The sequence below is a fragment of the uncultured Oceanisphaera sp. genome, assembly GCF_947495715.1.
GTDB lineage: Bacteria > Pseudomonadota > Gammaproteobacteria > Enterobacterales > Aeromonadaceae > Oceanimonas > Oceanimonas sediminis.
Genome location: NZ_CANLZU010000003.1, coordinates 1 through 55,188, shown reverse-complemented (window position 1 = coordinate 55,188; position 55,188 = coordinate 1). Strand labels below are relative to the sequence as shown.

Annotated in this window: 60 protein-coding genes; 44 read left to right on the top strand and 16 right to left on the bottom strand. The window is 57.6% G+C overall.

Features of this window, described 5'->3' with window-relative positions; all coding sequences use genetic code 11:
- Positions 1-81 precede the first annotated feature (81 nt).
- The gene (locus Q0753_RS02665; protein ID WP_298716843.1) at positions 82-2,592 is read left to right on the top strand and encodes an EAL domain-containing protein; all 2,511 of its coding nucleotides are present in this window, start codon (positions 82-84) and stop codon (positions 2,590-2,592) included.
- A 497-nt stretch (positions 2,593-3,089) separates the two neighbouring features.
- On the opposite strand, the gene pckA is transcribed toward Q0753_RS02665, so the two are convergent.
- The 3 genes from pckA to hslR form a co-directional block, all read right to left on the bottom strand.
- The gene (pckA, locus tag Q0753_RS02660; RefSeq protein WP_298716839.1) at positions 3,090-4,703 is read right to left on the bottom strand and encodes a phosphoenolpyruvate carboxykinase (ATP); all 1,614 of its coding nucleotides are present in this window, start codon (positions 4,701-4,703) and stop codon (positions 3,090-3,092) included.
- A gap of 169 nt (positions 4,704-4,872) precedes the next feature.
- A complete protein-coding gene (hslO, locus tag Q0753_RS02655) occupies positions 4,873-5,733 on the bottom strand; it encodes an Hsp33 family molecular chaperone HslO (RefSeq protein WP_298716836.1) in 861 nt (286 codons plus the stop codon).
- A 126-nt stretch (positions 5,734-5,859) separates the two neighbouring features.
- Positions 5,860-6,252: a ribosome-associated heat shock protein Hsp15 gene (gene hslR, locus Q0753_RS02650; RefSeq protein ID WP_298716833.1), complete on the bottom strand. Its 393-nt coding sequence runs from the start codon at positions 6,250-6,252 to the stop codon at positions 5,860-5,862.
- Positions 6,253-6,414: 162 nt separating this feature from the next.
- On the opposite strand from hslR, the gene nudE reads away from it, so the two are divergent.
- Positions 6,415-6,972, top strand: coding sequence for an ADP compounds hydrolase NudE (gene nudE / locus Q0753_RS02645; protein ID WP_298716830.1), 558 nt, complete (start codon positions 6,415-6,417; stop codon positions 6,970-6,972).
- Between the two features lie 2 nt (positions 6,973-6,974).
- Positions 6,975-7,793: a 3'(2'),5'-bisphosphate nucleotidase CysQ gene (gene cysQ, locus Q0753_RS02640; protein ID WP_298716827.1), complete on the top strand. Its 819-nt coding sequence runs from the start codon at positions 6,975-6,977 to the stop codon at positions 7,791-7,793.
- Between the two features lie 185 nt (positions 7,794-7,978).
- Here cysQ and metJ read toward each other — a convergent pair whose 3' ends face one another.
- Positions 7,979-8,311 (bottom strand): met regulon transcriptional regulator MetJ, encoded by a 333-nt coding sequence (gene metJ / locus Q0753_RS02635; RefSeq protein WP_298716824.1) that lies wholly within the window; start codon positions 8,309-8,311, stop codon positions 7,979-7,981.
- A gap of 197 nt (positions 8,312-8,508) precedes the next feature.
- Here metJ and metB point away from each other — a divergent pair, with 197 nt between their 5' ends.
- Both metB and metL read left to right on the top strand, forming a co-directional pair.
- Positions 8,509-9,669: a cystathionine gamma-synthase gene (gene metB, locus Q0753_RS02630; RefSeq protein WP_298716821.1), complete on the top strand. Its 1,161-nt coding sequence runs from the start codon at positions 8,509-8,511 to the stop codon at positions 9,667-9,669.
- Positions 9,669-12,104, top strand: a complete 2,436-nt coding sequence (metL, locus tag Q0753_RS02625) for a bifunctional aspartate kinase/homoserine dehydrogenase II (RefSeq protein WP_298716818.1) — start codon at positions 9,669-9,671, stop codon at positions 12,102-12,104. The genes metB and metL overlap by 1 nt, the downstream gene beginning before the upstream one ends.
- A gap of 79 nt (positions 12,105-12,183) precedes the next feature.
- On the opposite strand, the gene proX is transcribed toward metL, so the two are convergent.
- From proX to argE, 12 genes are all read right to left on the bottom strand, one after another.
- Positions 12,184-13,179, bottom strand: a complete 996-nt coding sequence (gene proX, locus Q0753_RS02620; protein WP_298716815.1) for a glycine betaine/L-proline ABC transporter substrate-binding protein ProX — start codon at positions 13,177-13,179, stop codon at positions 12,184-12,186.
- Positions 13,180-13,196: 17 nt separating this feature from the next.
- Complete coding sequence (gene proW / locus Q0753_RS02615; protein WP_298716813.1) at positions 13,197-14,399, bottom strand: glycine betaine/L-proline ABC transporter permease ProW; 1,203 nt, start codon at positions 14,397-14,399, stop codon at positions 13,197-13,199.
- Entirely contained in the window at positions 14,396-15,595 is a 1,200-nt protein-coding gene (gene proV, locus Q0753_RS02610; protein ID WP_298716810.1) for a glycine betaine/L-proline ABC transporter ATP-binding protein ProV, read from the bottom strand. The genes proW and proV overlap by 4 nt, the downstream gene beginning before the upstream one ends.
- Positions 15,596-15,846: 251 nt before the next feature.
- Positions 15,847-16,290: an NUDIX hydrolase gene (locus tag Q0753_RS02605; protein ID WP_298716807.1), complete on the bottom strand. Its 444-nt coding sequence runs from the start codon at positions 16,288-16,290 to the stop codon at positions 15,847-15,849.
- Positions 16,291-16,500: 210 nt separating this feature from the next.
- Complete coding sequence (locus tag Q0753_RS02600) at positions 16,501-16,749, bottom strand: GlsB/YeaQ/YmgE family stress response membrane protein (protein ID WP_298716804.1); 249 nt, start codon at positions 16,747-16,749, stop codon at positions 16,501-16,503.
- A 75-nt stretch (positions 16,750-16,824) separates the two neighbouring features.
- The gene (locus Q0753_RS02595; protein ID WP_298716801.1) at positions 16,825-17,901 is read right to left on the bottom strand and encodes a DUF1513 domain-containing protein; all 1,077 of its coding nucleotides are present in this window, start codon (positions 17,899-17,901) and stop codon (positions 16,825-16,827) included.
- On the bottom strand, positions 17,901-18,947 hold the full coding sequence (locus Q0753_RS02590; protein ID WP_298716798.1) for an imelysin family protein: 1,047 nt from the start codon (positions 18,945-18,947) through the stop codon (positions 17,901-17,903). Before Q0753_RS02590 ends, Q0753_RS02595 begins: the two co-directional genes overlap by 1 nt.
- Positions 18,944-20,329: a di-heme oxidoredictase family protein gene (locus Q0753_RS02585; RefSeq protein WP_298716794.1), complete on the bottom strand. Its 1,386-nt coding sequence runs from the start codon at positions 20,327-20,329 to the stop codon at positions 18,944-18,946. The genes Q0753_RS02590 and Q0753_RS02585 overlap by 4 nt, the downstream gene beginning before the upstream one ends.
- A gap of 330 nt (positions 20,330-20,659) precedes the next feature.
- Complete coding sequence (locus Q0753_RS02580) at positions 20,660-21,922, bottom strand: imelysin family protein (protein WP_298716789.1); 1,263 nt, start codon at positions 21,920-21,922, stop codon at positions 20,660-20,662.
- Positions 21,923-22,101: 179 nt separating this feature from the next.
- On the bottom strand, positions 22,102-22,563 hold the full coding sequence (ybaK, locus tag Q0753_RS02575; RefSeq protein WP_298716787.1) for a Cys-tRNA(Pro) deacylase: 462 nt from the start codon (positions 22,561-22,563) through the stop codon (positions 22,102-22,104).
- A gap of 277 nt (positions 22,564-22,840) precedes the next feature.
- Positions 22,841-25,477 (bottom strand): phosphoenolpyruvate carboxylase, encoded by a 2,637-nt coding sequence (gene ppc / locus Q0753_RS02570; protein WP_298716782.1) that lies wholly within the window; start codon positions 25,475-25,477, stop codon positions 22,841-22,843.
- 358 nt (positions 25,478-25,835) lie between these two features.
- Entirely contained in the window at positions 25,836-26,987 is a 1,152-nt protein-coding gene (argE, locus tag Q0753_RS02565) for an acetylornithine deacetylase (protein ID WP_298716779.1), read from the bottom strand.
- Between the two features lie 250 nt (positions 26,988-27,237).
- Between argE and argC the strand changes: the two genes are divergently transcribed.
- The 39 genes from argC to Q0753_RS02370 all read left to right on the top strand — a co-directional run bounded on the left by argC (position 27,238) and on the right by Q0753_RS02370 (position 55,097).
- Positions 27,238-28,251 carry an N-acetyl-gamma-glutamyl-phosphate reductase gene (gene argC / locus Q0753_RS02560; protein WP_298716776.1) on the top strand — a complete coding sequence of 338 codons (1,014 nt, stop codon included), beginning with the start codon at positions 27,238-27,240 and terminating at the stop codon, positions 28,249-28,251.
- 6 nt (positions 28,252-28,257) lie between these two features.
- Positions 28,258-29,055, top strand: a complete 798-nt coding sequence (argB, locus tag Q0753_RS02555) for an acetylglutamate kinase (protein ID WP_298716773.1) — start codon at positions 28,258-28,260, stop codon at positions 29,053-29,055.
- 9 nt (positions 29,056-29,064) lie between these two features.
- On the top strand, positions 29,065-29,982 hold the full coding sequence (locus tag Q0753_RS02550) for an ornithine carbamoyltransferase (protein WP_298716770.1): 918 nt from the start codon (positions 29,065-29,067) through the stop codon (positions 29,980-29,982).
- The gene (locus Q0753_RS02545) at positions 29,982-31,193 is read left to right on the top strand and encodes an argininosuccinate synthase (protein WP_298716767.1); all 1,212 of its coding nucleotides are present in this window, start codon (positions 29,982-29,984) and stop codon (positions 31,191-31,193) included. Before Q0753_RS02550 ends, Q0753_RS02545 begins: the two co-directional genes overlap by 1 nt.
- A 360-nt stretch (positions 31,194-31,553) precedes the next feature.
- Complete coding sequence (argH, locus tag Q0753_RS02540) at positions 31,554-33,434, top strand: argininosuccinate lyase (protein ID WP_298716764.1); 1,881 nt, start codon at positions 31,554-31,556, stop codon at positions 33,432-33,434.
- 268 nt (positions 33,435-33,702) lie between these two features.
- Positions 33,703-34,014, top strand: coding sequence for a 30S ribosomal protein S10 (gene rpsJ / locus Q0753_RS02535; RefSeq protein ID WP_104487277.1), 312 nt, complete (start codon positions 33,703-33,705; stop codon positions 34,012-34,014).
- 19 nt (positions 34,015-34,033) lie between these two features.
- Positions 34,034-34,672 (top strand): 50S ribosomal protein L3, encoded by a 639-nt coding sequence (rplC, locus tag Q0753_RS02530; protein WP_298716756.1) that lies wholly within the window; start codon positions 34,034-34,036, stop codon positions 34,670-34,672.
- A gap of 17 nt (positions 34,673-34,689) precedes the next feature.
- Complete coding sequence (gene rplD, locus Q0753_RS02525; protein WP_298716753.1) at positions 34,690-35,295, top strand: 50S ribosomal protein L4; 606 nt, start codon at positions 34,690-34,692, stop codon at positions 35,293-35,295.
- Entirely contained in the window at positions 35,295-35,594 is a 300-nt protein-coding gene (gene rplW / locus Q0753_RS02520; RefSeq protein WP_342713639.1) for a 50S ribosomal protein L23, read from the top strand. Before rplD ends, rplW begins: the two co-directional genes overlap by 1 nt.
- 17 nt (positions 35,595-35,611) lie before the next feature.
- Positions 35,612-36,436 (top strand): 50S ribosomal protein L2, encoded by an 825-nt coding sequence (gene rplB / locus Q0753_RS02515; protein WP_298716737.1) that lies wholly within the window; start codon positions 35,612-35,614, stop codon positions 36,434-36,436.
- Between the two features lie 21 nt (positions 36,437-36,457).
- Positions 36,458-36,736 carry a 30S ribosomal protein S19 gene (gene rpsS / locus Q0753_RS02510; protein ID WP_104487230.1) on the top strand — a complete coding sequence of 93 codons (279 nt, stop codon included), beginning with the start codon at positions 36,458-36,460 and terminating at the stop codon, positions 36,734-36,736.
- A 10-nt stretch (positions 36,737-36,746) separates the two neighbouring features.
- Positions 36,747-37,079, top strand: coding sequence for a 50S ribosomal protein L22 (gene rplV / locus Q0753_RS02505; protein WP_104487232.1), 333 nt, complete (start codon positions 36,747-36,749; stop codon positions 37,077-37,079).
- Between the two features lie 18 nt (positions 37,080-37,097).
- Positions 37,098-37,790, top strand: coding sequence for a 30S ribosomal protein S3 (gene rpsC / locus Q0753_RS02500; protein ID WP_104487234.1), 693 nt, complete (start codon positions 37,098-37,100; stop codon positions 37,788-37,790).
- Between the two features lie 12 nt (positions 37,791-37,802).
- Positions 37,803-38,216, top strand: a complete 414-nt coding sequence (rplP, locus tag Q0753_RS02495) for a 50S ribosomal protein L16 (RefSeq protein WP_204796583.1) — start codon at positions 37,803-37,805, stop codon at positions 38,214-38,216.
- Positions 38,216-38,407: a 50S ribosomal protein L29 gene (gene rpmC, locus Q0753_RS02490; RefSeq protein WP_104487239.1), complete on the top strand. Its 192-nt coding sequence runs from the start codon at positions 38,216-38,218 to the stop codon at positions 38,405-38,407. The genes rplP and rpmC overlap by 1 nt, the downstream gene beginning before the upstream one ends.
- 1 nt (position 38,408) lies before the next feature.
- Positions 38,409-38,669, top strand: a complete 261-nt coding sequence (rpsQ, locus tag Q0753_RS02485; RefSeq protein ID WP_298716716.1) for a 30S ribosomal protein S17 — start codon at positions 38,409-38,411, stop codon at positions 38,667-38,669.
- A 157-nt stretch (positions 38,670-38,826) separates the two neighbouring features.
- Entirely contained in the window at positions 38,827-39,195 is a 369-nt protein-coding gene (rplN, locus tag Q0753_RS02480; protein WP_087036464.1) for a 50S ribosomal protein L14, read from the top strand.
- Between the two features lie 11 nt (positions 39,196-39,206).
- Positions 39,207-39,524 carry a 50S ribosomal protein L24 gene (gene rplX / locus Q0753_RS02475; protein WP_298716702.1) on the top strand — a complete coding sequence of 106 codons (318 nt, stop codon included), beginning with the start codon at positions 39,207-39,209 and terminating at the stop codon, positions 39,522-39,524.
- A gap of 14 nt (positions 39,525-39,538) precedes the next feature.
- Entirely contained in the window at positions 39,539-40,078 is a 540-nt protein-coding gene (rplE, locus tag Q0753_RS02470; RefSeq protein ID WP_104487245.1) for a 50S ribosomal protein L5, read from the top strand.
- 11 nt (positions 40,079-40,089) lie between these two features.
- Positions 40,090-40,395 (top strand): 30S ribosomal protein S14, encoded by a 306-nt coding sequence (rpsN, locus tag Q0753_RS02465; RefSeq protein ID WP_298716699.1) that lies wholly within the window; start codon positions 40,090-40,092, stop codon positions 40,393-40,395.
- A gap of 22 nt (positions 40,396-40,417) precedes the next feature.
- The gene (gene rpsH / locus Q0753_RS02460; RefSeq protein ID WP_104487250.1) at positions 40,418-40,810 is read left to right on the top strand and encodes a 30S ribosomal protein S8; all 393 of its coding nucleotides are present in this window, start codon (positions 40,418-40,420) and stop codon (positions 40,808-40,810) included.
- A 9-nt stretch (positions 40,811-40,819) separates the two neighbouring features.
- The gene (gene rplF, locus Q0753_RS02455; RefSeq protein WP_298716685.1) at positions 40,820-41,353 is read left to right on the top strand and encodes a 50S ribosomal protein L6; all 534 of its coding nucleotides are present in this window, start codon (positions 40,820-40,822) and stop codon (positions 41,351-41,353) included.
- A 9-nt stretch (positions 41,354-41,362) separates the two neighbouring features.
- Positions 41,363-41,716, top strand: a complete 354-nt coding sequence (rplR, locus tag Q0753_RS02450; RefSeq protein WP_298716682.1) for a 50S ribosomal protein L18 — start codon at positions 41,363-41,365, stop codon at positions 41,714-41,716.
- Between the two features lie 14 nt (positions 41,717-41,730).
- Entirely contained in the window at positions 41,731-42,231 is a 501-nt protein-coding gene (rpsE, locus tag Q0753_RS02445) for a 30S ribosomal protein S5 (protein ID WP_298716680.1), read from the top strand.
- Between the two features lie 7 nt (positions 42,232-42,238).
- Complete coding sequence (gene rpmD, locus Q0753_RS02440; RefSeq protein WP_104487259.1) at positions 42,239-42,421, top strand: 50S ribosomal protein L30; 183 nt, start codon at positions 42,239-42,241, stop codon at positions 42,419-42,421.
- 4 nt (positions 42,422-42,425) lie between these two features.
- Positions 42,426-42,860, top strand: coding sequence for a 50S ribosomal protein L15 (gene rplO, locus Q0753_RS02435; protein ID WP_104487261.1), 435 nt, complete (start codon positions 42,426-42,428; stop codon positions 42,858-42,860).
- Positions 42,861-42,868: 8 nt separating this feature from the next.
- Positions 42,869-44,200 (top strand): preprotein translocase subunit SecY, encoded by a 1,332-nt coding sequence (gene secY / locus Q0753_RS02430; protein WP_298716675.1) that lies wholly within the window; start codon positions 42,869-42,871, stop codon positions 44,198-44,200.
- Positions 44,201-44,226: 26 nt separating this feature from the next.
- Entirely contained in the window at positions 44,227-44,340 is a 114-nt protein-coding gene (gene rpmJ, locus Q0753_RS02425; protein ID WP_298716673.1) for a 50S ribosomal protein L36, read from the top strand.
- Between the two features lie 137 nt (positions 44,341-44,477).
- Positions 44,478-44,834: a 30S ribosomal protein S13 gene (rpsM, locus tag Q0753_RS02420; protein ID WP_298716669.1), complete on the top strand. Its 357-nt coding sequence runs from the start codon at positions 44,478-44,480 to the stop codon at positions 44,832-44,834.
- Between the two features lie 14 nt (positions 44,835-44,848).
- On the top strand, positions 44,849-45,241 hold the full coding sequence (gene rpsK / locus Q0753_RS02415; RefSeq protein ID WP_014290661.1) for a 30S ribosomal protein S11: 393 nt from the start codon (positions 44,849-44,851) through the stop codon (positions 45,239-45,241).
- Between the two features lie 30 nt (positions 45,242-45,271).
- Complete coding sequence (gene rpsD, locus Q0753_RS02410; RefSeq protein ID WP_298716653.1) at positions 45,272-45,892, top strand: 30S ribosomal protein S4; 621 nt, start codon at positions 45,272-45,274, stop codon at positions 45,890-45,892.
- Positions 45,893-45,917: 25 nt separating this feature from the next.
- Complete coding sequence (gene rpoA / locus Q0753_RS02405; RefSeq protein WP_298716649.1) at positions 45,918-46,907, top strand: DNA-directed RNA polymerase subunit alpha; 990 nt, start codon at positions 45,918-45,920, stop codon at positions 46,905-46,907.
- A 44-nt stretch (positions 46,908-46,951) separates the two neighbouring features.
- Complete coding sequence (gene rplQ, locus Q0753_RS02400) at positions 46,952-47,344, top strand: 50S ribosomal protein L17 (protein ID WP_104487274.1); 393 nt, start codon at positions 46,952-46,954, stop codon at positions 47,342-47,344.
- Positions 47,345-47,565: 221 nt separating this feature from the next.
- The gene (locus Q0753_RS02395; RefSeq protein ID WP_298716637.1) at positions 47,566-49,707 is read left to right on the top strand and encodes a NosR/NirI family protein; all 2,142 of its coding nucleotides are present in this window, start codon (positions 47,566-47,568) and stop codon (positions 49,705-49,707) included.
- A complete protein-coding gene (gene nosZ / locus Q0753_RS02390; RefSeq protein ID WP_298716634.1) occupies positions 49,704-51,584 on the top strand; it encodes a TAT-dependent nitrous-oxide reductase in 1,881 nt (626 codons plus the stop codon). The genes Q0753_RS02395 and nosZ overlap by 4 nt, the downstream gene beginning before the upstream one ends.
- Positions 51,585-51,592: 8 nt before the next feature.
- Positions 51,593-52,891: a nitrous oxide reductase family maturation protein NosD gene (locus Q0753_RS02385; RefSeq protein ID WP_298716631.1), complete on the top strand. Its 1,299-nt coding sequence runs from the start codon at positions 51,593-51,595 to the stop codon at positions 52,889-52,891.
- Positions 52,860-53,786, top strand: a complete 927-nt coding sequence (locus tag Q0753_RS02380) for an ABC transporter ATP-binding protein (RefSeq protein WP_298716628.1) — start codon at positions 52,860-52,862, stop codon at positions 53,784-53,786. Before Q0753_RS02385 ends, Q0753_RS02380 begins: the two co-directional genes overlap by 32 nt.
- Positions 53,758-54,594, top strand: coding sequence for an ABC transporter permease subunit (locus Q0753_RS02375; protein WP_298716625.1), 837 nt, complete (start codon positions 53,758-53,760; stop codon positions 54,592-54,594). Before Q0753_RS02380 ends, Q0753_RS02375 begins: the two co-directional genes overlap by 29 nt.
- 2 nt (positions 54,595-54,596) lie before the next feature.
- Complete coding sequence (locus Q0753_RS02370; RefSeq protein ID WP_298716622.1) at positions 54,597-55,097, top strand: nitrous oxide reductase accessory protein NosL; 501 nt, start codon at positions 54,597-54,599, stop codon at positions 55,095-55,097.
- Positions 55,098-55,188: the final 91 nt, after the last annotated feature.

The window sequence follows — 55,188 nt, the reverse complement described above, 5'->3', positions numbered from 1 at the left end:
TCGCCGATAGACGGATATTCACCGGGAACGGTTAATTGAAAGGGTTTGATGGTCTGTTGGCTCGATAAAGCGGTAATCAATATGAGCATGGATATGCGAAGCTATGGCAGTCAGGATGATGGAGTGACCGAGGGGGCCAAGACCGAAAAGCGCGACGATTGGTCGGAGTTGTGTGCCCTGGCAGCCAGGTGTGCCGATGCCGAACGCGCCTGGTTTGTATTCTTCAATGCCGATGGCTCGCCCTCACTCGCAGTGGGTCGCCAATGGCCGCCATTATCGCAGTGGGCGGCGGCGGATTATCTGGCTATCCGGCAGCAAGCGCGGTTTTATTGCGCCGTGCCTCCGGCGGCCGACCCGGGCGCGGAGCGCTACATGGCGGTGCCCGCGTCGCGCGGGTCACTCGAAGGATTGCTGCTACTCGAATACCGGACAAGAGCCCCTCGGCTTGCGCCAACCCAACGTCAGACCCTCGATATACTGACAACCCACGGCGCCATGTTATGGCGCGAGCAGGAACAACATACACATCAGAGAAAGCGGGAAGGCTCGTCCCGGCGTTTTCTGAGCCGGCTAAAAGGCATGTTTGATCATGTTCCCATCCCCATTAACGGGTTCGACTCGGCAGGGCGCTGCATTCTATGGAATCATGAGTGCGAGCGGATATTTGGCTGGAGTTTTGACGAGCTGAAACAACACGCGGCGCCACTGCATCTTTTTTATCCCGATCCCGAACAGCGACGTCAGGTGATCGCCACTTTTACCTCTCTCAACAGCTCGGTATTCCGTGAATGGCGGCCCTTGAACCGAAAGGGAGACGTGCTGACCATGCTGTGGGCCAATATCATGCTGCCCAATGGTCACATGCTCTGCGTGGGGCAGGACATCAGCGCACAGAAAGACATTGAAGCCCAGCAGCGGCTGGCAACCAGTGTGTTCGAGTCGAGCTATGAGGGCATCATGGTGACCGATGCCGACAACCGTATTACCCATGTCAATCCGGCCTTTACCCGCATTACCGGATATTTGCCCGAGGATGTGATCGGTGGCTCGCCGGAGTTATTGCAAGCCCAGGATCATGACGACGATTTTTATGCCGAACTGTGCCGCCATCTCGACGCCCGCGAACACTGGCAGGGTGAACTGTGGAGCCGGCGCAAGAATGGTGAGTCCTATCCACTGCTGCTGGCGGTGTCGGTGGTCTGCGACGATGCGGATCGGGTGTTGCACCATGTGATTATTTTTTCCGATATTACCCATCTGAAGCAGCATGAAGCCGAGCTCAAGCACCAGGCCTGTCACGATGCTCTGACCAGGATCCCCAACCGGCTGCTGTTTGGCGAATTGCTGGAACGCTCTATTGCCGGCGCCAGGCGTAACGAGGGCAGGCTGGCGGTGTGCTATCTGGATCTGGATGGTTTCAAGCAGGTCAATGACAGTCTGGGACACGCGGCCGGTGATCGGCTGCTCATCGAAATCAGCCGGCGGCTGGGTCAGATCACCCGTAGCTGTGATGCCCTGGCCCGACTGGGAGGGGACGAGTTTGCCCTGTTGTTTACCGGACTGCACAACGATCTGGAGTGTGATGAAATTCTCGATCGGGTACTGGCGGTGATCCATGAGCCGATGGAGCTGGATGGTCAGCAGGTGCGGGTGTCGGCCAGCATCGGTGTGGCGCTGTCTCCTCAGGATGCGGATGATGCGGAGCTTCTGCTGCGCTATGCGGATCAGGCCATGTATCAGGCTAAAAAGCAGGGCAAGAACACCTATGTGTTCTTCGATGCCGAACTGCATCAGCAGGAATATCACCGGCAGCAGCAGTTTGCCCTGTTGTCGGCCGCCTTCAAACGGAACGAGTTTTTGCTTTATTACCAACCACGGGTCGAGCTGCTCAGCAAGTGCATGATTGGTGTAGAGGCGTTGCTACGCTGGCGTCACCCGCAACGTGGCATAGTGGCGCCCGCCGACTTTCTGCCATTGATTATCGGCAGCGAGCTGGAATTCGAGGTGGGGCTGTGGGTGATTGAGCGGGTATTGGCGCAAATGACCGCCTGGGTGGCGCAGGGGCTGGAGTTCAGAGTCAGTTTCAATGTGAGTACCGGCCAGTTGATGCATGCGGACTTTATCGATGCACTGGGCCGCCTGCTGGCCCGCTACCCCCAGGTGTCGCCCTCGTTGCTGGAGCTGGAGTTTCAGGAGGCGGCGGTACTGGCCGACATAGATGGCTTGATTCCGGTATTGGAACGTTGTCGTTTGCTGGGGTTGAGCATTTTGTTTGATAACTTTGGCACCGGGTATTCTTCTCTTGCTCACCTCAATCGGTTGCCGGTGGACACCCTGAAAATCGATCGCAGCTTTGTCGGCGACCTGCTGTCGCAAGGGCATGATGCGGGCATGGTGGAAAGCGTGATTCAGCTGGCGGCGGTGCTGAGAATGAGCGTGATTGCGGACGGCATGGAAGTATCGGCTCAGGGTGAGCGCTTGCAACAGTTGGGGTGTCAGTATGTGCAGGGTTATGGCATCTCTCTGCCGATGCCGGCCGAGCAGATCGAAGACTGGCTGCTGGCCTGGAACGACCAGCTGTTGGCGCATTGATAACGATCTAAATAAAAATATGATCTGTTTTAAAGCCGGAGACGAGAGGAAACAGAGTCACCTCCCATGACACGCCATAAACCCATCCATGGGGGCTCGGAAATGCCATCCCTGGCATTTCACGGTCGCGGGAGCCGCTCTCTGTTGCCTCTCTTTGGCACCGAGTTATCTGCAGGCCGTTCCACAGGCGACTCTGCAGCATTAGGGAGGATGAAGGGTTCTACTCCAGCGACCATCACATGACAGGTCAACAAAGGCTCCTGCAATGCTGACACTCCCGCCATCCTTGGCGGCCGGACGTCATGTGCTGAGCGTCGCAGGGATGCGGTTCAGCGTGTCGGTGGAATGGACCCTTCGTTCGACCTTTACCGTGAAGCCAAGTAGATCAGTTGGTTTTCCAGATTGGTATAAAACCGCACAGAATGGCAAAAGCACGTAAAAAAAAGACCCCGGCCTGAACCGGGGTCTCTGCTATTGCCTGTTGTCGCGCACTGTAATTACAGTTGCGGGCCAGCTGCTACCAGGGCCTTGCCCTCGGGGGTATCGGTGAACTTGTCGAAGTTGTCGACGAAGCGTTTGGCCAGATCCTGTGCCTTGACGTCCCACTCGGCCGGGTCGGCGTAGGTGTTACGCGGATCCAGGATGGAGCCGTCTTCAACGCCTTGCAGGCTGGTGGGAATGGCCACATTGAAGTAGGGCATTTCAACAAACTCGGCATCTTCGATGGAGCCGTCGAGAATGGCGTTGATGATGGCACGGGTCGCCTTGATGGAAATCCGCTTGCCGGTGCCGTTCCAGCCGGTGTTCACCAGGTAGGCTTCGGCGCCTACTGCGTCCATGCGCTTGGCCAGTACATCGGCGTACTGGGTCGGGTGCAGGCTCAGGAAAGCCGCACCAAAACAGCTGGAGAAGGTGGGAGTCGGCTCGGTAATGCCACGCTCGGTACCGGCCAGTTTGGCGGTAAAGCCGGACAGGAAGTGGTACTGGGCCTGTTCGCGGGTCAGTTTGGCCACCGGCGGCAGCACACCGAAGGCATCGGCAGTCAGGAAGATAACCTTCTTGGCGTGACCGGCTTTTGATACCGGCTTGACGATGTTGTCGATGTGATAGATGGGGTAGGAGACACGGGTGTTCTCGGTCTTGGAGCCATCATCGAAGTCGATGGTGCCGTCTGACAGCACGGTCACGTTTTCCAGCAGCGCATCGCGGCGGATGGCGGCATAGATTTCCGGCTCGTTTTCCTGGCTCAGCTTGATGGTTTTGGCGTAGCAGCCACCTTCGAAGTTGAACACGCCATCGTCGTCCCAGCCGTGCTCGTCGTCGCCAATCAGCTCACGCTGGGGATCGGTGGACAGGGTGGTCTTGCCGGTACCGGAAAGGCCGAAGAACACGGCCACGTCGCCGTCTTTGCCCACGTTGGCGGAGCAGTGCATGGAGGCAATGCCCTTCAGCGGCAGCAGGTAGTTCATCATCGAGAACATGCCTTTCTTCATTTCGCCGCCGTACCAGGTACCGCCGATCAGTTGTACCCGCTCGGTCAGATTGAAGGCGACGAAGTTTTCGCTGTTCAGGCCCTGCTCTTTCCAATTGGGGTTGGTGCACTTGGCGCCGTTCATCACCACGAAGTCGGGCACAAAGCCTTCCAGTTCGGCTTCGCTCGGGCGAATGAACATGTTTTTCACGAAGTGCGCCTGCCAAGCAACTTCGGTCACGAAGCGCACGGCCAGGCGGGTATCCGGGTTGGCACCGCAGTAGGTGTCGACCACGAACAGGCGCTTGCCGGACAGCTGCTTGGTGACCAGGGTTTTCAGCTCGGTCCAGGTTTCCTGGCTCATCGGCTTGTTGTCGTTCTTGCCCTGATCGGCCCACCAGACGGTGTCGCGGGTGACGTCGTCACGCACTATGTATTTATCTTTCGGAGAGCGGCCGGTAAAGATACCGGTGTCGACGGCAACGGCGCCCAGGCTGGTTTCCACGCCCTTTTCGTAGCCTTCCAGATCCGCACGGGTTTCTTCTGCGAACAATTGTTCGTAAGAGGGATTATGAAGGATCTCGGTAACATCGTTGATACCGTATTGAGAGAGGCCTAATTGCTGCGCCTGCGACGTCATTGTTATCTCCTGGTACGAAGGGGTTGAGTAAGCATGATTATTGGAATAATTAATCGCGGCAGACTAGCAGGAATTGCGCGGTATTTAGGGGATCAGTGTCAAAATTTAGAGTTTTGAGCGGAAAATTAACTAAAAAGGGGCACAATGCCCCATTTTTTTGTATTAAATGTTAATGCAGTGTCGGGGCATCATTAAAGAGGTTTTGCAGATCCGCTTCATCGAAGTGATAGTGCCGGCCACAATAGTCACAGTGCATTTCGATTTTACCCTCTTCCTTCACAATGTCGCCGGCCTCTTGCTGACCGACCTGCAACAGCGCCTGTTCGCATTTTTCCCGCGAGCAGGTGCATTGAAAGGTGACCGGCTGCGGATCGAACACCCGCACCGCTTCCTGATGATAGAGGCGATACAGAATCTCGTGCGCGTCCAGATTCAACAGCTCGTCGGCCTTGATGGTGTGGGTCAGGGCTTCAAGATGGGTAAAGTCACCGGCCTGATCACCGGGCAGTTCCTGCAACAGCATGCCGGCACAGCGCGGCTGCTCGTGCTGCACGTCGGTAAACAGCCAGATGCGGGTGTTCAGCTGCTCGGACTGGGCGAAGTAGTTTTCCAGGCTGGCACTCAGCGAATGTTCGCCGAGATCGACAATACCCTGATAACGCTCGCCGTCATTGGGGGTAATGGTAATGGCCAGGTAGCCCTTGCCGACGAGTTCGGCCAGTTTGTCGCTGTCGGGCACCTCGCCTTCCCAGCGGGCCACACCGCGTAGCTGCTGCTGGTGGTCGCCGTTAATCACGGCCAGAGAAACGGGGCCGTCGCCCTGCAGCTGTACCGTGATGTGGCCTTCAAACTTGAGGGTGGCGGTCAGCAGGCTGGTAGCGGTCAGCAGCTCGCCCAGCAGCCGTTGTACCGGTGCCGGATAGGCCTGGGATGCCAGCACCTGATGAAAGCTCTGCTGCAGCTGTACCAGCTCGCCCCGAACCTGGTAGTTGTCGAACAGATAACGATGAAGTTGGTCGATGTGAGTCATAAAAAATCCTGTATGGGCTGAATGCCGTTATCGTCTGTATATATAGTGTAAGTCGTTTGTCTCTGGCGGGAGCCAGGCCATGGCCGTTCGAGCTGCGGGGCGGGAAGCCGTTGTCCCGCGGTCGCCTCAGTTACCCTGCTTGATTTTAAGCAGGGTACGCCGTTCCTTTTTATCCGGCCGACGTTCGGGGCTGGGCGCAAACTGGCTGTTGAACTTGCGGGCCTCGGCGTTTTGCTCGCGCTTCTTGATGCTGTCTTCGGTTTCCCGAAACAAACGCTGGGCCTGCTCGGCCTTGCCCCTGTGTTCCGACAATTCCAGCACCACGACTTCCTTTTCATCGTTACCCTGACGCAGGCGGATCAGGGCACCGACCTCTACCTGCTTGCTGGGTTTGCTGCGTTGTCCGTTGTAGTGCACCTTGCCGCCGTCAATCATGGTGCGGGCCAGGCTGCGAGTCTTGTAGAAGCGGGCGGCCCACAGCCATTTGTCCAGGCGGATGGATGAATTTTCTCCGTTCATTGCGCTCGCTCTCGTTAAAACCGAGCCTGAATTATACCAGATGCCCCGGCCCGGAGCGTATATCGGCGCCGGCAAAAGCCGGCTTGTTGTCACTTGTGGGCAGACGTTTACCGATAGTTACGATAATCTCTGCACAGGGTGAGCGAAAAGGCGGAAACGGCCATGGCGGACAAGAAACAAAAACCTGAGATATTACATACAGAATTGGTGGCACAGAGTCGTCTTTTCAAGGTGGAGTCGGTTCATCTCAAGTTCAGCAACGGTGTGGAGCGGGTGTACGAGCGTATGCGCAACAGCGGCCGCGGCGCCGTGATGCTGGTGCCGCTGCTGGATGAAAAGACCATCTTGCTGATCCGTGAATACTCCGCCGGAACCCACAGCTATGAGCTGGGCTTTCCCAAGGGGCTGATCGATCCGGGCGAAAATGCCATGGAAGCGGGCAATCGGGAGCTGATGGAAGAAATCGGCTATGGGGCACGGGAGCTGACGCCGCTGAAACAGGTGACGCTGGCCCCCGGTTATTTTGGTAGTCGTATGGACATCTTGTTGGCGCGAGATCTGTATCCTGAACAGCGTGAAGGGGATGAACCCGAGCCGCTTGATGTGGTGCCCTGGCCTCTGGACAAGCTGGACCAGCTGATGGCCCGGCCCGACTTCAGTGAAGCACGCAGCATCTGTGGCCTGTTTATGCTGCAGGACTGGCTCAATAGAAAGGAGTAAGCATGGATATCCAAGCCTTGTTGCCGGGCGTGAAGGCGGCCGCCCGTGAATCCGGCAGCCTGATACTGTCGATGTATAACAGTGGCCAGTATCAGGCCGAGAATAAAGATGACGACAGCCCGGTCACCAGCGCCGATCTGGCCGCCCACGTTTATCTTAAACAGGCGCTGCGCGAGCTGGCCGATATTCCGGTGCTGTCGGAAGAAGGCACCGAGGTATCGCTGGCCGAACGCAGCAGCTGGCCCCGATACTGGCTGGTGGACCCATTGGACGGTACCCAGGAATTCATCGCCGGCAGCGGTGATTTTTCTACCATGATCGCGCTGATAGAACACGGCAAGCCGGTGCTGGGCGTGGTGTACGGGCCGGTGAACGATCTGATGTATTACGCGGTACGCGGCCACGGCGCCTTCAAGGAGACGGACGGCGAGACTCGGCGCATCGAGGCGCGGCATCATGATGCGGCCGACAAGCTGACCGGGCTGCGCATCACCATCAGCCGTCGGCAAAACGTGGACTGGGTTCGCGCGCGCCTGACGCCCACACTGGACTATCAGCTGGTGCCGCTGGGCTCCAGCTCGCTCAAATCCTGCCTGGTGGCAGAAGGCGCGGCCGACCTGTATATGCGCATCGGCCCCACCGGCGAATGGGACACGGGGGCTACCCAGTGCATCGTCGAGGAGGCGGGGGGGCGCTTGCTGGATCTGAACCTGAATCCGCTCAGCTACAATCGGCGCGACAGCATGGTCAATCCCAATTTCATTACCCTGGGCGATGCAGGGCTGCCCTGGTCGCAGATTCTGGTCGGTGTCGAGTCTTGAAAGAAAGTGGCAACCGAAGACACGGAGCGATGCGGCTTGCCTGCTGCCCTTTAGCAGCATTTATTGAAAGGCGCTAAAGGGCAGCCGGGGATAGCGGCGACAGGCAACGAAAGCATGCAAAGGCGGCAGCGGATGGGCCTGGACTCGCTTTCCGCCTTGCAACCCACACCGCGATGGCCAGCGCCTTATTCTTCGTCGCTGATGGCGTAATCTTCTATTTCGATACCCAGCTCGGCCATGATGGCCCGGGCGTGTGCGGGTATCTGGTCGGGTACGTCTTTGCGCAGATCTTCATCCTGGGGCAGCGGCTGGCCGGTATAGGCGTGCAGAAAGGCCTCGCACAGCAGTTCGCTGTTGGTGGCATGACGCAGGTTGTTGACCTGGCGACGGGTACGCTCGTCGGTCAGTATCTTCAACACCTTGAGCGGTATGGACACGGTGATCTTTTTGACCTGTTCATTTTTCTTGCCGTGTTCGGCGTAAGGGCTAATATAATCGCCGTTCCATTCAGTTTTCATTGTTCACCCGCATCAAGGTTAAAAATCCGAGCCGAATTGTAACCCTTACATTTTTTATTGGCAATCCAACAGCAAAGACTTTCAGACGTCCGGAAGGCTTGACGGCCCATTCCGGCTGGGTTACTGTGCGCGACTTGGAAGTTCCGTATTAGTAGCTAGCCAGGCTGCCTAAGCTGCCGTAGTGCAAAGGAGAGGATATGCCAGATTACCAGACCCAGACTCATGCCGTTCGTACCGGCATCGATACCGATACTCAGCATGGGGCTGTAGTGCCGCCTATCTACCTCAGCAGCACCTATTCTTTCGCCGATTTCAATGAGCAGCGCCGCTTCGATTATGCCCGCTCCGGCAACCCGACCCGCCAGACGCTGATCGATGCGCTGGCCCGGCTGGAAAAGGGCGCCGGCGCCGCCGTGACCGCCAGCGGCATGGGTGCCATCAATCTGATCATTACCTCCCAGCTGCAGGCCGGCGATCTGCTGCTGGCTCCTCATGACTGCTACGGCGGCAGCCACCGGCTGTTCAACTCCCTGGCCCAGAAAGGCAATTTCAAGGTCGAGTACGTTGATCAGACCGACGAGGCGGCGCTGGCGGCGGCCCTGGCCAAAAAGCCCAAAATACTGTGGATTGAAACGCCGTCCAACCCGCTGCTGCGAGTGGTGGATATAGCGGCACTGTGCGCGGCGGCCAAGGCCGTGGGCGCCCTGAGTGTGGTCGACAACACCTTTCTGTCGCCGGCCCTGCAACAGCCGCTGACCCTGGGTGCCGATCTGGTGGTGCACTCCACCACCAAATACATCAACGGCCATTCCGATGCGCTGGGCGGAGCCGTGGTGGCGGCCAGTGAAGAACGGGCCGAGGAGCTGCGCTGGTGGGCCAACTGCCTTGGCCTGACCGGCTCTGCCTTTGACAACTACCTCACCCTGCGCGGCCTGCGTACCCTGGGCGTGCGCATGCGTCAGCACTGCGAAAACGCCGAGGCGCTGGTCACCTATCTGCAGGGCCGGCCGGAAGTCAACACCATCTATCATCCCAGCCTGCCCGGCAACCCCGGCCACGAGGTGGCGGCGCGCCAGCAGCTGGGCTTTGGTGCCATGCTCAGCTTCGAGCTGAATGTGGACGAAGCGGGCATGAAGGCGTTTTTGAAGCAGTTGAAGCTGTTCTGCCTGGCCGAGTCGCTGGGTGGGGTGGAAAGCCTGATTGCCCATCCGGCCACCATGACCCATGCGGCCATGACCGAAGAAGCCCGTCTCGTTGCCGGTATCAGCAACCAGTTGTTGCGGGTGTCGGTGGGTATCGAGGATGTTCGCGACCTGATCGAAGATTTCGACAATGCATTCAAGGTGTTAAGCAAGTAATGACCCAGCAGCAGAACGACACCGACCGCCATCGGCGTCCGGTGCACAAATTTGGCGGCAGCAGCCTGGCCGATGCCGCCTGTTTTCATCGCGTGGCCGACATCATCAACAGCCAGCGTCAGCCCGACGCCCTGATTGTGGTGTCGGCGTCGGGTAAAACCACCAACCGGTTGATTGAATTGCTCAATCTGTTTACCAGTGGTGACAATGCCGCCGCGGCGACCCTGGAAGGACTGTACAGCTTTCAGCGCGGTTTAATCGAAAATACCCTGGATGAAACGGAAGCGGCGCCCCTGCTGGCGGCGCTGGATGAAGACATCAATACCATTGCCGGGGTACTGGAAAATCACCGTCTGGACGACTATCAGCGCAGTTTTATCCAGTCGTTCGGCGAGCTGTGGTCTTCCCGCCTGCTGGCCAGCCTGCTGAACAGTCAGGGTGTGCCGGCCGCCTCGCTGGACGCACGTCGTTTTTTGCGGGTATCCGGCTCACCGGTGCAGGTGGACGAGGCGCTCTCGCGCGAGCAATTACAGGGCATTCTGGCCGAGTATCCGGATCAGACACTGGTGGTGACCGGCTTTATTGCCGCCGATGCCGAAGGCCGTACCCGCTTGCTCGGGCGCAACGGCTCCGACTTCAGCGCCACCCTGCTGGCCGCCCTGGCCGACAGTTCACACAGCACCATCTGGAGCGATGTGCCGGGGGTGTTCAGTGCCGATCCCCGGCGGGTCACCGAAGCCCTGTTGCTGACCCGGCTGTCGTTGTCGGAAGCCGCCGAGCTGGCCCGACTGGGCTCGCCCATACTGCACAGCCGCACCCTGGGGCCGGTGTCGGCCAGCCGGCAACAGCTGATACTGCGCTGCAGTTACCACCCCAATGACGGTCACACCCGCATTGAACGCCTGCCCCGGCGAGAGTCGGGCGCCCGTATCGTGACCTCGGTAGACGATGCGGTACTGGTGGAAATGACCATTCCCGACCGTTATCAGGACAGAGTGAACGCCCTGACCGAGTGGCTGACCCGGCGCGAGCTGGCCCCCCTGGCCTGCAAGCGGCGTCCCGAACGCAAGCTGTGGCAGATTGCCTATACCCGCGAACAGGCCGAACAGGCCTTCTCGTTGCTGCGCGATCACCAGCCCGGTGGCGGCTTTGAAGACCTGCAGCAGCGGGAAGGTTTTTCACTGGTGGCGCTGGTGGGCAAGGGCGTGACCGCCCAAGCCGAGCAGTGCCTGCATTTCTACCATGCGCTGAACGAGCAGCCGCTGGAGTTTATCCAGCCCGCCAAAAACGGCCTCAGCCTGGTGGGGGTGGTACGTAAAGTCATGCTGGAGCCCTTGCTGCTGCGGTTGCACCAGAGCCTGTTCAGCCGGCCTCGGCGTATCGGTCTGATCCTGTTTGGCCGGGGCAACATCGGCCAGGCCTGGCTCAAGCTGTATCGGCAAGAGAAGGCGCGGCTGGAGCAGACCCTGAACGTGCAGCTGACCCTGTACGGCGTGTTCGACTCCAAAGGTGCCATGCTCGCCAGCCAGGGGCTGGCCGTGGAGCAGGTGCTCAACAACTTCCAGCCCGAGTCCATGGTCTGGCCCGACTGGCTGGAAAACCTGGAAGAACACGGTTTCGACCAGCTGGTGGGACTCGACTTCACCGCGTCCGACACCCTGGTGCAGTACTATCCGAATCTGGTGCAGCAGCATATTCATCTGATTGCCGCCAACAAGCTGGCGGGCGCGGCTGAGCAGGGTTTTTATCTGCGATTGAAGCAGACTCTGGCCGAGCATCGGGTACAGTTTCTCAGCAACGCCACCGTCGGCGCCGGGTTGCCGGTGCAGAGCAGCCTGCGCCAGCTGCAACAATCGGGCGAGCAACTCCGTGGTATCAGCGGCATCTTTTCCGGCACCCTGAGCTGGCTGTTTCAGCGCTTTGATGGCAGCCAGCCGTTTTCCGAACTGTTGTTGCAGGCCTGGCAGCAGGGGTTGACCGAGCCGGATCCGCGCCAGGATCTGAGCGGGCAGGATGTGAAGCGCAAGCTGGTCATTCTGGCGCGAGAGGCGGGTTTCGATCTGGATCCCGAACAGGTCAAGGTCAGCGATCTGGTACCCGGCTCACTCGCCGCGCTGGAGAAAGAGGTGTTCTTCGACCGGTTGGCCGAACTGGACCAGCCGCTGGCCGAGGCGCTGGCCAGCGCGCGCGAACAAGGCGGCCTGTTGCGCCATGTCGCCCGTTTCGATGCGACCAGCGGCGAAGCCAGCGTGGGGCTGGAAGTCGTGGCCGCAGATCACGCTTTCGCCCACCTGCGACCCGGCGACAATGTCTATGCTATCGAAACCCGGCACTATCGGCAGAACCCGCTGGTGATCCAGGGGCCGGGGGCCGGCCGGGAAGTGACCGCCGGCGCCATGCAGGCCGACTTGTGGAATCTGCTGGCCGGTCTGTAACGAAAAAGGCTCCCGCAGGAGCCTTTTTTCATTACATTGAGTTGTCCTTTCCGAAGGCGGGCAGGGTCTTTTTTGATGCTTACTTCGCGGCCTCGAGAGCGGCGTCTACCCAGCCATCGAACTTGGCCTGGTGGGCCTTTATCCAGCCGTCGGTATGGCGTTCTATGGCGGCGGGGGTGTCTTCGCCCTGTTTCATGCGCAGGTTCTGGGCGCTGATGTCGTTGGCGGAGATCTGCATCACTTCAAACAGTTTGGCGGCCGCCGGGTTGGCTTCGGCAAACTCCCGGTTGGCCACTATGTGCTGGGTGTTGGCCTGAAACCCGTAGTCCTTGCCGTTGGGCAGTGAAGTATCTACGTCCTTGCGTTCGCCGGGCAGGGAGGAAAAGGGAACTTCCAGCCAGATGACGTCCTTGCCGGGCACCAGCTCGCCGCTGATCCAGTAGGGGGTCCAGGTGTAGTAAAAAATGGGTTCATCGGCCCGGTAGCGGGAAATGGTGTCGGCCATAATGGCCGAATAGGCGCCCTGATTATGGGTAATGGTGTCGCGCAGGCCGTAGGCATCCAGATGGTGTTCAATCACTTTTTCGCAGCCCCAGCCCGGGGTGCAGCCGGTCAGATCGGCCTTGCCGTCGTCGTTTACATCGAACAGGGCGGCAATGTCCGGCTCCTTGAGTTGGCCGATATTGGTGATGCCGTGTTGTTCGGCGGTGCGCTTGTCGATCAGGTAGCCCTGCAGGGCACCGGTGGAATAGACCCCTTCCCGGTAGAGTTTTTCGTCACCACCGGCGGCTTTATAAAAGTCGATATGCAGCGGGTCCCAGTGGTCGGCCATAAAGGTGGCGTCGCCGTTGGCCAGGGCGATGTGGCCGGCGGCGTATTCGATTTCCTGAATGTCCTTCACGGTGTAGCCCAGTTTTTCCAGCCCCTTCATGACCAGCAGGGTCTGAAAGGTTTCCTCGGCAATGGAGCTTTTCAGGGGCTGTACCGAGATGCCGTCGCCGGGCAGGGCCGCGAGGGCGCTCAGGCTGAAGGTGGAGGCCAGCAGGCCGCCGGAAATAGCGCTTATCAGTTTCATTTTTCTCTCCTTGTCGTTTATTCCTTGTTGCCCAGCAGGCGATACAACAGACCCGCAGGGCCGGTTTGATACCAGTGATGTATACCCCGGCTACGCTTGTTCTGACCCATGGACTGGGTCAGCCGGTCCAGAATAATGGCCATTAATACAATGCCCAGGCCGCCCACGGTGGCCAGGCCCATGTCGAGCCGGCCGATACCCCGCAACACCATCTGACCCAGGCCACCGACGGCGATCATGGACGCGATGACCACCATCGACAGGGCCAGCATCAGGGTCTGGTTGATACCGGCCATGATGGTGGGCATGGCCAGAGGCAGTTGCACTTTGAACAGCAGCTGTGACGGGCTGGCGCCAAAGGAGCGGGAGGCCTCCACCAGATCTTCCGGTACCTGGCGAATGCCCAGGCTGGTGAGGCGGATCAACGGCGGCAGAGCGAAGATGATGGTCACGACCACGCCGGGTACGTTACCGATGCCGAACAGCATGACGATGGGCACCAGATACACGAAGGCCGGGGTGGTCTGCATGGCGTCGAGCACCGGGCGCAGGGTGGTCTGGGCCCGGTTGCTGTAGCCCAGCCAGATCCCCAGCGGCAGCCCGATAAGCACGCAGAACACCACGGAAGTAAGCACCAGCGACAGGGTGATCATGGCCTCGTTCCAGGCGCCGATGGCGCCGATCAATACCAGTGACAGCAAACTGCCCAGGCCCAGCCGCCATCCGGATACCTGCCAGGCCAGCAGGGCCACCAGCAGGATCAGTACGGGAGAGGGAATGGCCAGCAGGCCTTGCTCCACACCGGAGAGAATAGTGTCTATGGGGGCGCGTACTGCCTGAAAACCGCTGCGAAAGTGAACGACCACCCAGTCCAGCCCATGTTCTACCCAGCGGTCGAGGGGAATCAGCGCATCCTGAAAGGGGTTCAGCCAGTCGATACCGGCTTGTTCTGCCGGTGCTTCGGGAGCGGCATCGAGCCAGCTGCCCCCGGTATCGGCCGGCGCGTCCGACTCCCAGGGGTTGCTGTCGGCGGGGGCATCGGCGGTGCTGCCCCAGGGGTCGGCGGCAGCTGCTTCGGCAGAAGAAGATTGGTCCTCGGTGCCGGCATCGGCGGTGTTGCCCCAGGGGTCGGCGGCAGCTGCTTCGGCAGGAGAAGTCTGGTCCTCGGTGCCGGCATCGGTCGCCGCCGCCCAGGGATCCGGGTTTTGTTCCTTGCTCATGAGGGGGTTTCTCCTTGGCGATCCAGTATTTCCAGCAGGGCGGACTTGGTGATCACGCCCAGGTAGCGCTCCTGTTCGTCGATCACGGGCAGTGCGCAGGGTGCCTGGGCCGCCTGGCCCAGCACCTTGCCCAGCGGCGTGTCGGCGGATACCGGCTCGAGCTCGCTCAGCATGGCGGCCTGCAACTCGCTGCCGGATTTTTCTGCCTGTATGAGTGATTCAACCGATACCGTGCCCAGGTAGTGTTGCTCCCGGTTCAGTACGCAGCCATGCTGCCGTCCTGACTCGCGCAGCTGGCGCAGGGCCTGGCTGACACCGCCTTCACCTTCGGACTCCAGAGTGGGCTGCTGGTCGCTGGCCACGTCTTTGGCGCTGAATACCTGGCTGACATCCACGCCGCGAAAGAAGCTTTTCACATAGTCGTTGGCCGGGTTGTTGAGAATGTCGTCAGGGGTACCCACCTGCACCACTTCGCCTCCTTCCATGATGGCGATGCGATCGCCGATGCGCATGGCTTCGTCCAGATCGTGGGAGATGAACACTATGGTGCGTTGGTCGCGGGCCTGCAGTTGAATGAGCTCGTCCTGCATTTCGGTCCGGATCAGTGGGTCGAGCGCGGAAAAGGCTTCGTCCATCAGCAGTACGTCGGGATCCACCGCCAGCGCCCGGGCCAGTCCCACCCGCTGTTGCATGCCGCCGGAGAGCTGGTCCGGGTAGGAATGCAGGTGGGCCGCCAGTCCGACTCGCTCCAGTGCTTCCCGGGCAGTTTGATGACGCTCACCCTTGGCCACGCCGTCCAGCTCAAGACCGAAGGCGACGTTGTCCTGAATGTTGAGGTGGGGCATGAGCGCGAAGGACTGGAACACCATGCTGATCTTTTTGCGCCGGGCCTGACGCAGGGCGTGGGCGTTCATGGAGGCGATGTCTTCACCGTCCAGGTATACGTGACCGCGGGTGGGCTCAATCAGACGGTTGAGCAGGCGTACCAGAGTGGATTTTCCCGAGCCGGACAGCCCCATGATCACGAAGATTTCGCCGGGGTAAATATCGAAACTGGCGTCTTTTACCGCCGTGGTCAGGGAGGTCTGCTGGAAAATGTCGTCTTTGCCCAGCCCCTGCTCCAGCAGAGGAAAGGCCCGCTCGGGCTGGTCGCCGAACACCTTGTACAGGTTGGCGACAGAAAGTTTGGGCTGCATATCCTTTGCCATTTTGTTGAGGGTTAAATTGTTTAGCTTTCTAAGTATATGATCTTACTATGCCTTAAGATGGGCTGGCAGCACAAGTCCCTTTTATGTCAGTTTTTAGCCATATAAACGACCAAATCATAGAGATGCAGGGACGACAGGGGAATATCAAAGGCTTTGCAGGAAGCCTTTGATGAGAGAAAAACATTACAGAACGATACTTTTACGTGATGATATATGCGCATGGCTGGCGCAGGCAGGGGTTACTCTGGCCGGGATCGCTCGATGATTTCCTGCAAGTCCGGGCACAGCGGCGAGGGCAGGGCCTCGGGGCTGAACCAGGCCACCGCCTCGGCATCGTCGGCTGCCTGCGGGGTTCCGCTGCGATACTGGCCGCCGACTGCCACCATCACATAGTGGTGGGCCAGCTCGCCGTCGTCACCGTTGGCCAGCACGTCATAACAGGCGAAGGGCGCCGTCATCTCGGCGTGAACCCCGGTTTCCTCCCGCAGTTCCCGGGCCGCGCCTTCGGCCATGGTTTCGCTCCATTCCAGCTTGCCGCCCGGAAAGCCCCAGTGACCGGCGTGGGGGGCATGCTTGCGCTTGACCAGCAGCACCTGCTGCCGGTGCCAGACGACGGCAATCACGCCGACCTTGGGTGAGGGTTTGATATGTACTGACGGCGATTTGTGTGTTGAAGGCTCCATTCGTGCTCCTGATGACAAGAATCAGGCATCACCATAACCCGGATGAGACTTGGGTGCATTGGGTCGATAAACCGTGTTTTAGTCTGATGCGGAATATCGGACAAAGGGTTCAGCCCCACCGACTCGCGGTAGATACTCCCTGTATGCTCTCTGTTTCATCCCTGAAACAGAAGGTCGGTGGAGATAACCCTGTTACTTCTCGAACCATCGTTATTTTTTCAGCAGTCGGTAAACGAACAGCAGGGCCAGGGCGCCGATGATGGCGGTGAAAAAGCTGCCGAGGTTGAAGCCGGTCACCGAGCCGAAGCCGAGGCGGGTGCCGATCCAGCCGCCGACGAAGGCACCGGCAATACCCAGCAGCATGGTCATGATGATACCGCCGCCGTCCCGGCCCGGCATCAGCCACTTGGCCAGCATGCCGGCCAGTAACCCAAACACAATCCAGCTTAAAATACCCATGTGATGTTCCTTGTGCCGATGATGAGGAGTGAACATGGGTCCCCGACAAACGAAGACCCTAGAGCCTAATGATAGTCAGGCGTCAATCAAAGCCCAGTGATTATCCCATTGGTAGGCCGAATAGAAGCGTTGCTCGCGACCGCCGTTGTCGAGCCGGCTGATGCCGCCCTGGCCGCTGCCCAGCCAGATGTTCTCACCTTTGGCCGAGGCGCCGGAGGCGTCGGGCAGGGGGGCGATGCGGATAAGCTCGCCACTGTGACGATGCCAGAGGCCATAACAGTTGCCGGGCGGCGAGGTGGCGGCAATCAGGGTATCGGTGACGGCGATGCTGGCGATGTAGTGATTGAAGCGGGCCCAGTCGAGCGTGGTGCCGCCCAGCGGTTGCAATGGCTGGCCGGGCCGGTGGCGCACGATCAGCGGCGGATAGTCGTCCGGCTCGCCTCTGTACTGCTGACCGGTGAACACCTCGCCGTCATGGGTGACCGCCAGATGGCGAATCGACAGGTGTTTGTCTGCCAGGGTGGCCTGCTCCAGCAGTGCGCCGGTAGTGGCGTCGAGATAGCTCAGGCTGGGTGCCATGGTATTCAGGTTGAGTGGTTCCCGCCCTTGAGTGTGCACGCCGCCCACGCCCACTACCAGGTTGCCGTTGGGCAGCAGGCGGATTTCGTGCGGGCCTATACCGAAGCCGCGATATTCCGCCACTTTTTCCAGCCTGTCCGCCGCCAGCGCGTAGACGCCGATGATGCCTTCGCTGCTGTCGCCGACGCCCTCGGTGGTAAACAGCCTGTTGCCATCGGCGCTGAACACACCGTGACCGTAATAATGCCGCCGGGGGTCGGCTTTGCGCACCTGCAACAGGCGTCCTTCGGCATGGTCGAACAGACTGAGAAAGCCGCCCGGGCGGCGGGCATGACAGACCGCCAGCGGCATATGAGGATGCACCGCCATGCCATGGCCCCGGTCGGGCAGTGGCAGCTCATAGCGCAGGCTGCCATCCAGATTGAGCGCCTGCACCACATAGCGATCCTGCGCTCTACGTCCGCCGCCGATCAGGTAACTTTGCGGGCTGCGGGGCAGGGCGCAACCGGCCAGTCCGAGGCTGCACAGGACGCCGGCGGCAGACAGGCCTTTCAGAAACTGGCGCCGTTGCATCAGTCACCGTCCGTGGCGTTGAAGCCGAGGTTCAGGCCCAGCTCTTCGGGCAGGCGCTGTTTCAGCTGGTAACCCAGTTGATCGAACGACAGCTTGAAGCGCAGCAGGGCGGCGTAGCGATCCCCTTCCAGCCAGTAGCCCAGGCTGTCGCCTGCGGGCAGATGCTTGAGGGTGTCGGCAAAGGCATGATCCAGCGCCGCGATAACGGCGGCATGACTCGAGTCTGGTTGTTGTGAACCTTGCAGATAGGCGCGGATGCCGCCATGGCGGTATTCCTGCTCCAGCGACAGCAGGCTGGCGCGCAGAAAGTGCAGCGACTGACCGCTGCGCCAGGCCTCGGCAAACAGCGGCCGCGGGTGTTCGACGGTGTTCAGCGGCAGCACCAGCTTCTTTTCTATACGCTCGTAACGATGAGACAGCTGGCCCAGTATCTGGGTCAGCAGGGCGGTACTGCCACCCTGTTGCTGCATTCGGTTCAGCTGTTGCTGGTAACCGTCGGCATCATGCCAGGCGGTGCTCAGCCGTTGGCCATTGGCCGCCAGCTCGGCACCGATGCCGGGTAGCAGCAGGCAGCGCTGCCGGGCCGTGAGGTCGTTTTCGAGCAGATATTCCATGGCGCCCAGGGTGGTGGTGACACCTTGTTGCCGCACGGGCTGCCCCTGCTCGACGGCGGTCAGCTGGCGTTGCAGTTGCTTGCCGGTGGTGTCTTTCTTGTCGGGCCAGAACTGAAAGGCAAAGCTCAGGCCTTCGGCATCCAGCGGACCACCGCTCTGACCCTGATGGGCGCTCCAGGTGGCAAAGCTGCGGCGCCAATGCTGTTTGAGATCGGCCAGCGCATCTTTCTGGGTGGCAGACGATGACGCCCGGCAATAATCGCTGCCGGCCTGTTGCAATTGCTGCAGTTCGCCGGCCAGCCGGTCGGCCTGTGCGCGCATGAAGGTCAGATGATGATCGCTCAGGGTCTGCAGGGCCGGATCAAGCGGTGGCTGACTCTGACAGGCGGTCAGGGTGCCAAGGGTGGCGAGCAGCAACAGTGTTTTTTTCATAGGGACTCCAGAAAGGCGATGAGCTGAGCGCGTTCTTCACTGCTCATGGCGATGACGCTTTGTTTGGCGGCCTCGGCTTCGCCACCGTGCCAGAGAATGGCCTCCAGCAGGCTACGGGCACGGCCATCGTGCAGGTAATAGGCATCGCTGCCGGCCACTTCGCCGGCATAGCCCAGCCCCCAGAGTGGCGGCGTGCGCCATTCCTGACCGTTAGCCTGAAACTCGGGTCGGTTGTCGGCCAGGCCTTCGCCCATGTCGTGCAGCAGCAGATCGGTATAGGGATAGATTTTCTGGTGGCTCAGAGCGGCACTGTCATGTTCGCCTGTGGTGTAAGAAGGGGTATGGCAACCGCTGCAGCCCAGCGCCAGAAACAGCTGTTCGCCGGCGGCCACGTCGGGGTGGTCCAGATTACGGCGGGCGGGCACCGCCAGGTGCTGGCTGTAGAAGGTGACCGAGTCCATGATGTCGTCGCTGACTTCAATTTGGCCACCATCGGGATACCGGTCGCAGCCCTGCGCCGGAGCGCAATCGTCGGCGGGAAACAGCGACGAGCTCAGCCCCATGTCACCGGCGAAGGCACCGGCATCCTGCTGGCGCAGGTTGGGCTGGCCCGCCTTCCAGCCGAAGCGACCGATGACAGTTTGCTCTGCGGCAATGTCCCACACCCGGTTGGCGCGGCCGCTGATGCCATCTCCGTTGCTGTCTTGTGGATCTTCGCGCACCAGCAGGTCGGTTTCATCGATGGCTTCCAGCAGGCCCAGGCCAATCATGGGCGGGGCGATGCGGGACGAGAACAGGGTATCCGGGTGCAATGTACCGTAGCCGGGCTCGGCCACCGTCAGTTGTGGCTGACGCAGTTCCACCTCGGTGCCGTCTTTCATGCTCACGATATGGGTCTGATAGTCGATCTGTACCCTGCCCTCCGGGTGAGCACCGGGAATGGCCATGTCCTGCAGCTGGCCGCCATAGGTGGGCTCGTTGATTACGCCATGCACCCGCAACCATGCCTGCTGTTCGGGGCTGCCGTCGCTCGGAATCGACAGCCGTACCAGCATGCTGACCGCGTTGTCACCGGCAAACTGCGGCGGGTGGCCGCGGCCATCCTTGACGTGACAGCTCTGACAGGCGTTGGTATTGAACAGTGGACCCAGGCCATCACGGGCATCGGTGGTGGCGGGCGCGGTGACCCAGGGGTTGCGAAAGAAGCTGTTGCCGACCGAGAAATCCAGTCGCTTTTGAAAGCTGAGGTTGGCGGCGGGCATGGAATAGGCGTTGGCACCGGTTTTGTCGGTGGTGGTGTCGCCACCGGGCTTGGCCGGGTTGGCCTGTGCATTCAGGGCCAGGGTGGCGCCGAGTAGCAAGCTGCCGAGTCGAAAAAGCATAGAGACTCCAGAGTAAAAGGGGACATCTGTGGCTTCAGAGTATTGAACGAGTCGTCTTGCGGATGTCGAACACTCGGCCAAAAGGTCAGCACCGCCGACACGCGATGAATACATCCGTGTACGCTCTCCGTTTCATCCCTGAAACGGAAGGTCGGCGGAGCAGATCCCTTTGGCCTTTTACTGGCACTGGTGCCGTCTGTTATTCGTTGCCTGAAGATCTGTTTGCAGTCTGATGCTCAAGGTGTGCCGTGGCGGGAAGGTGTCGGTGCCGAGACTCCGCCCTTCCGCTGTATTGTTATTGATACGGGTTATTGACGTTCGTGTGTGAACTCAGAACTCGTGATCGGCGGTGTCCGGATTCAGGTTGCTGATGCCGATGGTGTTGGCGGCCAGCTCGATAGCGCGGGTCTGCTCGACCAGGCCGTCGATGGCATCCAGCACCAGCTGGTTACCGGCCGGGTTGTCGGCGGCAATCAGCTGATCAAAATGCACATTATTGAGTTCGGCAGATGCGACCAGCTGGTATACCCCCTGTTCGCTCTCGCGCATCTGAACGCCAATCTGTTTGGCGGCATCGCTGTCTTGCTGTGCCACCAGCTGCAGCAGCGAAGGGCCCTGCAGTATGCTGCCGTCGATGCGCTGGTACTCGCCGAACATCAGATTAACGATGCCTTTTTCGTTGTAATAATGAGAGTGGTGGGTGTTGTCGGAGAAGCAGTCGTGCTCGTCTTCCACCGAGTTGGCCACCAGTGCCACCTTCATCCGTTCACCGGCCAGCTCGCCCAGTGACAGGGAGCCCATGCCGAACAGCATGCGGCGCAGGCCTTCTTCGGCGGGCAGGGCGGTCAGTTCGGCGCGATAGTTGCCGTTCTGGCCGGCTTGCCACTGGCTGCTCATCCAGCCGAGATCACTGACCAGCAGCTGACTGGCGGCCTGCAGGTAATCCCGGCGGCGGTCGCAGTTGCCGTTGGTGCAGTCTTCGCCCAACGCATAGTCGGTGTAGGGGCGCTCGCCGGCACCGGCGTTCGTGCCGTGCAGATCCTGGCCCCAGAGCAGAAACTCGATGGCGTGATAACCGGAGGCCACGTTGGCTTCGGAGCCGGCCAGTTCGTTGAGGCCGGCCAGCAGCTCGGGGGTGATGTTGCCGACATCCAGCTGCTCACCACCAACCTGCAGTGCCGTGTTGGCAACGATATTGGCGGCGGCGCCGTCGTTGCCCAGCTCGTGCTGATAGCCGGCGGCCACATAGTCGATCAGCCCTTCATCCAGCGGCCAGGCGTTGAGCTGGCCTTCCCACTCGTCGACCACCGGGTTGCCGAAACGAAACACCTCGGACTGCTGATAAGGCACCCGGGCGGCTTTCCAGGCGGTACGCGCCTGAGCCAGGGTTTGCTCGCCTGGGCTGGCCAGCAGTTGCTGAATGGCCACATCCAGCTTCTCGGCGGCCGTCAGGGAGTCGGCGTAAACCGCATGGGCGATGTCGGTATAGTGTTCGACCACTTGTTTCTGGCTGACCGCGGGGGTACTGGTCTGGGCGCAACCGCTCAGCAGGGCACCGATGGTGGCGGCGAGCACGAGTTTGGGGTAAGGCATCCGGATATCCTTATGACTATGCGTTTGAGAATCGTTTGTATTATCGGATGCGAATGGTAGCGTTTTTCGGCAACTAGCCGCAAGAACTAGCAGAAAAAATGTCTGACTTCCTACGGAAGGCGATCATTCTTCACGCCTCACGCCTCACGCCTCACGCCTCACGCCTCACGCCTCACGCCTCACTCGGCGATGTCGGCCACCACGGCGCCGAGCAGGTTTTGCACCACCTCGGCGGCAACGCCCACCGACAGCCCGCGCTTGCCGCCGGACACCAGTATTTGAGGGTAGTTATTGGCCGAGGCGTCCAGAACTGTTGGCAACCGTTTCTTCTGGGCGAAGGGGCTGATGCCACCCACCTTGTAGCCGGTCAGTCGTTCCGCCTTGGCGGGCGGCATCATGTCGAGCTTTTTCACCCCGGCGGCCTTGGCCAGGCGTTTGAGATTGACCTTGCCGGAAGAGGGCACCAGCGCCACGACCGGCCCCTGTTCGCCTTCGGTGAGCAGCGTCTTGAACACCTGCTCCGGCGGCACCTGTAATTGTTCGGCCGCATGGGCGCCAAAGTCATCCAGGGTCGTGCATTCATATTGATGTTGGGTAAAGGTGGCTTTTTGTTTTTCCAGAAACAGGATGGCAGGGGTCATGGTGAAATCCGGTGAATAAGTGAAGGAAAAATTATGCAGATAAATACAGCTGTAAGCTATAAGCCGGAAGAAAATGGGATTGGGGATTGGGGATTGGGGATTGAGGGCTGGGGATATTCATCCCAGCCTGGGCAACTGAAGGAAAGTAAAGGGGATCACAGAGCCGACTGTGACATGCCAGGGATGGCATGTTCGAGCCCACATGGAGGTGCTTGTGGCGTGTCGGCGTTGTGACCCCTTTACTCGACTGTGCAGAATGTCTCTTCTTACAGCTGATTTATCCCGTATTTCGCATGCCGGCGGCGATGCCGGCGATGGTGACCATCAGAGCCTGATCCAGCACCGGATGAATTTCTCCCTGCTGGCGCGAGCGTTTGAGCAACTCGGCCTGCAACACGTTGAGCGGATCCGTGTAGGGGTTGCGCAAGGTGATGGACTCCTTGATCCAGGGTTGGTCCGACAGCAGCTCGGCTTCTTCCTTGAGTTGCAGGATCAGCGCCATGCTGGCTTTCAGCTCGTCGCGCAGTTGCCGGCCCAACGGTTTGAGTGCTTCCGGTACCAGTACGCTGTCGTAGTAGGCGGCCAGATTGGGATCGGTTTTGAGAAACACCATTTCCAGCATGTCCAGCCGCGCACGGAAGAAGGGCCAGCGCTTGTTCATCGCTATCAGGGTGTCTTCCTGGCCGTTGGCAATCACCTGTTCCAGCCCCTTGTGAGCGCCCAGCCAGGCGGGCAGCATCAGCCGGTTCTGGGTCCAGGCAAAAATCCAGGGAATGGCGCGCAGGCTTTCTACCCCGCCATTGGGTTTGCGTTTGGCCGGGCGCGAGCCCAGCGGCAGCTTGCCCAGCTCCTGCTCGGGGGTGGCGGCACGGAAGTAAGGCACGAAATCCGGCTCGTCACGGATGAGTCGCCGATAGTGGGCACAGGAGACCTCGGCCATGGTGTCCATCAGCTCGCGCCACCGGGGCTCGGGCTCGGGCGGCGGCAGCAGGTTGGCCTCCAGCACGGCGCTGGCATAGAGCGCCAGGCTGTCGATGGCCACCTTGGGCAGACCGAACTTGAAGCGAATCATTTCGCCCTGCTCGGTAACGCGCAGGCCGCCAAGGGTCGAGCCCGGGGGCTGCGCCAGAATGGCCTGACGGGCCGGGCCGCCGCCACGACCCAGGCTGCCGCCCCGGCCATGGAACAGGGTCAGCTTGATCTGTTCCTGCGCGCTGATACCGACCAGTTTTTCCATGGCGCTGTACTGGGCCCAGCCTGCGGCCATCATGCCCGCGTCCTTGGCCGAGTCGGAATAGCCAATCATCACGAACTGGCGACCCTGCAGATAGCCGCGATACCAGGGCAGATGATACAGCTGCTCGATCACTTCGGCGCCGTTGTTGAGATCGTCCAGGGTTTCAAACAGCGGTGCCACCGGCAGCGGAAAGTCGACGCCGCATTCCTTCAGCAGCAGTTGTACCGCCAGCACATCGGACGGCGCGCCGGCCATGGAGATGATGTAAATGCCGAAGGCGTCCTGCGGGTGGTCGGCGATGACCTTGCAGGTATCCAGTACTTCCTTGGTGTCGGCACTGGGCTGCCATTGGCCCGGCAGCCCTTGTCGCGGCAATAGGGGGCGACGGGAGTTGAGTTCGTTGAGCAGAAACGCCTGCTTGTCGGCCTCGCTCCAGTCGGCGTAATCGCCGAGGCCGAGGTAACGGGTGATTTCGGCCAGGGCCTGGGTGTGGCGTTCGCCGTCCTGGCGCACATCCAGCTTGAGCAGGTGAATGCCGAAGCAGGCGACCTTGCGGATCACGTCCAGCAACAGGCCGTCGGCGATTTTGCCGAGGCCGCATTCCTGCAGCGAGCGATAGCACAGCTCCAGCGGCTGGCGCAGTTGCTCTGTGGTGGTGATCAGATCCCGGGCGTCGGTGCTCTGGCCCTGTACCCGGGCGTTGAGGTGCATCAGGGTTTCGCGCAGATCTTCACGCAGGGTACGCAGTATGGCCCGGTAGGGCTCGTCGCTCTGATCGGCGGCACGATAGAGTTCATCGTTGGCCTGAGACATCGACAGCTCGGATACCAGTTCCTGAATGTCGTTGAGAAACAGCGAGCTGGCCATCCAGCGGCCGAGCAGTAACACCTCGCGGGTCACCTTGGCGGTGACGAAGGGGTTGCCGTCCCGATCGCCGCCCATCCAGGAGGCGAAGCGCACCGGAGAGGCATCCAGCGGCAGTCGCGCGCCCAGCTGCTCATGCAACTGGTCGTCGAGCTGGCGCATGAATTTGGGCAGGGCGGGCCAGAGGCTGTTTTCGATCACCGCAAAGCCCCATTTGGCTTCGTCGACCGGGGTCGGCCGCTGGGCGCGGATTTCGTTGCTGTGCCAGGCCTGGGTGATCAGTTGCTCGACCCGGGCCAGTAGCTCGGTTTTTTCCTGCTCGGGCAGATCCAGCTCCAGCGCCGCCAGGCAGTCGTTGAGCTGCACGTGCTTGTGAATAAAGGTTCGACGGGTCACTTCGGTGGGGTGGGCAGTCAGCACCAGTTCGATATCCAGGCTGGCAACGGCTTCCCTGATGCTGGCCTCGTTCACCTCGGCCGTTTTCAGTCGTTCGAATACCTGACTGAGCGGGCTGGGACCGGCGTTATGCTGATATTCCCGGGAGATGGTGTGAAACTGTTCGGCGACGTTGGCCAGGTTGAGAAACTGGCTGAAGGCGCGGGCCACCGGTAACAGCTCGTGGTCGCTCAGGTTCTTGAGGGTATCCAGCAACTGCTGCTGATCCTCGTCGTTACCCTGGCGCGCCGACTTGGCCAGCTGGCGAATGGTTTCGATTTTGTCGAGAAAGGCCTGGCCGTGGTGATCCTTGATGGTATCGCCCAACAGTTGTCCCAGCAGGCCGACGTTGGCCCTGAGTGCCGCATGATTATCCATATCTGCCTCATCTGTATAGTTGTTATAGCTTGTTGTTTCCGCTGAGCGTTATCTAGCCACCTTTCCTTATACCGGTCAATCTCGCCGAAGACGGACCGGCATTTTTGGGATCTGTTTCGCTAAATGTCAGGTGAGGGGAGGAATGACGTTGGGACTGGAGGACAAAGGGCCCGCTCCGCCGACACGCCATGAATACCTCCTTGTAGGCTCTCTGTTTCATCCCTGAAACAGAAGGTCGGCGTAGCAGATCCCTTTGTCCTCCTTGATGCTCCGGCATTGCCTGTTATTACTGCCAGCAGGCAACTCGGTATAAAAGAAGAGGCAATCTTGTTGCCTCTTTTCCGAGCGAAGCAGATCATTACTTTGTCAGGCAGAAACGGCTGACCAGCTGTTGCAGCACGTCGACGGTCGGTTTGACAAACGACAGGTCCAGATATTCGTCGGGCTGGTGCGCCTGGGCGATGTGGCCCGGGCCCAGCACTATGGTCTGGCAGCCCAGCTGGTTGATAAAGGGCGCTTCGGTGCAGTAGTTGACCGCTTCGGCCTTGTTGCCGGAGATGCTTTCTGCCGCCCGGACCAGCTCGCCGTCCGGATCGGTACCATAGGGCGGAATCGGCTCGTGCAGATGGGTCAGTTCCAGCGCCTTGGGATACTGCTCCTTGATCGGCTCCAGCGCGTGGTGCAGCAGGCCCAGCAGTTCGTCGGGGCCCACACCGGGAATGGGGCGCATGTCGAAGTGCAGCTCGCAACAGGCGCAGATGCGGTTGGGGCTGTCGCCGCCATTGATATGACCCAGGTTGAGGGTCGGCTGGGGTACCTTGAAGTGATGGTTGCCGTAGTTTTCCTTCAGCTGGCGCTGCAGGTCCAGCAGCCGGCCCATGACCTGATGCATGATCTCCAGCGCGTTGACGCCGTTGGCCGGGTCCGAGCTGTGGCCGCTTTTGCCGGTGATGCGAATGGCTTCCGACATGTGGCCCTTGTGCATCATCACCGGTACCAGGCCGGTGGGCTCGCCGATCACCGCGTAATCGGGCTTGATGGCCATGGCGCTGGCAATGGCACGGGCACCGGCCATGGTGGTTTCTTCGTCGGCGGTGGCCAGAATGCGAATCGGTTTGGTGAGCTTGCTCAGATCCAGGTCTTTCAGCGCTTCCACGATAAAGGCGAAGAAGCCTTTCATGTCGATGGTACCCAGGCCGTAAAGCCGGTTGCCTTCTTCGGTCAGCTTGAACGGGTCCTTGGTCCAGCGGCCCGGATCGAAGGGCACGGTATCGGTATGGCCGGCCAGCAGCAGGCCGCCGTCGCCTTCGCCCCTGGTGGCCAGCAGGTTGAACTTGCCGGGCAGGTCGGGCAGCTCGGTGACCTCGACGGCAAAGCCAAGCTGGCTGAACCAGTCTGCCAGCAGGCGAATGACCTGCTCGTTACTCTGATCCCAGCTGCTCTCTGTGCTGCTGATGGAGGGGAGGGCGATGATGCTGCGGTACATGTCCAGCAAGTTGAGCGATGTCATAGGATCTCCGTCTGAAAAAATATCTAATTTAAATTCACCACAATTGCATAAGTATGTTTTTATTGCTAGGCTGCGATTTCGTTCTTATCCGGGTAACTAGCGTAACAGATGGCCATGTCTTTCCTCCCCTTGTCACCGCGACGACGACAGCTCGCCTGAGCCATTTCTCTAGGGTGACACAAGCCCTGAAAACACGCTAGGCTGACGCCTGCATCTCAACCAAGCCGAATTCAAACTGACGGATACGCCCATGTTAAAAGCTGCAATTATTGGTGCCAGTGGTTACACCGGGGCCGAACTGGCCGGTTTAATCCAGAGCCACCCGAATCTTTCTCTGGCCGGCCTCTATGTGTCTGATGGCAGTCAGGATGCGCATAAGCCGTTCGCGAGCCTGCACCCGCGCTGGCGCGGGGTGATTGACCAGCCGCTGTTGCCGCTGGATGCCGACGCGCTGAGCCGCATTCATACCGAAGCGGATCTGGTGCTGCTGGCCACCGCCCATGAAGTGAGCCACGATCTGGCACCGGGTTTTCTGGCCAAGGGGTTGCCGGTATTCGATTTGTCCGGTGCCTTCCGGGTGCAGGGCGAAGGCTTCTACGAGCAGTTTTACGGTTTTCAGCACCAGCATGGCGACTGGTTGAGCCAGGCGGTCTATGGCCTGGCCGAGTGGAATCAGGATGCCATTCAATCGGCCCAGCTGATTGCCGTGCCCGGTTGTTACCCCACCGCCTCGCTCAGCGCGCTCAAGCCGCTGCAGTCCGCCGGCCTGATTGCCGCCGGCAGCAAGCCCATTATCAGTGCCGTATCCGGCGTCAGCGGTGCCGGTCGCAAGGCAAGCATGGCCAACAGTTTCTGCGAAGTCAGCTTCAAGCCTTATGGCGTGCTCAATCACCGCCATCAGCCGGAAATCAGCCATCATCTGAGCAACCAGGTGGTGTTTCAGCCGCATCTGGGCAACTTTATTCGCGGTATTCTCGCCACCATTTATGTGCAGCTGAACGACGACGTCAGCGACGAACAGATTGCCGCCGCCTATCACCAGGCTTACGATGGCCAGAAAATCGTGCGTCTCACCGGTCAGTGGCCGCAAATCAACGACGTGGCGGGTACGCCTTTCTGTGACCTGCACTGGGCGCGGGACGGCAACCAGCTGATCGTGGTGTCGGCAATCGATAATTTGTTGAAAGGCGCGGCCAGTCAGGCCATTCAGTGTATCAATATTAATCAGGGATTCTCGCCGCTGGCGGGCCTGGTTCAGGAGTAATCAAGGATGACAACGCAATCATCATCGCAGTCGCCGCTGGTCATTAAACTGGGTGGCACCCTGCTGGAAAGCGACAAGGCCCTGGCGGCCCTGTTCACCACCCTCAAGGCCTTTTTCGACGACTCGGGCCGTCCGCTGCTGCTGGTGCATGGCGGTGGTGTGCTGGTAGACAACCAGCTCAAGGCCATGGGCCTGACCTCGACCAAGAAAGACGGTCTGCGGGTGACCCCGTTCGACCAGATTCCGGTGATTGCCGGCGCCCTGGCCGGCACCGCCAACAAGCTGCTGCTGGCTCAGGCCATTGCCCATGGCATCAATTCGGTTGGCCTGTGCCTGGCCGACGGCGGCCTGTGCCGGGTCAGCCAGCTGGATCCCGAGTTGGGGGCGGTCGGTCAGATAGAGGGCGGCGACGCGACTCTGGTCAGCACCCTGCTCAACGGCGGCTTTCTGCCGGTGGTCAGCTCCATCGGCATTACCTTCGATGGCCAGCTGATGAACGTGAATGCGGATCAGGCGGCCACCGCCATCGCCGAAATTCTGGATGCGGATCTGGTGATGCTGTCGGACGTGAGCGGTATTCTCGACGGCAAGGGCCAGCGGATTGCCGAGCTGAGCGAAGCGGACGCCATCGAGCTGATGCAACAGAACATCATCAAGGACGGCATGGCGGTCAAGGTCAAGGCGGCGCTCAAGGCCACCAAGACCCTGGGCAAGCCGGTGGCCGTGGGCAGCTGGCGCTACCCGGAACAGTTGTTGTCGCTGCTGGCCGGCGAGTCCGAGCACGGCACTCGGATTTCCCATTAAGGAGGCGTTATGCAGCATTTACTGAGCCTGAAAGATTACAGCAAACAGCAAATAGAGCAGATCCTGCGCCTGGCCAGGGATCTCAAGGCCAACCCGGCCAAGTATGCCGACGCCCTCAAGGGCAAGAGCGTGGTGACCCTGTTCGAGAAGCCCTCGCTCCGTACTCGGGTAACCTTCGACATCGGTATCAACAAGCTCGGTGGTCATGCGGTGTATCTGGACAGCCAGAACGGCGCCATGGGCAGCCGGGAAACGGTACAGGACTTTGCCGGCAACCTGTCGCGCTGGTCCGATGCCATAGTGGCGCGGGTATATGATCACCAGACTCTGGTGGAAATGACGAAATATGCACAGGTACCGGTGATCAATTCGCTGTGTAACCTGTATCATCCGTGTCAGGCACTGGCAGACTTCATGACCATTGCCGAGCATCATGAGGATCTGAGCAAGGTGCACCTGGCCTATGTGGGCGATGGTAACAACGTGACCAACTCGTTGTTGCTGGCCGGTGCCATTCTGGGCTCGACTGTCACCGCGATATGCCCTCGTGGTCATAACGTGGATGCACAGATCCTGAAGGAAGCCGAAGCCCTGGCCGCCGTGAGCGGCGCCAAGGTGCGGGTGACCGACAGCTTCGATGATCTGGAACCGGTCGATGTGATCTATACGGATACCTGGGTCTCCATGGGCGACGAAACGCCGTTGGAGCAGGTAAGGGAAATCTTCATGCCGTATCAGATCAATCAGGACCTGCTCGACAAAACTGGAGCCAAACAGGTTCTGCATTGCCAGCCTGCCCACAGGGAGTGGGAAATAACTTCCGAGGTGATGGACGGCCCGTCCTCCTTTATCCTCGACCAAGCTGAAAATCGCATGCACGTCCAGAATGCCGTGCTGCTGACATTGATTAACAGGGATATTCATTAATGAGCCAATTCAAAAAAATTCTGCTGGCCTACTCTGGCGGTCTGGACACGTCTGCCATCATTCCGTGGCTGAAAGAGAACTACGAAGGTTGTGAAATCATCGCCTTCGTCGGCGATGTAGGTCAGGGCGCAGAAGAGCTGGAAGGCATCGAAGCCAAAGCCCTCGCCTCCGGTGCGGTCAAGTGCATCGTGGCCGATCTGAAAGACGAGTTCGTTAACGACTACGTCTATCCGACCCTGACCACCGGCGCCATCTACGAAGGTACCTACCTGCTGGGTACCTCCATGGCTCGCCCGGTCATCGCCAAGGCCATGGCCGAAGCGGCCCTGGCCGAAGGCGCCGAAGCCATTGCTCACGGTTGTACCGGCAAGGGTAACGACCAGGTACGCTTTGAAGGTGCCGTGGCGGCACTGGCTCCGCAGCTGGCGATTATCGCTCCCTGGCGGATCTGGGATATGCGCAGCCGTGAAGACCTGCTGAACTACCTGGCCGAGCGCAACATCAAGACCACCGCCAGTGCCACCAAAATCTATTCTCGTGATGCCAACGCCTGGCACATTTCCACCGAAGGTGGCGAGCTGGAAAGCACCTGGAACGAGCCGTCCGAGCATGCCTGGACCTGGACCGTGTCTCCCGAGCAGGCCCCCGACAAGGCCGAGACCCTGTCTCTGACCGTTGAGCAGGGCCGCATCGTGGCCGTTGACGGCAAGCAGATGAGCCCGTATCAGGTGCTGGTCAACCTGAACGAGCGTGCTGCCAAGCACGGCGTAGGCCGGGTCGACATCGTCGAGAACCGTCTGGTGGGCATGAAGTCTCGCGGCTGCTACGAAACTCCCGGTGGCACCGTCATGATGGCGGCGCTGCGCGCGGTAGAAGAGCTGGTGCTGGACAAGCCGACTCGCGCCTGGCGTGAGCGGGTGGGTGCCGAATTCTCCCACCTGGTCTACGACGGTCGCTGGTTCACTCCGCTGTGCAAGGCACTGCTGGCTTCGGCCAGCGCCATTGCCGAGGACGTATCCGGTGAAGTGGTGCTGAAGATGTACAAGGGGCAGGTTACCGCTATTCAGAAGTCTTCACCCAACAGCCTGTACTCGGAAGAATTCGCCACTTTCGGCGAAGACGAAGTGTACGACCAGAGCCACGCCGAAGGCTTTATCCGCCTGTACTCGCTGGCCAGCCGCATCAAGGCGCTGAACAGCCTGAAGAAGTAAGCGTTACCGCAAGGTGACATCGTGATTTCAGGGGGCTTTATGCCCCCTGTGTTGTTTAAGCCAAAAGCTAGAAGCCGTAAGCTGTAAGTTAAAGATAAAACATAAACCCTACAAAATCGGTCGAATGAATTCGACCCTACGATTGGTTCGAGTCTTTTTGTAGGGTCCAATTCATTGGACCAAAAACCGTAACGCGGCCTCAAAGGGATCGATTGGTTTGGATGTTTTCTTTAGCTGACAGCTTAAAGCTTACGGCTTACAGCCGTGTTTTAAGTATAATATCGCGCAACAATCAGGCAGACCGTTCACAGGTTTGGCTAAGCATTAATTTTAGCAATGTCGTTAAGGAGTACAGCGGTTATGGCACTTTGGGGTGGACGTTTCAGTCAGGCGGCAGATGCCAAGTTCAAGCAGTTCAACGATTCTTTGCGTTTCGATTATCGTCTGGCGGAGCAGGATATCGTCGGCTCCATTGCCTGGTCCCGGGCACTGGCCAAGGGCGGGGTGCTGACGGCAGAAGAGCAGCAGAAGATCGAGCTGGCACTCAATGACCTGAAACTCAAGGTCATGGAAGATCCGAGCCAGATCCTGCAGTCCGATGCGGAAGATATTCACTCCTGGGTGGAAGGCCACCTGATTGCGGCAGTCGGCGATCTGGGCAAGAAACTGCATACCGGGCGCAGCCGTAACGATCAGGTGGCGACCGATCTCAAGCTGTGGTGCAAGCAGCAGGTGCCGCCGCTGCTGGCCCGGCTGGATGAACTGCAGAAGAAGCTGGTGAGCGTGGCCCGCGAACAGCAGGCGACCGTGCTGCCCGGTTATACCCACCTGCAGCGTGCCCAGCCGGTGACCTTCGCGCACTGGTGCCTGGCTTATGTCGAAATGCTGGAGCGGGATTTTACCCGGCTGCAGGACGCCCAGAAGCGCATGGATACCTGCCCGCTGGGCTCCGGTGCCCTGGCCGGCACCGGTTTTCCTATCGACCGTCATGAGCTGGCCCATTCACTGGGCTTTTCGTCGCCGACCCGCAACAGCCTGGACTCGGTGTCCGATCGTGACCATGTGCTGGAGCTGATGAACTGCGCCGTCAATTCCATGATGCATCTGTCGCGCTTCGCCGAAGACTTGATTTTCTACAACTCCGGCGAATCCGGCTTCCTCGAATTGTCCGATCGGGTCACCTCCGGCTCGTCCCTGATGCCGCAGAAGAAAAATCCGGATGCGCTGGAGCTGATCCGCGGCAAGACCGGTCGGGTATTCGGTGCCTATGCGGGCATGATGATGACCCTGAAGGCGCTGCCGCTGGCCTACAACAAGGACATGCAGGAAGACAAGGAAGGCCTGTTCGACGCGCTCGACACCTGGTACGACTGCCTGGAAATGGCCGAAATGGTGTTGCACGACATCAAGCTCAACGAAGAGAAAACCCGGGAAGCGGCGCAGGGCGGCTATTCCAACGCCACCGAAATGGCCGACTACCTGGTGTCCAAGGGCATTCCGTTCCGGGAAGCGCACCATATCGTGGGTGCCATAGTGGTACACGCCATCAGCAAGAAGCTGCCGATGGAAGAGCTGCCGATGGAAGATTTCAAGGAATTCAGTCCGCTGATCGAAGACGACGTCTACGGCAAGCTGTCGCTGGAGTCCAGCCTGGCCAGCCGCTGTGCTCTGGGGGGGGTGGCGCCGGATCAGGTCGAGTTTGCCCTTACCAGCGCCGAGCGCCGGCTCACGCAGCGTGATACCTCGGGTATTCATGTACGCAGTGCGCGGCTGACCGATCTGGATGCCATCGAGCGGATGGTGAATTACTGGGCCAATATCGGTGAAAACCTGCCTCGCACCCGCAAGGAGTTGATCCAGGCGGTGGGCGAATTTGCGGTCACCGAGACCCAGGGGCAGATCAGCGGTTGTGCCTCCCTGTATGTGTATGACACCGGGCTGGCGGAAATTCGCTCCCTTGGTGTAGAGCCGGGCTTCCAGAACCAGGGCCAGGGCCGGGCGCTGGTTGAAAAAGTGCTCAAGAAAGCCGAAGACATGGCCATTGACCGGGTCATAGTGCTGACCCGGGTACCGGAGTTCTTCATGAAGCTGGGCTTCAGCGCCACCAGCAAGGCGATGCTGCCCGAAAAAGTGATGAAAGACTGCGATCTGTGCCCGCGTCAGCATGCCTGTGACGAGGTGGCGCTGGAAGTGGTGCTGAAGGGCAAGGCCGGCCTGCTCGGCCAAAGCGCAGTTGCCTGAAACCAGCACCGGTCGTTTGTCAGCAGCAGCAGGTTACTCGATTAACCTGCTTAAAAAATAATACGACCGGCTTGCATGCGTCGCTCAAATCCGTATAATTCAGCTCGCTTGGTGTATTACCAAGCGAGCTGAAAGGCTCCTGTCAGGTAGCTCCTGGCGATACAGGCCCCCGATATGGTGGGCACCGTTGTTAAATCACACCCCCTCTTTTATCTAAAAGAGCAGGCGGTGCTGATTTCATGTTCTTTATCCAATTGGAGCTCTGGTAATGCAGAACCAAAGAATTCGTATCCGCCTGAAGGCGTTCGATCACCGTCTGATCGATCAGTCTACCGCGGAGATCGTAGAAACTGCCAAGCGCACTGGCGCCCAGGTTCGCGGTCCTATCCCGCTGCCGACGCGCAAAGAGCGCTACACCGTACTGACATCTCCACACGTGAACAAAGATGCACGTGATCAGTATGAAATTCGTACTCACAAGCGTCTGGTAGACATCGTTGAGCCGACTGATAAAACAGTTGATGCTCTGATGCGTCTGGATCTGGCTGCTGGTGTCGACGTCCAGATCAGCCTGGGCTAATAACGGAGAGGTTTTATCAATGGCAATCGGTCTAGTAGGTCGTAAGCTGGGTATGACCCGTGTCTTCACCGAAGACGGCGTGTCCACCCCGGTCACCGTTATCGAAGTAGATGCCAACCGTGTTACCCAGGTTAAAACTCTGGAACTGGATGGCTACCAAGCTGTTCAGGTGACCACTGGCATCAAGAAAGCGAATCGTATCACCAAGCCTGAAGCGGGTCTGTTCGCTAAAGCTGGCGTTGAAGCGGGTCGCGGTCTGTGGGAATTCCGCCTGGGTTCAGGCGAAGGCGAAGGTATCGAAGTCGGTTCCGAGCTGAAAGTAGACATTTTCACCGATGTCAAGAAAGTAGACGTTACCGGTACTTCTAAAGGTAAGGGTTTCGCTGGCGCTGTTAAGCGTTGGAACTTCCGTACCCAGGATATGACCCATGGTAACTCCTTGTCACACCGCGCTCCGGGTTCAATTGGTCAAAACCAATCCCCTGGTAAGGTGTTCAAAGGCAAGAAAATGGCCGGTCACATGGGTGCTGAGCGTGTAACTACGCAAAACCTGGAAGTGGTCCGCGTTGATGTTGCTCGTAACCTGCTGCTCATTAAAGGTGCAGTCCCGGGTGCGACTAACGGCAACGTCATCGTTAAACCTGCCGTTAAAGCGTAACGTCTGAGGAGATAGTAATGGAATTGGTAATGAAAGACGCGCAAGGCGCTCTTGAAGTTTCCGAAACTACCTTCGGGCGTGAGTTCAACGAAGCGCTGGTGCATCAGGTTGTAGTAGCCTATGCCGCCGGTGCTCGTCAAGGTACTCGTGCTCAGAAGACCCGTTCCGAAGTGTCTGGCGGCGGCAAGAAGCCGTGGCGTCAAAAGGGCACTGGCCGGGCCCGTGCCGGTACCATCCGCTCCCCGATTTGGCGTGGGGGTGGTGTGACTTTTGCTGCTAAGCCGCAAGATCACAGCCAGAAGGTCAATAAGAAGATGTACCGTGGTGCCATCAAAAGCATCCTCTCTGAGCTGGTACGTCAAGAGCGTTTGATCGTGGTTGAGAAATTTGGTGTGGAAGCACCGAAGACTAAAGAACTGCTGGCCAAACTGAAGCAATGGGATCTGACCGATGTTCTGATCGTCACTGCCGAAGTGGACGAGAACCTGTTCCTCGCCTCACGTAACCTGTACAAGGTTGACGTGCGTGACGTGGCTGGTATCGACCCGGTTTCTTTGATCGCGTTCGACAAGGTATTGGTAACTGCCGACGCAGTTAAGCAAATCGAGGAGATGCTGGCATGATCCGTGAAGAGCGTATTCTGAAAGTTCTGAAGGCGCCGCATATCTCTGAAAAAAGCACCATGGTTGCCGAAAAGACCAACACTATCGTGTTCAAGGTTGCCAAGGATGCTACCAAAGCTGAAGTTAAAGCTGCGGTCGAGAAGCTGTTCGAAGTTGAAGTCAAAGATGTTCGCACGTTGCTGGTGAAGGGTAAAACCAAGCGCACCGGTAACCGCATGGGCCAGCGTTCCGATTGGAAAAAAGCCTACGTGACCCTGAAAGAAGGTCAGGACATCGACTTCATCGGCGGCGCCGAGTAAGAAAGGAGTAAGTTAAAATGGCAATCGTAAAATGTAAGCCTACTTCTCCGGGTCGCCGTCATGTAGTCAAGGTCAGCAACCCGGAACTGTACACAGGCAAGCCGTTCGCCGCCCTGCTGGAGAAAAAGTCCAAGTCAGGTGGTCGTAACAATGCTGGTCGTATTACCACTCGCCATATCGGTGGTGGTCACAAGCAGCACTATCGTCTGGTTGACTTCAAGCGCAACAAAGACGGTATCCCGGCTAAAGTTGAGCGTCTGGAATATGATCCTAACCGCTCCGCCAACATTGCTCTGGTGCTGTACGCAGATGGTGAGCGTCGCTACATCCTGGCACCGAAAGGTGTTCATGCCGGCGATCAACTGCTGTCTGGCGATGCTGCCCCGATCAAGGCCGGTAACTGCCTGCCGATGCGCAACATCCCCGTGGGTAGCACTGTGCACGCCATCGAGATGAAGCCTGGCAAGGGCGCGCAGATTGCTCGCTCCGCCGGTACCTACGCCCAGATTCTGGCGCGTGATGGTAGCTACGTCACCCTGCGTCTGCGTTCCGGCGAAGTACGTAAAGTACTGGCCGAGTGTCGCGCAACCCTGGGTGAAGTGGGTAACTCCGAGCACATGCTGCGTCAGCTGGGTAAAGCCGGTGCTACGCGCTGGCGTGGTGTTCGTCCTACCGTTCGCGGTGTGGCGATGAACCCGGTAGACCACCCGCACGGTGGTGGTGAAGGTCGTACCTCTGGTGGCCGTCACCCGGTTACTCCTTGGGGCAAGCCGACCAAGGGTGCCAAAACCCGTAAAAACAAGCGTACCGACCAGTTCGTGGTACGTCATCGTAACAAGTAATAGTTTTTTAGAGGTATCACCATGCCACGTTCTCTCAAGAAAGGTCCGTTTATCGACCTGCACTTGCTGAAGAAGGTAGAGAAAGCGGTGGAAAGCGGGGAAAAGAAACCAATTAAGACTTGGTCCCGTCGTTCAATGATCATTCCGAACATGATCGGTTTGACCATCGCTGTCCATAATGGTCGTCAGCACGTGCCTGTTTTCGTTTCCGAGGAAATGATCGGCCACAAGCTGGGCGAATTTTCACCGACTCGTACTTATCGCGGCCATGTCGCTGATAAGAAGGCCAAGAAGCGTTAAGGGGTAAAAGATGGAAGCTATAGCTAAACACCGCTTTGCTCGTACTTCTGCCCAGAAGGCGCGCCTGGTAGCCGATCAAGTCCGTGGTCTGACCGTAGACAAGGCACTTAACGTCCTGACTTTCAGCCCTAAAAAAGCTGCCGTTCTGGTTAAGAAAGTACTTGAATCTGCCATTGCCAATGCCGAGCACAATGAAGGTGCGGATATCGATGAGCTGACAGTGGCAAAGATCTTCGTTGACGAAGGTCCCACCATGAAGCGTATTCGTCCTCGTGCCAAGGGCCGCGCGGACCGTATCATGAAGCGTACCAGCCACATTACTGTGGTTGTGTCCGACCGCTAAGAGGCTAGGAGATAAGCAATGGGCCAGAAAGTACACCCGAATGGTATTCGCTTAGGTATCACCAAGCCTTTTAATTCGACCTGGTTTGCGAATACCAAGGACTTCGCTGATAACTTGCACAGCGACTTCCAAGTGCGTCAGTACCTGAAGCAGGAACTGAAAAACGCTTCCCTTTCACGTATCGTGATCGAGCGTCCGGCCAAGAGCATCCGTGTGACTATTCACACTGCTCGTCCGGGCGTGGTTATCGGTAAGAAAGGTGAAGACGTGGAAAAACTGCGCAAGCACGTAGCCAAACTGGCTGGCGTTCCTGCACAGATCAACATTTCCGAAGTGCGTAAACCTGAGCTGGACGGACAGCTGGTGGCCGATTCTATCGCCTCCCAGCTGGAGCGCCGTGTCATGTTCCGTCGCGCTATGAAGCGTGCGGTACAGAACGCGATGCGTATCGGTTCCAAAGGCATCAAGGTGGAAGTGAGCGGTCGTCTTGGCGGCGCTGAAATCGCGCGTACCGAATGGTACCGCGAAGGTCGTGTGCCTCTGCACACCCTGCGTGCCGATATCGATTATGCAACTTCTGAAGCATCTACCACTTACGGCATCATCGGCGTAAAGGTTTGGATATTCAAGGGTGAAGTTCTGGGCGGCCTGCAAGCCGTAGCTCAAGAGCCAGCTCCGTCCAAGCCCAAGCGCAAAGGCCGCGGTAAGTAAGGAGACTCGGATATGTTGCAACCAAAACGTACGAAATTCCGTAAAGTCCACAAAGGCCGCAATCGCGGTGTGGCGACCTCAGGTAACCTGGTTTCTTTCGGTACCTTTGGTCTGAAGGCGACGACTCGTGGACGTATTACTGCTCGCCAGATCGAAGCAGCACGTCGTGCCATGACCCGTCACGTCAAGCGTCAAGGTAAAATCTGGATCCGTATTTTCCCGGACAAGCCGATTACCGAAAAGCCCCTCGAAGTTCGTATGGGTAAAGGTAAAGGTAACGTGGAATACTGGGTTGCCCAGATTCAGCCGGGCCGTGTCCTGTACGAGATGGACGGTGTACCTGAGGCTCTGGCTCGTGAAGCCTTTGCACTGGCCGCTGCCAAGCTGCCGGTTAGGACCACTTTCATAACTCGGACGGTGATGTGATGAAAGCACAAGATCTGCGTGAAAAAAGTGTTGAAGAACTGAACCAGGAACTGCTGGGCCTGCTGCGTGAGCAATTTAACATGCGCATCCAGGCAAGCACCGGTCAACTGGAACAGACTCACAACATCAAAAATGTACGTCGCGACATCGCGCGTGTTAAGACTGTTTTGAATCAAAAGGCAGGTGCGTAAGATGAGCGAAACTAACGTTCGTACTCTGCAGGGCAGTGTAGTAAGCGACAAGATGGACAAGTCCATCACCGTAGCTATCAGCCGTTTCGTGAAGCACCCGATCTACGGGAAGTACATGAAGCGCACTACCAAGCTGCACGTGCACGACGAAAATAATGAATGCAAAACCGGTGACGTCGTGACTATTCGCGAATGTCGTCCGCTGTCCAAGACCAAGTCCTGGACTCTGGTAAAAATCATCGAGCGTCCGGTTCAAGCCTAACGTTCTCTGATATACTTACCTGGTCAAACGGCCCTGCACGGGGCCGTTTGTTTTTTTATTGTACTCTTTCGCTTTGGCAGTGCTATAATGCCGCGCCTTCAAAGGCAGCCAATATCCCGAAAGGGTTTTAAAGTAGTCACTTTAGCGGAGCACTAACATGATCCAAATGCAAAGTATGCTGGACGTGGCCGACAATTCCGGTGCGCGTAGCGTAATGTGTATTAAGGTCCTGGGTGGTTCGCACCGCCGCTACGCCGGCATCGGCGACATCATCAAGGTTACTGTCAAGGAAGCAATTCCGCGCGGTAAGGTTAAGAAAGGTGATGTAATGAACGCGGTGGTCGTTCGCACTCGGAAAGGCGTTCGTCGTCCGGACGGCTCTGTCATCCGTTTCGACCGCAATGCGGCCGTGATTTTGAATAGCAATCAACAGCCGATCGGAACTCGTATTTTTGGTCCTGTGACGCGTGAACTTCGTAATGAGAAGTTCATGAAGATTGTTTCACTGGCACCTGAAGTACTGTAAGGAGTCAAACGATGGCAGCTAAAATCCGTCGCGATGACGAAGTCATCATTCTTACCGGCAAAGACAAGGGCAAGCGTGGCACCGTCACCAAAGTTCTGGTCAATGAAGGTAAAGTAATCGTTGCAGGTCTCAACCTGAACAAGAAACACCAGAAGCCGGTACCCCAACTGGGTCAGGCTGGCGGTATTATTGAACAGGAAGCGCCTCTCGATGTATCTAACGTAGCGCTGTTCAACTCTGCCTCTGGCAAGGCTGATCGCGTTGGTTTCCGGTTTGAAGACGGCAAAAAAGTTCGTTTCTTCAAGTCCACCGGCGAACTTGTGAAGTAATTGGAGTTTATACGATGGCGAAACTGCATGGTTACTACAATGAAACTGTAGTAAAGGAACTGTCTAGTCAGTTCGGGTATAAGTCTATCATGCAAGTCCCTCGGATTGAGAAAATCACCCTGAACATGGGTGTGGGTGAAGCTCTGGCTGATAAAAAGATCCTGGATAATGCCGCTGCCGACATGGCTGCCATTTCCGGTCAAAAGCCATTGATCACCAAAGCTCGTAAATCCGTTGCTGGCTTCAAAATCCGTGAAGGCTACCCCATTGGTTGTAAAGTAACTCTGCGCGGCGAGCGTATGTGGGAGTTTCTGGAGCGTTTGATTTGTATCTCTATTCCCCGGATTCGTGACTTCCGTGGCCTGAACGCCAAGTCGTTCGATGGTCGTGGTAACTACTCCATGGGCGTGCGTGAGCAAATCATTTTTCCTGAAATCGATTATGACAAGGTAGATCGTGTGCGTGGTATGGATATTACCATTACCACCACTGCCCAGTCTGACGAAGAAGGTCGTGCTCTGCTGGCTGCCTTTAACTTCCCATTCCGTAAGTAAGGTGTAGGGTTATGGCAAAACAATCAATGAAAGCTCGCGAAGTCAAGCGCGCAAAGCTGGCTGATAAATTCTCGGCCAAGCGTCAAGCACTGAAAGACATCATCTCTAACGTGAACACTTCCGACGAAGCACGTTGGGATGCAGTGCTGAAACTGCAGCAATTGCCCCGTGACGCAAGTCCCTCTCGTCAGCGTAACCGCTGCAACATCACCGGTCGTCCGCACGGTTTCCTGCGGAAGTTCGGTTTGAGCCGCATCAAGGTGCGCGAACTGATGATGAAGGGTGAAATTCCAGGCCTGAAGAAGGCTTCTTGGTAAGCGAACACGGGAGTAATACACAATGAGCATGCAAGATCCGATCGCGGATATGCTGACCCGCATCCGCAACGGTCAGGCAGCCAACAAAGTTGCTGTCACCATGCCTTCTTCCAAAGTAAAAGTGGCTATCGCCCAGGTACTGAAAGAAGAAGGTTATATTGCTGACTTTAACGTCGTTGGTGAGACCAAGGCCGAACTGGAAGTGACTTTAAAGTACTTCGAAGGCGAAGCTGTGGTCGAACTGATCCAACGCGTCAGCCGCCCAGGTCTGCGCATCTATAAGAAGCGCGACGAACTGCCGAAAGTAATGGCAGGTATGGGTGTAGCTATCGTTTCCACGTCCCAAGGTGTGATGACCGACCGTGCCGCGCGTAAAGCGGGTATGGGCGGTGAGATCATCTGCTACGTTGCATAAGGAGTAGATATGTCTCGCATTGCTAAGGCACCTATCGAAATTCCTGCCGGCGTAGAAGTGACGTTGAACGGTCAGGAAATCACCGTCAAGGGTGGCAAGGGTACCTTAAACCGTACTATCAATGCTGCCGTTGAAATCAGCCAGAATGATAACGTGCTGACGTTTGCCCCGCGTGAAAACGCAGCAAACGCAACTGCCCAGGCCGGCACCGCCCGTTCCCTGGTCAACAACATGGTTATCGGTGTTACCGAAGGCTTCGAACGCAAGCTGCAGCTGGTTGGTGTTGGCTATCGTGCCCAGATTAAAGGCAATGCAATTGCACTGTCTCTGGGTTTCTCTCACCCGGTTGAGCATGCGCTTCCTGAAGGCGTGTCAGCTGAATGTCCGACCCAGACTGAGATTGTTCTCAAGTCCGCGGACAAACAGCAGATCGGTCAGGTCGCTGCCAATATTCGTGCGTACCGTAAGCCCGAGCCTTACAAAGGCAAAGGTGTTCGCTATTTCGGCGAACAGGTGCGCAGTAAAGAGGCTAAGAAGAAGTAAGGTAACACTATGGACAAAAAAGCAGCTCGTATCCGCCGTGCTACCAAAGCACGTAAAAAGATGCTGGAACTGGGTGCGACTCGCCTGGTGGTTCACCGTACTCCGCGCCACATCTATGCACAGGTTATTGCACCTAACAGCACAGTTGTTCTGGCTTCCGCGTCTACCGTGGAAAAGTCAGTACGTGAGCAGGTGAAGTATACCGGTAACGTAGATGCCGCCACGGTAGTAGGTAAAGCCATCGCTGAGCGCGCTATTGAAAAAGGCGTAACAGTTGTCGCTTTTGACCGTTCCGGTTTCCAATATCACGGTCGCGTAGCCGCACTGGCTGCAGCTGCACGTGAAGCTGGTCTTCAGTTCTAAGGGTGGAGTCGAAAATGGCAAAAATCGAAGCTCAAGCCGGTGAACTGCAAGAAAAGCTCATTGCAGTCAACCGTGTTTCAAAAGTTGTAAAAGGTGGTCGTATCTTCTCCTTCACCGCTCTGACGGTAGTAGGCGACGGTAACGGTCGTATTGGTTTCGGTTACGGTAAAGCCCGTGAAGTTCCTGCCGCCATTCAAAAGGCGATGGAACAGGCTCGTCGTAACATGCGTACAGTTGGTCTGAACAACGGCACCTTGTTCCATCCGGTAAAAGGTCGTCACTCTGGTTCAAACGTATTCATGAAGCCTGCTTCTGACGGTACCGGTATCATTGCCGGTGGTGCAATGCGCGCCGTACTGGAAGTTGCCGGTGTACATAACGTACTGGCCAAAACTTACGGTTCCACTAACCCGAACAACGTAGTTCGCGCTACCATCGACGCTCTGGCTCAAATGAAGTCGCCCGAGCAAGTCGCTGCCAAGCGTGGTCTGCGCGTTGACGAAATACTGGGGTAATGCGCCAATGGCTAACAAGACTGTAAAAGTAACACAGACTCGCAGCTCCATCGGCCGTTTGCCTAAGCATAAGGCAACGCTGCGTGGCCTGGGTCTGCGTCGCATTGGTCACACCGTCGAGCTGGAAGATACAGCTTGTGTACGCGGTATGATCAACCAGGTTTACTACATGGTTAAGGTTGGGGAGTAATCGCATGCGTTTGAATACTCTGTCTCCGGCCGCCGGCTCCAAGCCCAGCGCCAAGCGCGTTGGTCGTGGTATCGGTTCCGGCCTGGGTAAAACCGGTGGCCGCGGCCACAAAGGTCAGAAATCCCGCTCCGGCGGAAAGGTTCGCAACGGTTTTGAAGGCGGTCAGATGCCTCTGAAACAGCGTCTGCCGAAGTTTGGTTTCACTTCCCGCAAGGGTCGTGTTACTACCGAAATTCGTCTGAGCGAACTGGCTAAAGTTGAAGGCAATGTGGTGGATCTGAACACCCTGAAGCAGGCTGGCTTGGTTACCAAGAATATCCAGTTTGCCAAAGTGGTTCTGTCTGGCACTATTGACCGTCAAGTAACTGTGGTTGGTCTGGGCGTCACCAAAGGTGCACGTGCAGCCATCGAAGCAGCCGGCGGTAAAATCGAGGAATAATAAGTACTATGGCCAAGAAACCAGGATTAGATGCTAAAAGCGCACAGGGTGGGCTGGGTGAACTGAAGAGTCGTTTACTTTTCGTTCTTATCGCGATCGTTGTATTTCGCGCCGGCTCCTATGTGCCTATTCCTGGAATTGACGCCGCCGTACTTGCCGACTTGTTCCAGCAACAGCAGGGCACCATCATTGAAATGTTCAACATGTTCAGTGGTGGTGCTCTGGAACGAGCGTCCATACTGGCGCTGGGGATAATGCCGTATATTTCTGCGTCCATTATCATCCAGTTGCTGACTGTGGTTCACCCCACCTTGGCTGAGCTCAAGAAGGAAGGTGAATCTGGCCGTCGAAAGATCAGTCAGTACACCCGGTATGGCACCCTGGTTCTCGGCACCATCCAGGCCATCGGTATCGCCACTGGTTTACCGAATATGATGCCAGGACTCGTGGTTAACGTGGGTCTTGGTTTCTATTTCACGGCAGTGGTGAGTCTGGTCACCGGTACCATGTTTTTGATGTGGTTGGGTGAGCAGGTAACCGAACGAGGCATTGGCAATGGTATCTCGTTGATTATCTTCACGGGTATTGTTGCTGGTCTGCCATCGGCCATTGGTGCCACGGCAGAGCAGGCGCGTCAGGGGGAATTGCACATATTGTTGCTGTTGCTGCTGGCCGTGATTGTGTTTGCGGTAACCTATTTCGTGGTATTTGTTGAGCGTGGCCAGCGCCGCATTGTGGTGAACTACGCCAAGCGTCAACAAGGCCGTCAGGTATTCGCAGCACAGAGTACACACCTGCCCTTGAAAGTGAACATGGCGGGGGTTATTCCGGCAATTTTCGCATCCAGCATTATCCTGTTCCCGGGTACCGTAGCCTCTTGGTTCGGCCAGGGGGAGGGGTGGTTTGCCAATATCCTGCAAGAGGTCTCACTGACTCTGCAGCCTGGTCAACCACTGTACGTGATGCTGTATGCCGCTGCCATTATCTTCTTTTGTTTCTTCTATACCGCGTTGGTGTTCAACCCGCGCGAGACGGCAGATAACCTGAAGAAGAGTGGTGCTTTTGTTCCGGGCATACGTCCGGGCGAGCAGACAGCGCGCTATATCGATAAAGTGATGACTCGCCTGACTCTGGTCGGTGCCCTGTATATTACCTTTATCTGTTTAGTGCCACAGTTTTTGATGACAGCCTGGAACGTCCAGTTCTACTTTGGTGGTACCTCGCTGTTGATTATTGTGGTCGTCATCATGGACTTCATGGCTCAGGTGCAAACCCACATGATGTCCCATCAGTATGGCGATGTCCTGAAAAAAGCGAACCTGAAAGGCTACAACCGCTAAGGTTCGGTTATTTACGGAGTTAAGCAATGAAAGTTCGTGCTTCCGTTAAGGCAATCTGCCGTAACTGCAAGATCGTTAAGCGCCACGGCGTGGTACGTGTACTTTGCTCTGAGCCTAAGCATAAACAGCGCCAAGGCTAAAAAAGTTACGGTTTGACTTGTAAATTAAAGGCGAGCTGGCTAAAGTAGCCAGCCACCTTTGTTGGGTGTCTGTGTCATTACGTATCCTAGACGGGCTTTGTAATGGCTTTATATATTTTAATTTGTAGGAGTGCATAGTGGCCCGTATCGCTGGCATTAACATTCCTGACCATAAACATGCAGTTATCGCGTTAACTGAGATTTATGGCGTCGGCCGTACCCGCTCCAAAGCCATTTGTGCTGCAGCCGGTATCGCTGAGGATGTGAAAATAAAAGAATTGGATGAAGCTCAGGTAGAATCCCTGCGTGAGCAAGTGGCAAAATTCACCGTAGAAGGTGACCTGCGCCGCGAGATCTCCATGAACATCAAGCGTCTGATGGACCTGGGTTGTTACCGAGGTCTGCGTCATCGTCGCAGCCTACCCCTTCGTGGTCAGCGCACCAAGACCAATGCGCGTACGCGCAAGGGTCCTCGTAAACCGATCAAGAGATAACGGGAAGGTAGATCATGGCTAAAACTCCGGCTCGTAGTGCGCGTAAGCGCGTTAAAAAGCAGGTGAGCGACGGCATTGCCCACGTTCATGCATCTTTCAACAACACCATAGTAACTATTACTGACCGTCAGGGTAATGCTCTTTCCTGGGCAACTGCTGGTGGTTCAGGTTTCCGTGGTTCTCGTAAATCCACCCCGTTTGCTGCTCAGGTAGCTGCAGAACGTGCCGGTGAGATTGCCAAAGAATACGGCGTTAAGAACCTGGAAGTAATGGTGAAAGGTCCGGGTCCGGGCCGTGAGTCATCCATTCGGGCGTTGAATGCTGCGGGTTTCCGCATCACCAACATCACCGATGTGACTCCCATCCCGCACAACGGTTGTCGTCCTCCGAAGAAGCGTCGCGTATAACACTTCTTGTAGGATAGTTGGAGAAAGAACATGGCAAGATATCTGGGTCCCAAGCTCAAACTGAGCCGTCGCGAGGGCACTGACCTCTTCCTGAAGTCAGGCGTTCGCGCGATAGATTCAAAATGTAAAATTGATACTGCACCTGGTCAGCACGGCGCTCGTAAAGCCCGCCTGTCCGACTACGGTGTACAGCTGCGTGAAAAGCAGAAAGTTCGTCGTATCTATGGCGTACTGGAAAAGCAATTCCGCAACTACTATAAAGAAGCTGCTCGCCTGAAAGGCAATACCGGTGCGAACCTGTTGCAGCTGCTGGAAGGTCGTTTGGACAACGTTATTTACCGCATGGGTTTTGGTGCCACTCGCGCCGAGTCTCGTCAGCTGGTTAGCCACAAGGCTATCCTGGTAAACGGTAAAGTTGTCAACATTCCTTCCTTCCAAGTTTCTCCCGAGGATGTTATCAGCATTCGCGAGAAGGCCAAGAAGCAAGCCCGGATCAAAGCCGCTCTTGAGGTTTCCGGTCAACGTGAAAAGCCGACTTGGGTAGAAGTTGACGCTACCAACATGCAAGGCGTTTACAAGCGTCTGCCTGAGCGTAGCGACCTGTCTGCCGAAATTAACGAACAGCTGATCGTCGAGCTTTACTCCAAGTAAAGCTGGCTTCTATAGAGAGGACACAATGCAGGGTTCTGTAACAGATTTTCTTAAGCCGCGTCTGGTTGATATCGAACAGATCAGCCCGACTCATGCCAAAGTGACTCTCGAGCCGCTGGAGCGTGGCTTTGGTCATACATTGGGTAATACGCTACGTCGTATTCTGCTTTCTTCCATGCCCGGTTGTGCAATCACCGAAGTCGAATTAGACGGCGTATTGCATGAATACAGCAGCAAGGAAGGTGTTCAGGAGGATATCCTGGAAATCTTGCTTAATCTGAAAGAGATTGCTGTCAAGCTGGAAGGCAAGGACGAAGTCACCCTGTCGCTGACCAAAACTGGTGCAGGTCCCGTAACGGCAGGCGACATCACCCATGGTGATGACGTTGAGATCGTTAACCCAGAGCACATCATCTGTCATCTGACAGGGAATGATGCCGAAATCAGCATGCGTCTGAAAGTGCAGCGCGGTCGTGGCTATGTTCCTGCCTCTACCCGTGCACATACCGAAGACGACGAGCGTCCTATTGGTCGTTTGTTGCTGGATGCGGCTTACAGCCCCGTGGTTCGTATCGCCTACAATGTTGAGGCGGCCCGTGTTGAACAGCGTACCGATTTGGATAAGCTGGTTATCGACATGGAAACCAACGGCACTCTGGATCCCGAAGAAGCTATCCGCCGTGCAGCCACTATCATGGCTGAACAGCTGGAAGCCTTCGTCGATCTGCGTGACGTGAGCGAACCGGAAGAGAAAGAAGACAAGCCTGAGTTCGATCCTATCCTGCTGCGTCCTGTCGACGATCTGGAACTGACAGTTCGTTCTGCGAACTGTCTGAAGGCTGAAGCGATCCACTACATTGGTGATCTGGTACAGCGTACCGAGGTGGAGTTGTTGAAGACTCCCAACCTGGGTAAAAAATCTCTTACCGAGATTAAAGACGTGTTGGCGTCTCGTGGTTTGTCTCTGGGCATGCGCCTTGAGAACTGGCCGCCTGCCAGCATCGCTGATGAATAAACCGGGTCACGGGTTTTACAGATTTAGTTAGGAAGGATTAGGTCATGCGCCATCGTAAGAGTGGTCGTCAACTTAACCGGAACAGCAGCCACCGTCAGGCAATGTTCCGCAACATGGCTAGCTCCTTGGTTCGTCATGCAGTTATCAAGACGACTCTGCCCAAGGCAAAAGAGCTGCGTCGAGTGGTTGAGCCTCTGATCACATTGGCTAAAAGCGACACCGTCGCCAACCGTCGTTTGGCATTTGCCCGTACTCGCGACAGCGAAGTAGTTGGCATCTTGTTCAACGAACTGGGACCTCGCTACCAGGAGCGTCCGGGTGGTTACACCCGCATCCTGAAGTGTGGTTTCCGTGCTGGCGATAACGCACCTATGGCTTATATTGAGCTGGTAGGTCGTGATATCGAAGCAACAGAAGCAGCCGCTTCTGAAGAATAAAATCAAAAGCCGGGTTCGCCCGGCTTTTTCTTTTAGTAATCCTCATCTGCCTCCTTCTTCTTTGCTATACCTTCTTCATCTGATCCTTTTTCTTTTAATAATCCTCATCTGACACCTTTTTCTTTGCTATACCTTCCTCATTACTGATCTGGATCAAGCCGGAACAGCTCTTTTTGTATCACCATAATTTGTAAATAAAATGCAACTTTAAGGTTGGCCATATGTCTGTGTTGCGGATCCTTGTCTGCCTGTTATGGTTTGGTGCCGGCATCATCCAGGCCGCCGAACGCCCGATAGCCGAGCAACGGCTGTCGGACTGGTATCCAGGTGCAACCATCGACGCCATTGAGCAGCCCTTTGCCGGCTGGAGAATCGAGGATGCCGGAGAGGCGCCCCGCTATGCCTTTCTCAGCCGCCAGTTTGCCAATATTCCCGCCTATTCAGGCAAGCCGGTAGAGATGCTGTTGGCCATGGACGAACAGGGCCGGCTGGATCACAGCCTGGTGATGGAACACCATGAGCCGATATTGCTGGTCGGTATTCCCGAAAAAAAACTCACTGCCTTTGTGCATCAGTATCAAGGCATCACCGCCTCAGAGCGTGTCCAAGTGGGCCTGTCACGTCGGGATGATATTCATTCGGTGGACGGGATCACCGGTGCCACCGTGACCGTGATGGTGATTAACCAGACCGTGATGCGCGCCCTGCGTGAGGCCCATCGGGCGCTGGCTGGAGGAGAAACCGTTATCGCCGGCGAGCAGCCGCCTGAGGCTGCCACTCTGGTACAGGCGTGGCAGCCTCGAAGCTGGACTGCGCTCGATGAACGGCAGTTGGTGCGCACGCTGAAACTGACGGAAGGCGAGGTAGAGCAAGCCTTTGCCGGCACCAAGGCCGCCTCGCGCAAGCCGATCGACGCTCCCGCCGAAACCTTTATGACCTTGCATTTTGCATCGCTGCGGGTGGCCGAAGCGGGTATCAATCTGTTGGGCCAGCAGCAATACGATCGGCTGATGGATAGTCTGGCTCCCGATGACCAGCCGATACTGGTGGTGGCCAACAGCGACTATAGTTTTCGCGGCAACGGCTTTGTGCGTGGCGGTATTTTTGACCGGGTTCGGTTGTGGCAGGGGCCCGAAGAAATCGCCTTTCGTGATATGGATTATCAGCGCCTGGCCCGGTCCGACCTGAAGGCCGACGGGGCTCCTCGCTTTGGTGAGCTGGCCATCTTTATTGCCCGTGACGGCGCCCTGGATCTGACTCAACCGTGGCAATTCGAGCTGATGGTACGCCGCCAGGTGGGCGCGCTCGACAGCGAGTTCGCCAGTTTCTATGCCGACTACGAGCTGCCTGAGACCTATCTTGATCTGCCCGCACCAATTGTGCCGGCATCCACCATGCTACCGGAAGATGAGTCCCCCCTGTGGGTCAGCTTGTGGAAAATGAAGCAGGTGCAGATCACCGTGCTGCTGACCGGCCTGGTGGTGCTGATGGTGATTCTGTTTATGCAGGATTGGTTGGTACGGCATCCGACCCTGTTGCACCGGGTGCGTGTCGGCTATCTGTGCTTCACTCTATTCTTTATTGGCTGGTATAGCCTGGCCCAGCTGTCGGTAGTTAACGTCTTTACCTTTTTGCACGCCCTGTTCAGTGACTTTCAGTGGTCATCGTTTTTGCTCGATCCCATGATGTTTATTTTGTGGAGTTTTGTGGCATTAACCCTGCTGCTGTGGGGCAGGGGTATCTTTTGTGGTTGGCTCTGCCCCTTTGGCGCCCTGCAGGAGCTGGTTAACGAGATGGCACGCAAGCTGAATATCAGGCAGTTTACCGTGCCCTTTGCCATACATGAACGTTTGTGGGCTCTCAAATATCTGATCCTGCTGGGGCTGTTCGGCCTCTCGCTGCAGTCGCTGGCCCTGGCCGAGCAGGCGGCGGAAGTGGAACCGTTCAAGACCGCAATGACCCTGCGTTTCATGCGCGAGTGGGGCTATGTCGCCTACGCCCTGAGCTGGGTGGTAATCTCGATATTTTTGCGCAAGGCCTATTGCCGCTATGTGTGCCCACTCGGGGCGGCGCTGGCAATACCTGCCCGGCTTCGACTGTTTGACTGGCTCAAACGACGCCATGAATGTGGCAACCCCTGCCAGCTCTGTGCCAAGGAATGCGAGGTGCAGGCCATTCACCCTGACGGTCGCATCAACGCCAACGAGTGCCATTACTGTCTGGACTGCCAAGTCACCTACTTTAACGAACGTAAGTGCCCACCTTTGGTGATGAAGGCGAAAAACCGCCGTCGTCGCGAGCTGGAGCGGGAAGCGGCCCGTATCAAGATAACCAATGTGGAAACCACAAGGAGTGTCGAATGAGTAAGCATGATAAATATCAAGAGCCGAGTGAGCACGTCAAGCTGAGCCGACGCCTGTTTCTGGGGGGATCTTCCGCCCTGCTTGCCACGGCAGCCGCTGGTGGCGGACTGAGCCTGGCGTCGTCACCGGCATTGGCGGCCGAGGGAGTCAATGTGGCGCCTGGTGAGCTGGATGAATATTACGGTTTCTGGAGTGGCGGTCATCAGGGAGAGGTGCGGGTACTGGGTGTGCCTTCGATGCGCGAGTTGATGCGTATTCCGGTGTTCAACGTGGACTCGGCCACCGGGTGGGGCATAACCAATGAAAGCAAGCGGGTACTGGGTGATAGTCACAAGTATCTGAACGGTGATTGCCACCACCCCCATATCTCCATGACCGACGGACACTACGATGGCAAGTATCTGTTTATCAACGATAAAGCCAACACTCGGGTGGCACGCATTCGTCTCGATATCATGAAATGCGACAAAATGGTCACCATTCCCAACGTACAGGCCATTCATGGCCTGCGGCTGCAAAAGGTGCCCCATACCAAGTACGTATTCTGCAACGCCGAGTTCATCATTCCTCACCCCAACGATGGCAGTAACCTGAAGAATCTGGACGCGGCCGAGCAGTACACCATGTTTAACGCGGTGGACGCGGAAACCATGGAAGTGGCGTTCCAGGTGATGGTGGACGGCAACCTGGACAACACCGATGCCTGCTACACCGGTAAGTACGCGGCTTCTACCTGCTATAACTCGGAAGGTGCCACCACGCTGGGCGGTATGATGCGTGAAGAGCGCGACTGGGTGACGGTGTTCAATATTCCTCGCATCGAGGCGGCAATCAAGGCCGGCGACTTCACTACCCTTGGAGACGCCAAAGTACCGGTGCTGGATGGTCGTAAAGGCTCCAAACTAACCCGCTACGTGCCGGTGCCGAAGAACCCCCATGGGCTCAACACCTCGCCCGACGGCAAGTACTTTGTGGCCAACGGCAAGCTGTCGCCCACGGTGTCGATGATCGAAATCGACAAGCTGGACGATCTGTTCAACGACAAATTCGACGATCCCCGTGCGGTGATCGCCGCCGAACCCGAGCTTGGTTTGGGGCCGTTGCATACCACCTTTGACGGTCGCGGCAACGCCTATACCACTTTGTTTATCGACAGCCAGGTGGTGAAGTGGAACATGGCGGATGCGGTCAAGGCCTATCACGGCGAAGACGTGAACTACATTCGCCAGAAGCTGGATGTGCAGTACCAGCCGGGCCACAACCATGCGTCCCATACCGAAGCCCGGGATGCGGACGGTAAATGGCTGGTGGTGCTGTGCAAGTTCTCCAAGGACCGTTTTCTGCCGGTGGGTCCGCTGCATGCGGAGAACGATCAGCTGGTGGATATTTCAGGCGAAGAGATGAAGCTGGTGCATGATGGCCCCACCTATGCCGAGCCCCACGACTGTATTCTGCTGCGTCGCGACGTGCTCAATCCCAAGAAGATCTGGGATCGCAACGACCCCTTCTTTGCCGAAACCGTGGCCATGGCCGAAAAGGACGGTGTGGCCCTGGAGCGAGACAACAAGGTAATTCGCGACGGTAACAAGGTGCGGGTTTACATGACCTCGGTGGCGCCCACCTACGGCCTGACCGAGTTCACCGTGAAGCAGGGAGATGAAGTCACGGTCACCGTGACCAATCTGGACATGATTGAGGACGTGAGTCACGGCTTCTGCATGGTCAACCACGGTGTCAGCATGGAGATTAGCCCCCAGCAGACGGCATCGGTGACCTTTGTTGCCGACAAGCCCGGGGTACACTGGTATTACTGCAACTGGTTCTGTCATGCCCTGCACATGGAAATGGTCGGGCGCATGCTGGTCGAACCGGCATAAGGTGCGCCATGAACAAAGGATGGCTGCTCTCGTTGCTTTTATTGACCTGGTCGGCGGTGGCGGAGGTACGGCTGACACCGGCCTCCGTGGCCGGGCTGGCGAGTGTTGCGGCCGGCGAAACCGTGATTCTTGAGCCGGGTGTTTACCCGGCTTTACAGGTGACTCAAACACTGACACTGAAGGGAGAAGCCGGTGCCGTGATCGATGCCGGCGGCGAGGGGCACGGCCTGTATCTGGCTGCCCCCGATGTTCATGTGTCTGATCTGGCTATTCGTAACTGGGGGGCGGATCTGGGAGCGCTGGATGCAGGCATTTTCATTAGCGGCCGGGCCAGCGGTGCCGAAGTGGCTCGGGTGCAACTGCAGGGCCCGGGGTTTGGCATCTGGGCCGAAAGTGCCCAGCGGCTGAATATTCATCACAACGATATTGAGGGGGACACTTCGCTTCGCTCCCAGGACAGGGGCAACGGCATTCACCTCTTCGACGTGGGCGACAGCCTGGTGGTCGGTAACCGAATTCGCCGGGTGCGCGATGGCATTTATATCAATTACAGTCACCACAACCGTCTGATCGGTAATCGCATGAGCGAGCTGCGCTACGGCATTCACTACATGTACTCCAACAACAACGACGTCACCGGCAACCACACCCGGCATACCCGCACCGGCTATGCGCTGATGCAGTCCCGGCAATTAACGGTGGTGAATAATACCTCGGAGCAGGATGAGAACTACGGCATCCTGATGAATTACATCACCTATTCTCGCATTGCGGGTAACCGGGTGAGCGAAATCAGGGCCAACAGTCGGCTGATCAACCCCAGGGGCGCCGAGGGCAAGGCGATGTTTGCCTACCAGGCGGTGGGGAATGAAATCAATGACAATTGGTTGGCTCACAGCGATCTGGGCCTGCACATGACCGCGGGCTCGGAGCAGAATCACATTTATGGCAATGCCCTGGTGGGCAATCGCACTCAGGTGCGCTACGTATCGAACCGCCCACAGGAGTGGTCCAGGGATGGCCGGGGCAACTACTGGAGCGATTATCTGGGCTGGGATCTGGATCAGAACGGGGTGGGGGATATTCCCCACGAGCCCAACGACGGTATGGATCGGGTCTTGTGGCAGTACCCGGCGGCGCGTTGGCTGCTGAACGCCCCTGTCGTCAGCTTGTTGCGCTGGATACAACAGCAGTTTCCGGTGTTTCGGGGGCCGGGAGTGACCGACTCCTACCCGCTGATGGCATTGCCGAACACCATGGCCGAGGAGAGGCGCGATGAGCATTATTCGCTTGCGGCAGGTCGTTAAGCATTTTGCCGAACGGGAAGTACTGAATAACATCTCGCTGGAGGTAAAGCCCGGTGAGGTCCTGGGGTTGCTGGGTCATAATGGCGCCGGCAAGACCACCACCATCAAGCTGATTCTCGGCCTGCTCAGGCCCGATGGCGGCGAGGTCAGGGTAATGGAGCAGGATCCGGCGGGCCGTGATTTTCGCGAGCTGCGCCGGCACCTGGGCTTTTTGCAGGAAAACGTCAGTTTTTACGATCAGCTCAGCGGTGCCGAGGTGATCACCTACCTGGCAAAGCTTAAGGGCGTGTTTCCGGCTCAGGGCATGGCATTGCTGGAGCGGCTAGGGCTGGCCGAGGCCTCAGGGCGCCGGGTGAAGACCTATTCCAAGGGCATGCGTCAGCGACTGGGCCTGGCCCAGGCGCTGCTGGGGCAACCTAAAGTATTGTTGCTGGATGAACCCACGGTGGGACTGGATCCGGTGGCTACCCATCATTTTTATCAGCAAATCGACGAGCTGCGCCGCCAGGGCTGCGCCATTGTGCTGTGCTCCCATGTGCTGGCCGGGGTGGAACCCTATCTGGATCGGGTCGCGGTGATGGGGCAGGGAAAATTACTGGCGGTCGGCCACCTGGACGCCCTGCGCGTCGAGTCTCGTCTGCCGGTGACCCTGACGCTGCAGGGCAGGGAGCTGCAGCGGTCTTTGCCGGAGCGGTTTTGGCCATTGGTGACCGAGGCGAGTGAGCAGCAGCTGGTGCTGCAGGCGGACGTCGCCGGACAACGAGTGCTGGCAGAAGTGATCTGCAGCCTGCCTGATATCGAGCAGTTTCAGTGGCAACAGCCCAATCTGCCCGAATTGTATCAACATATTTGCTATGGAGCCGCCGATGCGAACACTGCTGATTATTGCCCGTAAGGAATGGCTGGATGGCATTCGCAACCGTTGGGTGCTGGCCATTACCATAGTGCTGTGGGCCATGGCGGTGGGGCTGGCCTATTTTGGTGGTGTCACCTCCGGCCTGGTGGGCTTCACCTCTATTGAGTCCACCTTGGCGAGTCTTGCCAGTCTGGCGGTAGTCATACTGCCATTGATTGCCTTGATGCTGGGCCACGACGCCCTTATCGGCGAGGTCGAGCGGGGCACCCTGTTGCTGTTGATGACCTATCCGCTCAGTTCCGGTCAACTGCTGATCGGCAAGTTTGCCGGTCAGGCGCTGATGCTGGCGGTTGCCACCGGCCTGGGGTTTGGCAGCGCGGCCCTGACTCTGTTGTTGTTTACCCCGGATCTCGATGTACCCCTGGTGGCGCATTTGTTCGGTGCCCTTATTCTTTCGGCCATTTTACTGGGCTGGATTTTCCTGGCCATGGCCTATGTCCTCAGCGCCTGGGTCAGTGAAAAGGGCAAGGCCGCAGGTGCTTCGCTGCTGCTCTGGTTCTTTTTTGTGGTGGTGTTCGATCTGTTGATGTTGGGCTTGCTGGTGGGATTGCCGGAGCAGCTCGACTTCGCCTCGCTGCCATATCTGATGTTGCTGAACCCGGCGGATGTCTTCCGTATTTTCAATCTGGAACTGTTGTCGGATAGCGGCATTAAAACCGGAGTGATGGTGGCGAGCGGCGAGCTGGCTCTGAGTTCGACCGGGCTGCTGGCCTGTCTACTGGTATGGCTGACAGTACTGGTGGGGCTGGCCCGCTTGCTGTTTGAACGTTCACTTACAAGGATATAAGTATGCGTATGTACGGGCTTTTGTTGCTGGGTTTGCTGCTGGCTGGTTGTGGAGAGAGTGATGTGCAAACCCAGATCCGGCGGGCGGTGGCTATTGAGCAGGGGAACGAGTGCCATCTGTGCGGCATGGTGATCAGCCGCTTTTCCGGCCCCAAGGGAGAAGCTTATGAGCAGGGCGTCGAGGAGGTTCGCAAGTTTTGCTCCACCCGGGATTTGTTGAACTGGGCGTTGGAGCCCGAGAACCGTCACGCCCGTCAGGAAATGTGGGTGCATGACATGAGCGAGGTCCCCTGGGACAAACCCGATGATGAACACTTTATCAATGCCGAAGCCGCCTGGTATGTCGTGGGCTCGAGCCAGACCGGTGCCATGGGGCCAACGGCCGCCACTTTTAGCGACCAGGCGGTGGCCGATGCTTTTGCCAGTGAGTATGGCGGCGAGGTACTGACCTTTGATCAGCTGACTCTGGGCAAACTCAATCAAAATAACCACGGTACGCACTAATATTGTGGGTAAAGCTGTGGTTAAGCTGTGTTTTTGCTGGGTGTTTAGGCTGTTGGCCACCAAAGGCCTGTTTTTGTCAAAAAAGCCCTTG

What these genes read in the sequence shown, in the direction of transcription:
- Q0753_RS02665 (WP_298716843.1), top strand. Translation starts at nt 82, where the DNA reads ATGAGCATGGATATGCGAAGCTATGGCAGTCAGGATGATGGAGTGACC.
- pckA (WP_298716839.1), bottom strand. Translation starts at nt 4,703, where the DNA reads ATGACGTCGCAGGCGCAGCAATTAGGCCTCTCTCAATACGGTATCAAC.
- hslO (WP_298716836.1), bottom strand. Translation starts at nt 5,733, where the DNA reads ATGACTCACATCGACCAACTTCATCGTTATCTGTTCGACAACTACCAG.
- hslR (WP_298716833.1), bottom strand. Translation starts at nt 6,252, where the DNA reads ATGAACGGAGAAAATTCATCCATCCGCCTGGACAAATGGCTGTGGGCC.
- nudE (WP_298716830.1), top strand. Translation starts at nt 6,415, where the DNA reads ATGGCGGACAAGAAACAAAAACCTGAGATATTACATACAGAATTGGTG.
- cysQ (WP_298716827.1), top strand. Translation starts at nt 6,975, where the DNA reads ATGGATATCCAAGCCTTGTTGCCGGGCGTGAAGGCGGCCGCCCGTGAA.
- metJ (WP_298716824.1), bottom strand. Translation starts at nt 8,311, where the DNA reads ATGAAAACTGAATGGAACGGCGATTATATTAGCCCTTACGCCGAACAC.
- metB (WP_298716821.1), top strand. Translation starts at nt 8,509, where the DNA reads ATGCCAGATTACCAGACCCAGACTCATGCCGTTCGTACCGGCATCGAT.
- metL (WP_298716818.1), top strand. Translation starts at nt 9,669, where the DNA reads ATGACCCAGCAGCAGAACGACACCGACCGCCATCGGCGTCCGGTGCAC.
- proX (WP_298716815.1), bottom strand. Translation starts at nt 13,179, where the DNA reads ATGAAACTGATAAGCGCTATTTCCGGCGGCCTGCTGGCCTCCACCTTC.
- proW (WP_298716813.1), bottom strand. Translation starts at nt 14,399, where the DNA reads ATGAGCAAGGAACAAAACCCGGATCCCTGGGCGGCGGCGACCGATGCC.
- proV (WP_298716810.1), bottom strand. Translation starts at nt 15,595, where the DNA reads ATGCAGCCCAAACTTTCTGTCGCCAACCTGTACAAGGTGTTCGGCGAC.
- Q0753_RS02605 (WP_298716807.1), bottom strand. Translation starts at nt 16,290, where the DNA reads ATGGAGCCTTCAACACACAAATCGCCGTCAGTACATATCAAACCCTCA.
- Q0753_RS02600 (WP_298716804.1), bottom strand. Translation starts at nt 16,749, where the DNA reads ATGGGTATTTTAAGCTGGATTGTGTTTGGGTTACTGGCCGGCATGCTG.
- Q0753_RS02595 (WP_298716801.1), bottom strand. Translation starts at nt 17,901, where the DNA reads ATGCAACGGCGCCAGTTTCTGAAAGGCCTGTCTGCCGCCGGCGTCCTG.
- Q0753_RS02590 (WP_298716798.1), bottom strand. Translation starts at nt 18,947, where the DNA reads ATGAAAAAAACACTGTTGCTGCTCGCCACCCTTGGCACCCTGACCGCC.
- Q0753_RS02585 (WP_298716794.1), bottom strand. Translation starts at nt 20,329, where the DNA reads ATGCTTTTTCGACTCGGCAGCTTGCTACTCGGCGCCACCCTGGCCCTG.
- Q0753_RS02580 (WP_298716789.1), bottom strand. Translation starts at nt 21,922, where the DNA reads ATGCCTTACCCCAAACTCGTGCTCGCCGCCACCATCGGTGCCCTGCTG.
- ybaK (WP_298716787.1), bottom strand. Translation starts at nt 22,563, where the DNA reads ATGACCCCTGCCATCCTGTTTCTGGAAAAACAAAAAGCCACCTTTACC.
- ppc (WP_298716782.1), bottom strand. Translation starts at nt 25,477, where the DNA reads ATGGATAATCATGCGGCACTCAGGGCCAACGTCGGCCTGCTGGGACAA.
- argE (WP_298716779.1), bottom strand. Translation starts at nt 26,987, where the DNA reads ATGACATCGCTCAACTTGCTGGACATGTACCGCAGCATCATCGCCCTC.
- argC (WP_298716776.1), top strand. Translation starts at nt 27,238, where the DNA reads ATGTTAAAAGCTGCAATTATTGGTGCCAGTGGTTACACCGGGGCCGAA.
- argB (WP_298716773.1), top strand. Translation starts at nt 28,258, where the DNA reads ATGACAACGCAATCATCATCGCAGTCGCCGCTGGTCATTAAACTGGGT.
- Q0753_RS02550 (WP_298716770.1), top strand. Translation starts at nt 29,065, where the DNA reads ATGCAGCATTTACTGAGCCTGAAAGATTACAGCAAACAGCAAATAGAG.
- Q0753_RS02545 (WP_298716767.1), top strand. Translation starts at nt 29,982, where the DNA reads ATGAGCCAATTCAAAAAAATTCTGCTGGCCTACTCTGGCGGTCTGGAC.
- argH (WP_298716764.1), top strand. Translation starts at nt 31,554, where the DNA reads ATGGCACTTTGGGGTGGACGTTTCAGTCAGGCGGCAGATGCCAAGTTC.
- rpsJ (WP_104487277.1), top strand. Translation starts at nt 33,703, where the DNA reads ATGCAGAACCAAAGAATTCGTATCCGCCTGAAGGCGTTCGATCACCGT.
- rplC (WP_298716756.1), top strand. Translation starts at nt 34,034, where the DNA reads ATGGCAATCGGTCTAGTAGGTCGTAAGCTGGGTATGACCCGTGTCTTC.
- rplD (WP_298716753.1), top strand. Translation starts at nt 34,690, where the DNA reads ATGGAATTGGTAATGAAAGACGCGCAAGGCGCTCTTGAAGTTTCCGAA.
- rplB (WP_298716737.1), top strand. Translation starts at nt 35,612, where the DNA reads ATGGCAATCGTAAAATGTAAGCCTACTTCTCCGGGTCGCCGTCATGTA.
- rpsS (WP_104487230.1), top strand. Translation starts at nt 36,458, where the DNA reads ATGCCACGTTCTCTCAAGAAAGGTCCGTTTATCGACCTGCACTTGCTG.
- rplV (WP_104487232.1), top strand. Translation starts at nt 36,747, where the DNA reads ATGGAAGCTATAGCTAAACACCGCTTTGCTCGTACTTCTGCCCAGAAG.
- rpsC (WP_104487234.1), top strand. Translation starts at nt 37,098, where the DNA reads ATGGGCCAGAAAGTACACCCGAATGGTATTCGCTTAGGTATCACCAAG.
- rplP (WP_204796583.1), top strand. Translation starts at nt 37,803, where the DNA reads ATGTTGCAACCAAAACGTACGAAATTCCGTAAAGTCCACAAAGGCCGC.
- rpmC (WP_104487239.1), top strand. Translation starts at nt 38,216, where the DNA reads ATGAAAGCACAAGATCTGCGTGAAAAAAGTGTTGAAGAACTGAACCAG.
- rpsQ (WP_298716716.1), top strand. Translation starts at nt 38,409, where the DNA reads ATGAGCGAAACTAACGTTCGTACTCTGCAGGGCAGTGTAGTAAGCGAC.
- rplN (WP_087036464.1), top strand. Translation starts at nt 38,827, where the DNA reads ATGATCCAAATGCAAAGTATGCTGGACGTGGCCGACAATTCCGGTGCG.
- rplX (WP_298716702.1), top strand. Translation starts at nt 39,207, where the DNA reads ATGGCAGCTAAAATCCGTCGCGATGACGAAGTCATCATTCTTACCGGC.
- rplE (WP_104487245.1), top strand. Translation starts at nt 39,539, where the DNA reads ATGGCGAAACTGCATGGTTACTACAATGAAACTGTAGTAAAGGAACTG.
- rpsN (WP_298716699.1), top strand. Translation starts at nt 40,090, where the DNA reads ATGGCAAAACAATCAATGAAAGCTCGCGAAGTCAAGCGCGCAAAGCTG.
- rpsH (WP_104487250.1), top strand. Translation starts at nt 40,418, where the DNA reads ATGAGCATGCAAGATCCGATCGCGGATATGCTGACCCGCATCCGCAAC.
- rplF (WP_298716685.1), top strand. Translation starts at nt 40,820, where the DNA reads ATGTCTCGCATTGCTAAGGCACCTATCGAAATTCCTGCCGGCGTAGAA.
- rplR (WP_298716682.1), top strand. Translation starts at nt 41,363, where the DNA reads ATGGACAAAAAAGCAGCTCGTATCCGCCGTGCTACCAAAGCACGTAAA.
- rpsE (WP_298716680.1), top strand. Translation starts at nt 41,731, where the DNA reads ATGGCAAAAATCGAAGCTCAAGCCGGTGAACTGCAAGAAAAGCTCATT.
- rpmD (WP_104487259.1), top strand. Translation starts at nt 42,239, where the DNA reads ATGGCTAACAAGACTGTAAAAGTAACACAGACTCGCAGCTCCATCGGC.
- rplO (WP_104487261.1), top strand. Translation starts at nt 42,426, where the DNA reads ATGCGTTTGAATACTCTGTCTCCGGCCGCCGGCTCCAAGCCCAGCGCC.
- secY (WP_298716675.1), top strand. Translation starts at nt 42,869, where the DNA reads ATGGCCAAGAAACCAGGATTAGATGCTAAAAGCGCACAGGGTGGGCTG.
- rpmJ (WP_298716673.1), top strand. Translation starts at nt 44,227, where the DNA reads ATGAAAGTTCGTGCTTCCGTTAAGGCAATCTGCCGTAACTGCAAGATC.
- rpsK (WP_014290661.1), top strand. Translation starts at nt 44,849, where the DNA reads ATGGCTAAAACTCCGGCTCGTAGTGCGCGTAAGCGCGTTAAAAAGCAG.
- rpsD (WP_298716653.1), top strand. Translation starts at nt 45,272, where the DNA reads ATGGCAAGATATCTGGGTCCCAAGCTCAAACTGAGCCGTCGCGAGGGC.
- rpoA (WP_298716649.1), top strand. Translation starts at nt 45,918, where the DNA reads ATGCAGGGTTCTGTAACAGATTTTCTTAAGCCGCGTCTGGTTGATATC.
- rplQ (WP_104487274.1), top strand. Translation starts at nt 46,952, where the DNA reads ATGCGCCATCGTAAGAGTGGTCGTCAACTTAACCGGAACAGCAGCCAC.
- Q0753_RS02395 (WP_298716637.1), top strand. Translation starts at nt 47,566, where the DNA reads ATGTCTGTGTTGCGGATCCTTGTCTGCCTGTTATGGTTTGGTGCCGGC.
- nosZ (WP_298716634.1), top strand. Translation starts at nt 49,704, where the DNA reads ATGAGTAAGCATGATAAATATCAAGAGCCGAGTGAGCACGTCAAGCTG.
- Q0753_RS02385 (WP_298716631.1), top strand. Translation starts at nt 51,593, where the DNA reads ATGAACAAAGGATGGCTGCTCTCGTTGCTTTTATTGACCTGGTCGGCG.
- Q0753_RS02380 (WP_298716628.1), top strand. Translation starts at nt 52,860, where the DNA reads ATGAGCATTATTCGCTTGCGGCAGGTCGTTAAGCATTTTGCCGAACGG.
- Q0753_RS02375 (WP_298716625.1), top strand. Translation starts at nt 53,758, where the DNA reads ATGCGAACACTGCTGATTATTGCCCGTAAGGAATGGCTGGATGGCATT.
- Q0753_RS02370 (WP_298716622.1), top strand. Translation starts at nt 54,597, where the DNA reads ATGCGTATGTACGGGCTTTTGTTGCTGGGTTTGCTGCTGGCTGGTTGT.